The 57671-nt window shown below is 72.2% G+C and carries 44 protein-coding genes (1 of these 44 running past the window's edge); 11 read left to right on the forward strand and 33 right to left on the reverse strand.

All coding sequences use genetic code 11. From position 1 onward, the window contains the following. The 4 genes from D0Z67_RS00005 to D0Z67_RS00020 form a co-directional block, all read right to left on the reverse strand. Positions 1-283: helix-turn-helix transcriptional regulator (locus tag D0Z67_RS00005; RefSeq protein WP_131589591.1), on the reverse strand; the 283-nt coding region annotated here is incomplete at its 3' end. After that, complete coding sequence (locus tag D0Z67_RS00010; RefSeq protein WP_031183862.1) at positions 280-570, reverse strand: helix-turn-helix transcriptional regulator; 291 nt, start codon at positions 568-570, stop codon at positions 280-282. The genes D0Z67_RS00005 and D0Z67_RS00010, both read right to left, overlap by 4 nt. Before the next feature lie 84 nt (positions 571-654). Beyond that, a complete protein-coding gene (locus D0Z67_RS00015; RefSeq protein WP_031183863.1) occupies positions 655-1218 on the reverse strand; it encodes a nitroreductase family protein in 564 nt (187 codons plus the stop codon). 279 nt (positions 1219-1497) lie between these two features. Further along, positions 1498-1809 carry a hypothetical protein gene (locus tag D0Z67_RS00020; protein ID WP_051888178.1) on the reverse strand — a complete coding sequence of 104 codons (312 nt, stop codon included), beginning with the start codon at positions 1807-1809 and terminating at the stop codon, positions 1498-1500. 322 nt (positions 1810-2131) lie between these two features. Between D0Z67_RS00020 and D0Z67_RS00025 the strand changes: the two genes are divergently transcribed. Beyond that, positions 2132-3133: a helix-turn-helix domain-containing protein gene (locus D0Z67_RS00025; protein WP_031183865.1), complete on the forward strand. Its 1002-nt coding sequence runs from the start codon at positions 2132-2134 to the stop codon at positions 3131-3133. An 82-nt stretch (positions 3134-3215) separates the two neighbouring features. Here the strand turns inward: D0Z67_RS00025 and D0Z67_RS00030 are convergent, their stop codons facing one another. From D0Z67_RS00030 to D0Z67_RS29580, 9 genes are all read right to left on the reverse strand, one after another. Then, positions 3216-4520: a Zn-dependent hydrolase gene (locus D0Z67_RS00030; protein WP_078873692.1), complete on the reverse strand. Its 1305-nt coding sequence runs from the start codon at positions 4518-4520 to the stop codon at positions 3216-3218. A gap of 103 nt (positions 4521-4623) precedes the next feature. Next, positions 4624-6561, reverse strand: coding sequence for a S9 family peptidase (locus D0Z67_RS00035; protein WP_031183867.1), 1938 nt, complete (start codon positions 6559-6561; stop codon positions 4624-4626). Between the two features lie 480 nt (positions 6562-7041). Further along, complete coding sequence (locus D0Z67_RS00040) at positions 7042-7647, reverse strand: LOG family protein (protein WP_234312927.1); 606 nt, start codon at positions 7645-7647, stop codon at positions 7042-7044. A 140-nt stretch (positions 7648-7787) separates the two neighbouring features. Continuing rightward, positions 7788-9224: a tetratricopeptide repeat protein gene (locus D0Z67_RS29880; RefSeq protein WP_051888182.1), complete on the reverse strand. Its 1437-nt coding sequence runs from the start codon at positions 9222-9224 to the stop codon at positions 7788-7790. Between the two features lie 40 nt (positions 9225-9264). Continuing rightward, positions 9265-11412: a M13-type metalloendopeptidase gene (locus D0Z67_RS00050; protein WP_051888184.1), complete on the reverse strand. Its 2148-nt coding sequence runs from the start codon at positions 11410-11412 to the stop codon at positions 9265-9267. Further along, the gene (locus tag D0Z67_RS00055) at positions 11409-12869 is read right to left on the reverse strand and encodes an MFS transporter (protein ID WP_051888186.1); all 1461 of its coding nucleotides are present in this window, start codon (positions 12867-12869) and stop codon (positions 11409-11411) included. The genes D0Z67_RS00050 and D0Z67_RS00055 overlap by 4 nt, the downstream gene beginning before the upstream one ends. A gap of 16 nt (positions 12870-12885) precedes the next feature. Next, the gene (locus D0Z67_RS00060; protein ID WP_031183872.1) at positions 12886-14088 is read right to left on the reverse strand and encodes a JmjC domain-containing protein; all 1203 of its coding nucleotides are present in this window, start codon (positions 14086-14088) and stop codon (positions 12886-12888) included. 1018 nt (positions 14089-15106) lie between these two features. After that, positions 15107-16288 (reverse strand): cupin domain-containing protein, encoded by a 1182-nt coding sequence (locus D0Z67_RS00065; protein WP_031183894.1) that lies wholly within the window; start codon positions 16286-16288, stop codon positions 15107-15109. A gap of 2215 nt (positions 16289-18503) precedes the next feature. Further along, positions 18504-18695: a hypothetical protein gene (locus D0Z67_RS29580; RefSeq protein ID WP_158713913.1), complete on the reverse strand. Its 192-nt coding sequence runs from the start codon at positions 18693-18695 to the stop codon at positions 18504-18506. A gap of 2306 nt (positions 18696-21001) precedes the next feature. Between D0Z67_RS29580 and D0Z67_RS00085 the strand changes: the two genes are divergently transcribed. Continuing rightward, positions 21002-21532: a hypothetical protein gene (locus D0Z67_RS00085; protein ID WP_234312906.1), complete on the forward strand. Its 531-nt coding sequence runs from the start codon at positions 21002-21004 to the stop codon at positions 21530-21532. Between the two features lie 92 nt (positions 21533-21624). Beyond that, complete coding sequence (locus tag D0Z67_RS00090) at positions 21625-22074, forward strand: hypothetical protein (RefSeq protein ID WP_031183401.1); 450 nt, start codon at positions 21625-21627, stop codon at positions 22072-22074. 94 nt (positions 22075-22168) lie between these two features. On the opposite strand, the gene D0Z67_RS00095 is transcribed toward D0Z67_RS00090, so the two are convergent. The 17 genes from D0Z67_RS00095 to D0Z67_RS00175 all read right to left on the reverse strand — a co-directional run bounded on the left by D0Z67_RS00095 (position 22169) and on the right by D0Z67_RS00175 (position 42792). Next, positions 22169-23230, reverse strand: a complete 1062-nt coding sequence (locus tag D0Z67_RS00095) for a sugar phosphate isomerase/epimerase family protein (protein ID WP_031183400.1) — start codon at positions 23228-23230, stop codon at positions 22169-22171. 88 nt (positions 23231-23318) lie between these two features. Continuing rightward, positions 23319-24734: an alkaline phosphatase family protein gene (locus tag D0Z67_RS00100; protein WP_031183399.1), complete on the reverse strand. Its 1416-nt coding sequence runs from the start codon at positions 24732-24734 to the stop codon at positions 23319-23321. After that, complete coding sequence (gene eboE / locus D0Z67_RS00105; RefSeq protein WP_031183398.1) at positions 24731-25900, reverse strand: metabolite traffic protein EboE; 1170 nt, start codon at positions 25898-25900, stop codon at positions 24731-24733. The genes D0Z67_RS00100 and eboE overlap by 4 nt, the downstream gene beginning before the upstream one ends. Positions 25901-25903: 3 nt before the next feature. Beyond that, positions 25904-26779 carry a TatD family hydrolase gene (locus tag D0Z67_RS00110; protein ID WP_031183397.1) on the reverse strand — a complete coding sequence of 292 codons (876 nt, stop codon included), beginning with the start codon at positions 26777-26779 and terminating at the stop codon, positions 25904-25906. Continuing rightward, entirely contained in the window at positions 26779-27435 is a 657-nt protein-coding gene (locus tag D0Z67_RS00115; RefSeq protein ID WP_031183396.1) for an EboA domain-containing protein, read from the reverse strand. Before D0Z67_RS00115 ends, D0Z67_RS00110 begins: the two co-directional genes overlap by 1 nt. Before the next feature lie 50 nt (positions 27436-27485). Continuing rightward, positions 27486-28454 (reverse strand): sugar phosphate isomerase/epimerase family protein, encoded by a 969-nt coding sequence (locus D0Z67_RS00120; protein ID WP_051888094.1) that lies wholly within the window; start codon positions 28452-28454, stop codon positions 27486-27488. Further along, a complete protein-coding gene (locus D0Z67_RS00125) occupies positions 28451-29368 on the reverse strand; it encodes an SCO3242 family prenyltransferase (RefSeq protein ID WP_031183394.1) in 918 nt (305 codons plus the stop codon). Before D0Z67_RS00125 ends, D0Z67_RS00120 begins: the two co-directional genes overlap by 4 nt. Beyond that, complete coding sequence (locus D0Z67_RS00130) at positions 29365-30483, reverse strand: inositol-3-phosphate synthase (RefSeq protein ID WP_031183393.1); 1119 nt, start codon at positions 30481-30483, stop codon at positions 29365-29367. Before D0Z67_RS00130 ends, D0Z67_RS00125 begins: the two co-directional genes overlap by 4 nt. A 79-nt stretch (positions 30484-30562) precedes the next feature. Continuing rightward, positions 30563-31891, reverse strand: a complete 1329-nt coding sequence (locus D0Z67_RS00135) for a ThuA domain-containing protein (RefSeq protein WP_031183392.1) — start codon at positions 31889-31891, stop codon at positions 30563-30565. A 15-nt stretch (positions 31892-31906) separates the two neighbouring features. Beyond that, positions 31907-34384, reverse strand: a complete 2478-nt coding sequence (locus tag D0Z67_RS00140; RefSeq protein WP_031183391.1) for a PQQ-dependent sugar dehydrogenase — start codon at positions 34382-34384, stop codon at positions 31907-31909. 100 nt (positions 34385-34484) lie between these two features. After that, positions 34485-35483: a sugar phosphate isomerase/epimerase family protein gene (locus tag D0Z67_RS00145; protein WP_031183390.1), complete on the reverse strand. Its 999-nt coding sequence runs from the start codon at positions 35481-35483 to the stop codon at positions 34485-34487. A 20-nt stretch (positions 35484-35503) separates the two neighbouring features. Continuing rightward, positions 35504-36697 carry a Gfo/Idh/MocA family protein gene (locus D0Z67_RS00150; RefSeq protein ID WP_031183389.1) on the reverse strand — a complete coding sequence of 398 codons (1194 nt, stop codon included), beginning with the start codon at positions 36695-36697 and terminating at the stop codon, positions 35504-35506. Between the two features lie 58 nt (positions 36698-36755). Then, the gene (locus D0Z67_RS00155; protein ID WP_031183388.1) at positions 36756-37808 is read right to left on the reverse strand and encodes a substrate-binding domain-containing protein; all 1053 of its coding nucleotides are present in this window, start codon (positions 37806-37808) and stop codon (positions 36756-36758) included. A gap of 17 nt (positions 37809-37825) precedes the next feature. Then, the gene (locus D0Z67_RS00160) at positions 37826-38845 is read right to left on the reverse strand and encodes an ABC transporter permease (protein ID WP_031183387.1); all 1020 of its coding nucleotides are present in this window, start codon (positions 38843-38845) and stop codon (positions 37826-37828) included. Then, positions 38842-40359 (reverse strand): sugar ABC transporter ATP-binding protein, encoded by a 1518-nt coding sequence (locus D0Z67_RS00165; protein WP_031183386.1) that lies wholly within the window; start codon positions 40357-40359, stop codon positions 38842-38844. Before D0Z67_RS00165 ends, D0Z67_RS00160 begins: the two co-directional genes overlap by 4 nt. A 133-nt stretch (positions 40360-40492) precedes the next feature. Beyond that, the gene (locus D0Z67_RS00170) at positions 40493-41674 is read right to left on the reverse strand and encodes an ROK family transcriptional regulator (protein ID WP_031183385.1); all 1182 of its coding nucleotides are present in this window, start codon (positions 41672-41674) and stop codon (positions 40493-40495) included. A 146-nt stretch (positions 41675-41820) separates the two neighbouring features. Then, complete coding sequence (locus D0Z67_RS00175) at positions 41821-42792, reverse strand: multicopper oxidase domain-containing protein (RefSeq protein WP_031183384.1); 972 nt, start codon at positions 42790-42792, stop codon at positions 41821-41823. 208 nt (positions 42793-43000) lie between these two features. On the opposite strand from D0Z67_RS00175, the gene D0Z67_RS00180 reads away from it, so the two are divergent. From D0Z67_RS00180 to D0Z67_RS00190, 3 genes are all read left to right on the forward strand, one after another. Then, complete coding sequence (locus D0Z67_RS00180) at positions 43001-45478, forward strand: ThuA domain-containing protein (protein ID WP_199812238.1); 2478 nt, start codon at positions 43001-43003, stop codon at positions 45476-45478. Between the two features lie 50 nt (positions 45479-45528). Then, positions 45529-47673 (forward strand): OmpL47-type beta-barrel domain-containing protein, encoded by a 2145-nt coding sequence (locus tag D0Z67_RS00185; protein ID WP_234312908.1) that lies wholly within the window; start codon positions 45529-45531, stop codon positions 47671-47673. Between the two features lie 262 nt (positions 47674-47935). After that, the gene (locus tag D0Z67_RS00190; protein ID WP_031183381.1) at positions 47936-49363 is read left to right on the forward strand and encodes an alkaline phosphatase family protein; all 1428 of its coding nucleotides are present in this window, start codon (positions 47936-47938) and stop codon (positions 49361-49363) included. Between the two features lie 37 nt (positions 49364-49400). On the opposite strand, the gene D0Z67_RS00195 is transcribed toward D0Z67_RS00190, so the two are convergent. Both D0Z67_RS00195 and D0Z67_RS00200 read right to left on the reverse strand, forming a co-directional pair. After that, entirely contained in the window at positions 49401-50129 is a 729-nt protein-coding gene (locus tag D0Z67_RS00195; RefSeq protein WP_031183380.1) for a hypothetical protein, read from the reverse strand. A 27-nt stretch (positions 50130-50156) separates the two neighbouring features. Then, positions 50157-51416 carry an MFS transporter gene (locus D0Z67_RS00200; protein WP_031183379.1) on the reverse strand — a complete coding sequence of 420 codons (1260 nt, stop codon included), beginning with the start codon at positions 51414-51416 and terminating at the stop codon, positions 50157-50159. 67 nt (positions 51417-51483) lie between these two features. Here D0Z67_RS00200 and D0Z67_RS00205 point away from each other — a divergent pair, with 67 nt between their 5' ends. Then, positions 51484-52476: a GlxA family transcriptional regulator gene (locus tag D0Z67_RS00205; protein WP_037775957.1), complete on the forward strand. Its 993-nt coding sequence runs from the start codon at positions 51484-51486 to the stop codon at positions 52474-52476. Here the strand turns inward: D0Z67_RS00205 and D0Z67_RS00210 are convergent. Next, on the reverse strand, positions 52454-53371 hold the full coding sequence (locus D0Z67_RS00210) for an aminoglycoside phosphotransferase family protein (protein ID WP_031183377.1): 918 nt from the start codon (positions 53369-53371) through the stop codon (positions 52454-52456). The two genes, D0Z67_RS00205 and D0Z67_RS00210, sit on opposite strands and share 23 nt — an antisense overlap. 77 nt (positions 53372-53448) lie before the next feature. Here D0Z67_RS00210 and D0Z67_RS00215 point away from each other — a divergent pair, with 77 nt between their 5' ends. The 4 genes from D0Z67_RS00215 to D0Z67_RS00230 form a co-directional block, all read left to right on the forward strand. Beyond that, positions 53449-54240: a hypothetical protein gene (locus D0Z67_RS00215; protein ID WP_051888092.1), complete on the forward strand. Its 792-nt coding sequence runs from the start codon at positions 53449-53451 to the stop codon at positions 54238-54240. Between the two features lie 367 nt (positions 54241-54607). Continuing rightward, positions 54608-56335, forward strand: a complete 1728-nt coding sequence (locus tag D0Z67_RS00220; protein WP_234312907.1) for an ATP-binding cassette domain-containing protein — start codon at positions 54608-54610, stop codon at positions 56333-56335. Between the two features lie 133 nt (positions 56336-56468). Next, positions 56469-57485: a glutathione S-transferase family protein gene (locus D0Z67_RS00225; protein WP_031183374.1), complete on the forward strand. Its 1017-nt coding sequence runs from the start codon at positions 56469-56471 to the stop codon at positions 57483-57485. A 28-nt stretch (positions 57486-57513) separates the two neighbouring features. Then, positions 57514-57671, forward strand: partial view of a DUF4235 domain-containing protein gene (locus D0Z67_RS00230; RefSeq protein ID WP_031183373.1) — the 5' portion only. It continues 148 nt past the right edge of the window; the window shows 158 of its 306 coding nt (coding positions 1-158); its start codon is at positions 57514-57516; its stop codon lies off the right edge, out of view.

Below are 57671 nucleotides of genomic sequence, written 5' to 3' on the forward strand. Positions count from 1 at the left end.
CGGTGGGCTCGGCTTCGGGGTGGGGCGGGGTGGCGTGCTGGGTGCGGAGTTTTTCCTGGGCGGCGGTGAGGAAGTAGGCGTACTTCTCGCGGAGTTCGCCGCTGGGGTCGCGTCCTGTTTCCCAGCCGCCGACGGTGGAGGGGCTCACTCCCAGGGCGTGGGCCACCTGGGTGCGGGTGAGGTGGAGGGCTTCGCGCAGGGCGCGGCGGCGGTCGGCGGGGGGCAGGGCGGCGGGGGTGCGGGCGTCGGCGAGGAGGGCGTCGATGGCGTGGTAGTCGGTCATCGGGGTGTCCCCTGGGCGGCCGCGGGGGCGGGGGTGCGGCGGCGGTGGGGGGCCAGGGTGTCGCAGGCGCGGGTGGGGCCGGCGAGGAGGTCGAGGACGTCGATGCCGTAGTGGGTGGCGAGGGCTTCGCAGTCGGTCAGGCTCCAGGCGGCGTGGCCGCTTTGGCGGCGGCTGATCTGGGTCTGGCTGATGCCGAGGGCGGTGGCGAGGTCGGCCTGGTTTTCGCCGGTGAGGTGCATGAGGGCGGCGGTGGCGGCTCGTACGCGTTCGCCGAGCGTCATGTTCATGGGGGCATCGTAGGGGATGGGTTATGCGTTTTAAGCATCAAGGGTGGTGAAAAGGAGGGGTGGGTCGGTGGGGGTGGTGGGGGTTCAGAGGGTGAGGAGTTCGGGGGTGAAGACGGTGATGTGGTCGGTGATGTCGTCGGGGGTGCGGCGGCGGGGGGTGCGGGTGTGGTGGGGGGTGCCGATGTAGAGCCAGCCGAGGAGGCGTTCTTCGGGGCGCAGGCCCAGGGTGTGGCGGGTGGTCTGGGACTGGGTGAAGGGGCCGGTGCGCCAGACGCTGCCGAAGCCTCGGGCGTGCAGGAGGAGGATGAGGGAGCCGGCCATGGTGCTGGTGGCGGCGAGCTGTTCCCATTCGGGGATGGTGGCGTGCTGGGGGGTGAAGACCAGGGTGGCCAGGAGGGGGGCCCGCTGGGGTTTGGTCTGTACGTGGGCGCGGCGGGGCTGGGGGCCGTCGTAGTCGTCGGCGAAGCAGCGGCCCAGGGCGGTGCGGGCGTCGCCGCGGACGAGGATCCAGCGCCAGGGGCGCAGCCGGCCGTGGTCGGGGGCGGTGGCCGCGGCGCGCAGGAGGTAGGCGAACTCGGCGTCGCTGGGGGCGGGTTCGACGAGTTGGTGTTCGCTGCGGCGGGTCAGTACGGCCGTCATGACATCCATGGCTGTTCCTCGTCTCCTCTTCTGCGTGTCTTGTGCGTGCGGGCTGTTTTCCGGGTGCGGGTGGGCGGCGGCTTGGGGGTTACTGCCAGCCGGAGTCGTTGTCCGTGGTGCCGGCCGTGTGGTGCGCGTGAAGGGGTGCTGCGGCTGTGCCCCGAGCTGTGTCGCCGACCGCCATGGGTGTGCCTCCGGTGTCCTCGTTGGGCTGACACCTTTGAGGGTGCCGTTCCGCAGGTGTCGCCGTAAGGGGGAAACGTGCAGGTCAAACCGTCCATGACCTACTTAGGACATGCCGGGGCGGTCGGCGTCGATGGGGATGAGGGGTACCTCGGCGCGCAGCAGGGTCCAGGGGTGGAGCCAGTGGTGGTGGAGGAGGGTGTGGTGCCAGAGGGTGACGGCGGTCTCCTCGGCGGCTTTGAGGGTGGCGGCGCTGATGTAGACGCCGATGACGGGGTGGGGGTGGGTGTCGGCGTGGACGACGACGTGTTCGACTCCGGTCACGTCCCGGCCGCAGGCGGCCACGGCGTCGGCCGTCCCGCTGGGCAGGAGGACGCCGTGCACGGGTGGCTGCACGTGGACGTGGACGAGGTACATGCGGGTTTCCTGCCGGTGTCGGACCCGTTTGCCGGGCGGGCCCGGCAGACAGCGGAATGTGCAACATGGCACGAGTCGCTGGTGGCGTCTACGTCCGACGACGTTGAACAGGGGTGTGGTGCGGGGGTGTTGGGTGGTTGCCCGGTGGTGGGGGTGGGTGGGGCGGGTGGCTGTGAGAAGGGTCAGTCTTGGGCCAAGAGAGTGCGTATCTGGCCGATCGCGCGTGCATCTGGACTACTCTCCTCTCCTTAACAGCGGTTGAGGCGCGCGCTCATCGGCCTCAAGCGGTTCAGGTGCCACACAGACCTGTCGGGGGAATGAGATGCTTGATCTTCTCGGGCTCGACCACCAGACGGAATCCGTGTACCGGGCCATGCTCGATCATCCCGAGGACGGTGTGGAGGGTCTGGTCGCCCGGCTGGGCAGACCGGCGAAGGAGATCAGGGACGCGCTGGACCGGCTGAGTGAGCTGGCGCTGGTGCGGTTTTCCACCGAGGACCCCACGCAGTTGCACGCGGTCAGTCCGCATCTGGGTATCGAGATCCTGCTGGCTCGTCAGCAGGCGGAGCTGGCGGCGCAGCAGCAGCGGGTGGAGGCGAGCCGGGCGGTGGCGGCGCGGCTGATCTCGGAGTTCGCCGGGCAGCAGGAGGATGTTCCTGAGGCGGGGGTGCAGTATCTGCGGGGTCTTGAGTCGATCCGGGATTATCTGACGGCGCTCAATCATCAGGTCCGTCATGAGTTCCTGGCGTTCGCGCCGGGCGGTCCGCAGACGGAGGCCAATATGCAGGCCTCGCGTCCGCTGAACCAGCGGCTGCTGGAGCGGGGTGTGCAGATGCGGACGATCTATCTGGACAGTATCCGCCGGGACGCGGCGACGGTGGCGTACGCGGAGTGGCTGGTGGACAAGGGTGGTCAGGTGCGGACGGTGCCGTCGCTGCCGAACCGGATGATCATCTGTGACCGGCAGGTGGCGATCATGGCGGCGGACAGCAATGCCACGTCGGTGGGGGCGGTGGTGCTCAGTGCGCCGGGGCTGATAGCGGCGCTGTGCACGCTGTTCGACACCACCTGGCAGGCGGCGGAGGCGCTGGGCACGCCGCCGGCGGGGCGGGAGCAGGAGGGGCTGACCCGGCAGCAGGCGGAGGTGCTGCATCTGCTGGCCGAGGGGCATACCGATGACGCGATCGCGCGGAAGCTGGGGGTGTCTCCTCGTACGGCGCGGCGTTTCGCGAACACGCTGATGGCGCAGCTGGATGCGCGCAGCCGGTTTCAGGCGGGGGTGCGGGCGGTGCAGTACGGGCATCTGCCGGCGAGTGTGGGCTAGTACCCCTCCCCTCCCCTCCCCTTCTCTCCTCCCTTCCCCTTCCCCTTTCCCTCCGCTCACCTCGGCTGTGGGGTGGGGGTGTTCAACCGCGGAGGGGCGCAGTTGAACACGGGCCTGAAGCGGTTTTCAGGGCGGTGCGCAGGAGGATCTCGGCGCCCAGGACGAGGTCGGCGGGGTGGGTGTCCTCGTGAGGGACGTGGCTGACGCCGCCGACGCTGGGGACGAAGATCATGGCGGTGGGGGTGAGGTCGGCGACGACCTGGGCGTCGTGGCCGGCGCCGCTGGGCAGCGACTGGTAGGGGGCGCCGGTCTCCCGGCAGCTCTCCTCGATCAGGGCGCGCAGGCGGGCGCTGGTGGCCACGGGTGCGGAGTGGGTGCGGGCGAGGGTTTCGATGCGGGTGCCGGTCTGGTGGGCGAGGTCCTGCAGTTCGCGGGTGAGGACGGTTTCGGCCCGGTGCATGCGGGCGGCGTCGGTGTCGCGCAGGTCGGCGGTGAGCCGGACGGTGTCGGCGATGGTGTTGGGCGAGTTGGGGTGGATGTCGAGGCGGCCGACGGTGGCGACCCGGCACAGGTCCAGGGTGGTGGCGAGGCGTTCGACGGCCAGGGTGGCGCGGGCGGCTGCGGCCAGGGCGTCGCGGCGGCCGGGCATGGGGGCGGTGCCGCAGTGGCCGGCGCTGCCGCTGATCTCGAGGGTGAGGACGGTGCGTCCGGTGATGCCGTCGACGACGCCGATCCGGTTGCGGGCGCGTTCGAGGACGGGTCCCTGCTCGACGTGGAGTTCGAGGTAGGCGGCCAGTGCTTCGGCGGGCCAGACGGCGCTGCCCAGGGCGTCGAGGTCGCCGCCGGCCAGGGCGAGGGGGCCGCGCAGGGGGTGGCCGTCGTGGTCGAGGGGTTCGCGGGGCAGGCCGTCGAGGCGGCCGGCCAGGACGGAGGAGCCGAAGAAGGGCTGGGGGAACAGGGCGCCTTCTTCGTTGGAGAAGGCGGCCGCCACCGGCTCGTAGGCGGTCTCGATGCCCGACTCGGCGCATGCCTGGACCACTTCCAGGGCCGCCAGCACGCCGTAGGCGCCGTCCAGGCGGCCGCCGTTGACGACCGTGTCCAGGTGGGAGCCCATCAGGACGGCCGGGCGGGCGGGTGCGGTGCCCGGGGGGCGGGTGCGGATCATGAGGTTGCCGGCGGCGTCCACCGAGGTCGCAAGGCCTGCGGCCCGGCTCTCCCGCATGACGTAGGTGCGGGCTTCGCGGTCGGCGCGGCTGAAGCCCTCGCGGGTGATGCCGCCGGTCACCGGGTCACGGCCGATACGGCCCAGTTCCTCCACGCGGCGCAGCAGGCGTTCGGCGTCGATGGCGGGCTGGGCGGTGCGGCGGTGGGCCACTGGTTGACTCATGAGTCCTCCAGATCGGTTGGGTCGGGCCTGGACGGAAAGAGGGGGGTGGCGTGGGCCGGGCCCCGGTCCCTCGGGAGGGGTGCCGGGGCCCGGGGGCCGGGTTTTAGAGGTGGCGGTCCCACCATTCGAGGACCGCTTCGAAGCGGGCGATGCGGTGGCTGGGCAGGCCGGAGCGGGACAGGTCGTGGCCTTCGCCGGGGAAGAGGAGGAGTTCGACGGGGACGCCGCGGGTCTTCAGGGCCACGAAGAGCCGCTGTGCCTGTTCCATGGGGCAGTGCCGGTCCTCGTCGGACTGGATGATCAGGACGGGTTTGGTGATGGAGTCGGCGTAGGTCAGTGGGCTCTTCTCGGCCCAGCGGGCGGGGTCGGCGCCGTAGAGGGCGATCGCGACGTTCACGCCGTCGTCGCTGGAGGCGGCGTAGCTGTCCACGGCGTACAGGCCGCGTTCGCCGATGAAGGCGCGGAAGCGGGCGCCGTGGTGGGCGGCCATCCAGGCGGACATGTAGCCGCCGAAGGAGCCGCCCATCACTCCGACCCGGGAGCCGTCCAGGTCCGGTGCCTCGAGGGCGGTGTCGAGCAGGGCCAGGAGGTCGGGGGCGGTCTTGCGGGCGAGGTCGTCCACGACGTGCATGCCGTGTTCCTGGCCGTAGCCGGAGCAGCCGCGGGGGTTGCCCAGGACGACGGCGTAGCCGGCGCTCGCGTAGACCAGGGCTTCGTCCAGGGCGGCGGGGCCGTTGAGGGTGTAGCCGAACTGGGTGTAGGGGCCGCCCTTGATCTGGAGCAGGACGGGGTGGGGGCCTTCGCCGCGGGGGCGGACGATCCAGCCCTGGAGGTCGTAGCCGTCCTGGGTGGTGGCGGTGAACTCCTCCACCGGCAGGACGTCGGTCTGCTGGGTGAGGCGGTCGCCGAAGCCGGTCAGGAGGTGTTCCTCGCCCGCGCGGAGGCTGAGCAGGTCGCCGGCGCTGGTGGCGCTGGAGACGACGGCGGCGACGGTCAGGCCGTCGGGGGTGTCGACGGCGGCGTAGGCGTTGACCTGGCGGGCGCCGGTGATCAGCGGGGTGGGGGTGCTTCCGTCGTAGGGGACGAGGAGCAGGTGGACCTCGCCGCGGTGGTCGGCGGCGAAGAGGACGCCGTCGGCGACGGGGTGGATCATCTGGCTGGCGAAGCTGAGGTGGTAGTCCTCGTGGGTGAGGCGGCGGGCGGGGGCGGAGCCGTCGACGGGCGCGGACCACAGGCCGTAACTCATGGTGGCGTAGGCGTTGTTGTTCTCGTCCAGCGGTTCGGCGGCGAAGCACAGGGTGGCGCCGTCGGGGGCGAAGCGGGGGCAGCCCAGGATGAGGCCGCCGCCGGTCAGCGCGCGCAGGCCGGTGCCGTCGGGGGCGCACACCCACAGGTCGTTGCGCAGGTCGTCGCCGGCGCCCTGGTGGCGGGCGGCGGTGAAGGCCAGCAGCCGGCCGTCGGGGCTCCAGGAGACGTCCGCGTGGTCGAAGTCGCCGTCGGTGACCTGGACGGTGGCGGCGGCCGGGTCGTCGGCGAAGGGGTCGGTGACGAAGAGGTGGCGGGGCCGGTCGACGGTGAAGCCGAAGCCGTCCGCCCAGTAGCGCAGGGTGGTGATGCGGCGCGGGGCCTCGGTGTGCGGGGCGCCGGTGTAGCGGCCGGGGGCGGGCACCCGGGCCATGTAGGCCAGGCGGGTGGAGTCCGGGCTCCATACGGGCTGTCCGGCGCCGATGGGGTGGCTGGTGACGGGGCGGGCGTCGCCGCCGTCCAGGGGCAGCAGGTGGATCTGGCCCGGGCCGCCGGGGACGGGGCGCAGGAACGCCAGGTGGCGTCCGTCGGGGGAGAACGCCGGGGCGGCGTCGTGCGGGCCGCGGGTGAGCAGGCGGGCGGGCCGGCTGCCGTCGGTCTCGGCCAGCCACAGCTCGGACACATACCCGTCGGCGGCCAGGTCGGGGCGCGTCACCGCGACCGCGGCGAACCGGCCGTCGCCCGACAGCGTCGGCTTTCCCAGAACAGGAAGGAGATCAATGTCTGTGAACTTCATGCCCCCGAATTTAGGGGCCGCCGATAAAGACCGTCAATGGTGGTGGATTTGAACAGCAAAAAGGCGCGAAGACGGTTTTCCGTGTCTTCGCGCCTGCATATTCGTATTGTTTTTCCATGTTGCGGCGGAGGGGCGGTCGCGGAATCTTGTCCGCCCCTCCGGCCGCAGCAGCTTTATTACTGGATGTTGACGTAGTACGAGGTCGCGAGAAGCTCGGCGGAGGTCTCGATGAACTCGATGTCGTCGAACGCCACGGTGCTCTCCATGATGCTCACTCCTTAACTGTCTCGGTTTCCGCCGGTGTTTCCCGGCGGTGATGAAATATTCGCCCCGCCGGGCCCCTTGCGTCAACTGCGGGCGGTGCCGGGAAAGTTGGACACCATTTCCTGGACGGTTTTCCCGGCGGGCATGTGAAAGCGCCCCCGGCCGCGCATGCGGCAAGGGGCGCTCTGAAGGCGGGGCGCGGCGGGGGGGCGGGGGTCAGACGGCCGCAGGCACCGGCTGTGTGCGGGCGGCGGTGAGCAGGTCGAGGGCGTCCTCGACGTCCCGGCCCTCCTGGATCAGGCTCCGCTCCGCCTCCTTGAGGAACCCCTCGTGCACGAGGTGGTCCAGCATGCCCAGCAAGGGGTCGAAGAAACCCTGGTGATTGACCACGACGATCGGTTTGCGCATGAGTGACAACTGGTTCCAGGTCGCCACCTCCAGCAGTTCGTCCAGCGTCCCGAAACCGCCCGGCAGCACCGCGAAACCCGCGGAGAGCCGGTACATGAGCGCTTTGCGTTCATGCATGGAACGCACCAGGAAGAGCGCGCCCGGCGCATTGTCGGCGCGCTCGCGTTCGTGGAGGAAACGCGGCACCACCCCGGTGACGCCGCCGCCGGCGTCGATGACGGAATGCGCCACCGCGCCCATCACCCCCACTCCCCCGGCCCCGTACACCAGGTCCAGGCCGCGGCGGGCCAGCGCGGTGCCGAATTCCCGGGCGAGCAGCAGATGGCCGGGGCGGGCGCCGTCGCGGGCGCCGCAGAACACGGCGATCTTCTTGCTCTGCGCTATCTCGGGGGGCATCTCCATGACAGAGGACATCTCGGATTCCTTCGGAGTCGGTCGCGTCGGCCGCGTTTCGTCGCGGTCGGTCGCGGGCGGTCGTTTCGCGCGGGGCGTGCCCCTTTTTTTTCGGCGGGAGCTGCCCCGGGGTTGTGCGGGAGCTGCCCGGGGGTGCTGGGTCAGGCGAGGGCGGTGAGGCGGCGTTCGACGGAGGCGGCCTCGTCCAGGCGGTCCTGGGCCCGGTACACCGCCGCCGCGCTCCCCCACACCGTGCGGGCGTCGGCCGGGCGGCCGGTGGCGGCGTAGCTGTCGCCGAGCCGGTCCAGGGCGCCGGCCTCCTGGTAGGTGTTGCCCAGGGTGCGGCAGTGGGCGAGGGCGGCGGTGAAGGCGTGGACGGCGTCCTCGTGCCGGCCGTTCGCCTGGGCGAGCAGGCCCAGGCTGTCCAGCGCGGCCGCCTGCCCGCCCAGGTAGCGGTGGCGGCGGGCCAGGTCCAGGGCGCGGGCGCAGTACCGCCCGGCCTGGACGGGATCGCCCAGGCGGGTGAAGTACCAGCCGGCCGCGTTGAGGGCGTCGGCCTGGGCCCTCCACTGCTGGGCGCGGGCGAACAGGCCCGCCGCGCAGATCGCGTGGGTCAGGGCCGCCGCGTCGTCGCCGGCCATCTCCTCGGTCCAGGCCAGGATGTAGTACGCCCACGCCTGCGGGCCCGGCCGTCCGTGGCGCTCGGCGATGCGCACCGCCCGCTGGAGATGGGCCAGAGCATCGGGATGCCGGCCGGCGCGGCTGGCGGCCTGCCCGGCGTAGCGGTGGGCGGTGATCTGCGCCTCCGGGTCGCCCAGGGCGTGCGCGGCGCGCAGGGCGTCGGCCCACTGCCGCTGCTGCAGGGCGGTGTGGCCGCGGCGGACGTAGTGCCCGTTGAGGCAGGCCGCCAGGTGGAACACCGTCCACCGCTCACCCCTGTCACGCGCGCTCTCCCGGATCGCGGTCAGGGCGTGGTGCTCCTCGTCCAGCCAGGCCAGCGCCGCCTCCCGGGAGACGAACCTCTCCGGAGTGCAGCCCGGTTCCACCGGGGCGAGGGGGAGTTGGGGGCGGTGGGGGGCCAGGAGACGCTCCGCGTGGTGGGCGGTGTGCAGGTAGTGCCCGGCCAGGCGGCGCAGGGCCTCGCCGTCACCGGGGCGCACCCCGGCCGGGTGGGCCGGCGGGGCCGGGCGGGGCCGGTAGCGGCCCGGCCCGGTCCGCTCGCACAGCCCGCCCCCGGCCAGCCGCTCCAGCAGCACCGCCGCCCGCTCCGCACCGACCGCGAGCAGCGAGGCGGCCGCGGCGACGGCGATGTCCGGGCCCGGCACCAGACGCAGCAGATGCCAGACCTGGCCGTCACCCGGCGCGTAGCAGGGCCGCAGCGGGGCGGAGGCGGCCGGCGCGGGGGCGGGCTGGGCCGGGGCGGCCATCACGGACCCGGCCTGCACAGGGGCAGCCAGCGCGGGCGCGGGGACGGCCGGGGCCTGGGCGGCCTGCACGGGGGCGGCCACCATGGACGTGCCCTGCGCGGGTGCTGCCGGCGCGGGGGCGCTCTGGCCGGGCGCGGCCGGGGCGGGGGTGGCTGGGTGGGTGTGGGCCATGGGGTGCCTCCTGGGCGGGGCCGTCAGCCGGCCGGGCCGGTCACAGCAGCGTGAACCGGTCCTCGGGCGGGATGAACATCGAGTCGGTCTCGGTGACGCCGAACGCCCGGTAGAACGCCGGGACATGGCCGAGGACGGCGTTGCAGCGCACCTGGGGCGGGGCGTGCCGGTCGTGGGCGAGCCGCTCGCGCATCCGGCCCGGTGTGCGCTTGACCCGCCACATCGTGGCCCACAGCGTGAAGAACCGCCGTGTCTGCGCCTCTTGTTCGGCCTCGGTGAGGGCGGAGGCGGCCAGGTGGGCGGCGAACGCGGTGTGGGCGACGGTGAGGCCGGTGATGTCGGCGATGTTCTCCCCCGCCGTGCGGGCACCGCTGACGTGCTCCCCGTCCAGCCCGCCGGGCACGTAACGGTCGTAGTGGCTGATCAGGAGAGCGGTGCGCCGGGTGAACTCGGCGCGGTCCTCGGTACTCCACCACTCGCGCAGCCGGCCCTCACCGTCGTAAGCCGAACCGCGGCTGTCGAAGGCGTGGGACATCTCGTGGCAGACGACCGAGCCCAGCAGGGCGAAGTTACGGGTCATGTCGCCGCCCGCGTCGAACAGCGGCGGCTGCAGCAGCGCCGCGGGCACGACCACCTGGTTCAGGCCGTGCCGGTAGTAGGCGGTGACCGCCTGCGGCGCCACCTTCCACTCCCCCCGGTCCACCGGACCGGCCAGACGGCCCAGCTGGCGCTCGAAGGACCGGGCGCGGCCCCGGCGTACGTTGCCCAGCAGATCGGCCGGGTCGGTGTGCAGGGGGCCGCGCGCGGCCATGTCCTGGGGGTGGCCGAGTTCCACGCGCAGGGCGTCCAGCTTCGCCAGCGCCGCCCGCCGTGTGCTGTCCGCCATCCAGCCGGCCTGCTCCAGCCGGCCCCGGTAGGCCGCCCGCAGGGCGTCCACCAGATCGGCGGCCGCCTTCAGGGTGCCCGGCGCGAGATGCCGGCGCAGGTAGCGCTCGCCCACCTCGTCTCCCAGCACGGTCTGCACGAAGGACGTCGCCCGCATCCAGCGCGGCCGGGCCCGGCGCGAACCGGTGAGGACCTGGCCGTAGAAGCGGAAGTTCTCCGCGAACAGGGCGGGCGGAGCGAACGGGGCCGCCTCGTGGACCTGCGACCACACCAGCCACAGCTTCAGCTCCTGCACACTGTGCGCGCTCCACCACGCGTCCAGGGCACCCCGGTAGGGGCCGGGGCGGATCTGGAGGCGGGCGGCGGACGGGATGTCGCCCAGACCGTCCAGGAACGCCCCCCACGGAAAACCCCCCTCCCCGCCGCCGTCCCCGCCGGCGATGGCGGCGGTGGCGGTGAGGTCGGCGGCGGTGGTCACCTCGGCCTGGGCGCGGATACGGCCGGAGGCGTCGGGGCGGGTGTGGGCGGCGGCCAGCGCGCTCTCCACCCGCAGCGCCGTACGCGCCGCCTCCTGCGGGTCCGCCTGGCCGGCCAGGCGCAGGACCGCCCCCACATGGGCGGCGTACTGCTCACGCAGCGGGGCGTGGCCGGGGTCGAGGTAGGCGGCCGGGCCGCCGGGCAGCGCGAGACCGGACTGGGTGAGGGTGAGGAGATAGCCGCGCACCCCGGTGGTGTCGGCGTCCACCGTCGCCTCCACCGGCCCGCCCACCCCCTCACGCTGCAGACGGCCCATCAGACGGGCCAGCTCCTCGCGTGCGGTGACCGCGCGGACGGCGTCCAGGAGAGCGGTCAGGTCGGCCGGGCCGCGTACGGCGAGGGCGTCCTCGTCCATGAAGCTGGCGTACAGGTCGGCGATCTGCCGCCCCGCACCCGCCACCGGGACAGCGTCAGTACCGGTGGCGGTGGCGGTGGCGGTGGGTGTGGGTGTGGGTGTGGGTGTGCTGTCGCGGATCACGGCGACGACGTCGTCCTGCACCTTCTCGGCCAGCAGGGACAGCAGCGTCGCCTCGGCCCGGTGCTCGGGCAGCCGGAACGCCTTCAGCCAGCGCCCGTTGACATGGGCGTGGAAGTCGTCCTGCGGCCGCACCGACGGATCGGTGTCGACATCACCGGCGCCGAAACCGGTGCTGGTGCCGGCATCGCCGGTGCCGGTGCCGGTGCTGGTGTCGCCGGTGCCGGTGCCGGTGCTGGTGTCGCCGGTGCCGGTGCCGGTGCTGGTGTCGTGCGCCGTGTCCGCGCTCACCGGGATGCGGCCTTGTCCGGGACGGGGCGGGCCGGCACGGCCGGTTCCCGGGCGGTGTCCAGGGCAGGGCCGGTGACGGTGCCCGCGGCCGGCTCCGGGACGGTGAGCCCGGATTCGGCGCGGACGGTGCCCGCGGCCGTGTCCGTGACGGACTCAGGGGCGGTGCCCGCGACGGTGTCGGCGGCCGGCCCGGCAGCGGGTCCGGCGGCGGGTCCGGGGGCGGGTTCGGGGGCGGGTTCGGGGGTGGTGGCGGCGGTGTGGAGCAGGGCGCGGTGGAAGACCAGGACGGCGAGCAGGGAGCAGGTGCCGGCCAGGAGGAAGGCGTAGCGGGGCTGGATGAAGCCGAGGATGACGCCGCCCATCAGGTAGCCCAGGGCGGGGCCGGTGTTGGAGACGGCGCCCAGGGCGGCGAAGGCGCGGCCGCGGTGGCTGTCGGGGACGCGGAGGTTGATGACGATGTGGGTGACGGTGGCCTGGGCGCCGTTGCCGAAGCCGCCGATGATGTAACAGGGCACGATCCACCAGGCGCCCGGGGCCAGGCCGGTGGCGAGGATGCCTGCCGAGATGCACAGGAACGAGCCGATCAGGAGGGCCTCGTGGCTGAGCTTCTTGATCCGGCGCACCAGCAGGGCGCCGGGGACCAGGCCGGCCATCCAGGCGGACATGATCAGCCCGTAGGTCTCCTCGGAGCCGCCGAAGGTGTCGCGGACGTAGAAGACGATGAGGACGTTGATGATGCTGGCGGCCGCCATGACGACGCCGCTGACGGCGAGGATGGAGCGCAGGAAGCGGTCCCCGCTCACCCGGTAGGCCGGACCCGTCTGCTTGCCCGTGTCCGCGGGGCTCTGGGCGGCGGGGGCGGTGTGGTGCAGGCGGGTGCGGATGGTCAGGGCGCCGGCGACGACCACGGCGAAGGAGGCGGCGTCCAGGAGCAGGGAGATACGGACGCCGAAGTGGGCGGTGAGGAAACCGGCGATGCCCGGGGCGATGACCATGCCCGCCATCGCGGTGGTCTGGGAGATCGCCGAGGCGCGCGGGATGTTGTCCTTGCCGACCATCGCCGCGGGCAGCCCGGCGAACACCGGGTGGGTGAAGGCCAGTCCGGTGGAGAGCAGTACCGCGAGCACGATCAGCAGGGCCGGGGTGGTGGTCTGGGTCATCGCCAGGCAGGCCAGGATCTGCAGCGAGGCGACCGTGACGATGAGGCGGCGGCTGTCGAAGCGGTCGGCGAACCGGCCGGTGAGCGGGGCCAGCAGCGCCGGGGGGACGGCCGCGGCCAGCAGCAGGGCCATGACCGCGTACGATCCGGCGCCGTTGGCCTGGAGCAGCAGGGTCAGGGCGGTGGCGGCGGCGATGTCACCGGCGAAGGACAGTCCCCGCATGCCGGCCAGGACGTAGACGTCCCGCCACGCGGGAGCAGCCGTGGCGGTGGGGGGCGGTGGGGTGATGGCGGTCATGACGGGAGGTCAGCTCCTAGTTGCGGTCGGCGGTTTCCAGTACCCCGAGACGGGTCAGCCCCTGGGCGACGTGCACGGACCGGGCTTCGTCCACGCCCGGGAAGAAACGGGCGGCTGCCACCGCGCGGCCGTCGGCCAGGGCGCGCAGGGCCTCGGCGACGGCGTCGGGCACGGCCAGCCGGTGGCCGTTGACGAGCAGGGCGCTGCGGGCGCCGTCGCTCGGGCCGATCTCCAGCGGTACCGGGCTGCGGCGCAGCAGGGCGGCGGGGGCCAGGACGTCCGCGGACGCCAGGCGTTCGAACTCCCGGGGCCGGCCGGCACCCGCGCGGGCAGCGCCCATCTCGCGCAGCCGGACCGCCTCCGCATCCGTGTCCAGGCCGGTCAGGAGTCCGGCGAGGCGGGCGGACAGGGCACCGAGCGTGGCGGCGGTGTCGGGGGCGGCGGGCTCGGCCAGGTACGGGAAGCCGTCGAAGGCGGGGTCGGCCAGGAGGTGCTGGACGGTGTCGGCCAGCAGGTCGCGCCAGCGGCGCGGCTCGACGGTGACCGACAGGTGCAGGGACACCTGGTCCTTTGCGGCCGCTGCGTGCGGGGTTCCATAGGGCAGGTACAGGACGTCACCCGCACGCAGCGTCGTCTCGATGGCCGGCGCCCCCAGGTCCTCGGGCCGGTAGGAGACCTTGCCGGCGCGGCGGCCGGCCGGCGGCTCCCAGATCCGCCAGTCCTTGGTGCCCTCGATCTGGATGACGTAGACGTCGACCGGGTCGTGGTGAGGGGCGTAGCCGTCGCGGCCGGCGGGGGTGAGGAAGGCGACGACCTCGCTCTCGCAGGCGAAGGTGGCGGCGAACATCTCGGCCAGGCGGCGGGCGGAGGGCAGGAAGTGGTTCAGCGCGTTCCAGGTGACGGTGCCGCCGGAGCGGAACAGCTCGTACACCTGCCCGGCGACGACCGCCTCGGTCAGTCCCGCCCCGCGGTCGGAGACGGTGCGGGTGTACGCCTTGCCGGGCACACCGCGGCCGTCCTTGGCGATCCGCAGGTAGGCGGGTGAGACGGTCTGCATCGCCACGATGTCGTCGAGCTGCCGCACCGACACCAGATCCCGGGCCCGGCCGTCCAGGGCGCCCCTGCGCAGCAGCGGCTTGCGGTTGAAGTACTCCTGGAAGAAGACCTGCCGGTCTCCGACGAGGTCTTCGAAGCCTTGGGGGGTCGTGGATGTGTCCACGCTCTTCGCCTCCAGCGGACGGGATAGGGCCAGGGGTGGGAACGGTGGTGCCGGTGCGGGGAATGAGGGGGCGGGCCCAGAGGGGGCCCGCCGGGCGGGGCGGGATTGCAGATGGCGGGGTGGGGCTTGGAGCGCCTCCCGCCGGGCGGGCGGGGCGAGGCCCGCCGGGCGGGCGGGGCGAGGCCCGCCGGGCGGGCGGGGCGGGATCGGCGGGTGGGGCGGGGGCAGGTGGCTCGGGTGGGACGAGGCCCGCGGGGCGGGTCGGCGGGTGGCCGGCGCGGAAGGAGGGCCGCCGGGCGGGACGGCGTCGGCGGGTGGCCGGGGGCCGGGGGCCCCGGTAGGACGAGGCTCGCCGGGCCGGCGGGTGGCCGGCGCGGGGCGAGGCCCGCCGGGTGGGGCGGGGCGGGGTCGACGGGTGGGGCGGGGGCAGGTGGCCCGGGTGGGACGAGGCCCGCCGGGCGGGCGGGGCGGGGTCGACGGGTGGGGCGGGGGCAGGTGGCCCCGGTAGGACGAGGCTCGCCGGGCGGGACGGGCCGGGCGGGTGGCCGGGGCGGGACGGGCGGGTGGCCGGGGCGGGGCGAGGCCCGCCGGGCGGGGCGGGGCGCCTCCCCGGCCGGCGCGCCGGGGCCCGGGGTCCAACTGCCGGGGCGAGGGGCGGGTTTTCGGTCCCCGGGGTTCGGGACTGCGGTGTCACCAGGTGGCGTCACACCCGGGGCACTCCCCTGCCCGGGGGCGGCGCCGGGGTTCAACTTCCCCAGTACGGCCGGGTGTTACGGGCCCCGGGCGGGGCTGGGTGTGTCAGGCGGTACCCGGGTGTCGCGGGCCGGTGCCGGCCGGGTGTTCAACTGCCCGGGCGGTAGCAGGTGTTGCGTGCCGGGGCTGTGCGCGGGGCCTTCCTGGGTGCGGGGGCCTGGCCCCCCCGGCAGCGGCCGGCGCGAACCGCCTGCTGCCGGGGGGGCCGTGACCGGTGGCCTCGCTGCGGGGCGCGGCCGGGTCCCCCTGCCGAAGGGGGCCCGTTTCAGTGAGGGGCGACTTCGAGGACGCCCAGGCGGGTCAGGCCCTGGGCGGCCTTCGTGGCGCGCTCGGGGTCGACGCCGGGGAAGATGTCACCGGCCGGGACGTCCGCTTCCAGACCGGCGAGGGTCTCCGCGACCGGGGTGGGAACGGCGATCTTGTGACCGTTGACCGTCATCTGCGTGCGCCCGCCGTCGTTCGCGCCGAACTCCACCACCGCCGCCGTACGCCGCAGCAGCACCGAGGGGGTGATGCGGTCGGTCTCGGCGATCGTCTGGAAGGTCGTGCCGTGCGAACTGCCCGGCATCGTACGGCCCAGCTCGGCCAGCCGGTCCAGCTCCGCGCCGCTGTCCAGGGCGTCCATGCGGGCGGCCAGCGCGGCGATCTTCTGCCGGAACAGGGCCTCGGTACCGGCGTCCCGCAGGGCCCCGATGTGCGGGTACTGGTTGAACTCCGGCCCGGAAGCGGCCTGTTCGAACGTCTCGCGCAGCAGGTCCTTCCACATCCGCGGCCGCATCATGATCGACAGATGCAGCGACACCTGGTCCTCGGCGGCCGCCGCGTGCGGGGTGTTGTACGGCAGGTACAGGACGTCACCCGGCTCCAGCAGGACCTCGATGGCCGGCTCGCCGAGCTCCTCGTCGGTGTAGGAGGCGTTGTCACCCTCACGCTGGGCGGGCAGGTCCCACAGCTTCCACCGCTTGGTGCCCTCCAGCTGCACGATGAACAGGTCGACCGGGTCGTGGTGCGGGAGGTAACCGCGCTTCTTGGTGGGCGTCATGAACCCCACCACGTCGGTACGCACGGCCATCTTGTCGCTGATGACACGGGTGAAGTCCCGCAGCTCGGGCACGATCTGGTTCAGCGAGCACCAGGTGACCGTCGCACCGGCCCGGAACAGCTCGTAGATCTTCTCCGGCACCACCGTGTCGGTGATGTTCACACCCTGCACGACCACACTGCGCGTGTAGCCCTTCTCAGGGACACCGGAACCGTTGTGGTTGACCTTGATGTACGGCGGCCGGATCGACTCCATGTGCAGCAGCTCGTCGAGCTTGCGGACCGACAGGATGTCCCGGACATCGCCCGGCATCGCGTTCTTCCGCAGCAGGGGCTTCTTGTCGAAGTACTCGGCAAAGAAGACCTTTTCGTCCCCCACCAGATCTTCGAATGTGAAGTCGTACATTGCATTCCTTTCAATGCCCGATGGCGTGGAACGAAAAGCTTTTATGCGGCGGAGGGGCGGCAGCCTGTACATTCGGGCCGCCCCTCCGGCCGCATCAGAATTACTGGATGTTGACGTAGTACGACGTCGCCAGCAGCTCGGCGGAGGTCTCGATGAACTCGATGTCGTCGAACGCCACGGTGTTCTCCATGCTGTTCACTCCCTCTTGTTTCCCGGAATTTCCGCCGGGCTGTCCCGGCGATGACCAAATACTCACCCCGAACGGGCAGGAACGTCAACGGAACAAAAACCTGAACAGCACGGCGGCCGGGATATACGAAAACCCGGACACGGGGACGGACGAAGAGAAGACCGGCAACCCCGGCGAAGACCAGGAACCCTTGGGTGGTGGGTGGGGTGAGCGAGGGCGACTGTCCCGGAGGCGAGAGGTGAGGGCCCGCCGGGCGCAGGGGGGCCGGGACGAGGGGGGTCAACTGCGGACAGGCGCAGTTGGACACCGGGCACAGGCCGGCCCCGGCCGGGCCGTGAACGGCGAGGAGACGGGGCCGGGAGCCCGGGTAATCCCAGGTGGGAGACGGTAGCGGGGCACATCCCCTTTACCGGGCGGACAGCGCAACCGGGGCGGCGAGGGGATCTCTCCACAGCGGCAGACGGCCCCCTCCAACCCGCCGGAGGCACACCCCCTCATACGCGAGGCGCACGGCTTTCCCGTGAACACCTCCGGAGGGAAAAGGAGTGTTCAACTGCGCTCGCCCGCAGTTGAACACCTAACCGGGCACACCTGAACACACGCGACCGGGCACGCCACGCACGGGGCCTACGGGGACGGAATGTGATGGCGGGACCCGACTTCCGGCCGGGCAGGAGACGCGATGGCGGAGCAGGCGACCTTGTACGGCCACCGGACACAGTCCCTCAGAAACAGATACGACTGGAACAGAAAGGGAGAAAACCACGGGCATACACGGCCGAAGTCAGCGGCCCGGCCCCCATTCGGACGTCCTGCCGGCTCGGGGAAGCGGGACACATCCCCTCTTCCTTCAGCAAGAAGCAGACCCCGCTTTCCCGACGGCGCAGCGCAGCTCCATGTATGCGGGCGCGGCCAAAGCCGAAGAAGCAATTGCGGCCGACTGCGGACAGACCCAGCCGACCGCGTAGACCCGCCCACCGTCCGGGGCCAGGGCGGCGGCAGCGCAGACACAGACCTCCCACCGGGACAGGGCGACGCCGTGAAACCCGGGGCCCCACGTACGGGCGGCCCGGCACAGCCCCGCGAACGCGGACGCACCCAGGAGAAACAGCACCACAGCGGGCCGGCCCGGTCCCGCGAACGCGGGCGCACCGAGGAGCAGCGGCACCACGGCCGCCAGCCCCAGCCGAACACACGCCCCCGACCGGCATCCGGGAAACTCCCCCGTCCGGCAGAGCCCCAGTAGGCATCCCGCCCGCTGGGGCGACAGCGGGGCACACGGTCCTTCCGCCACAGCGGGCACGGACCTTCAGACCCGGGCCCGGCCGACAGCGGAGACGAGGGGTCCAACTGCGGACGACCGCAGTTGAACACAGCCCGCACCACCCCCCGGGATCGTGGCCGGACGGGAAACGGCAGCCGAGGCCGGCTCCCCATCTCTTCGCGGGCGGCACGAGGCACTCTCTCTGGTCCAGGCGGCGGCGTCCCCCGCCGAGCCGGACAGCGGAACGAGCAGCCAGGGAAAGCCCCCCTCCCCCGCACCGCCAAAACCCCCAGCCCGCGAGCCGACTCCCCACCTGCCAGGAACAGGCAGAGGACAGCGGCAAAACCCGCGGCAAAGGCCTACACGACGAACACACGAAACCCGGCACGGACCTCCCCCGGACCGCAAAAGCCGGCCCCCTGGACCGGCAGGGCCCGAACCCGACACACCCCACAGGTGCGCCAGAGCCCTCACGCAGACCGGCCCCCGGCCCGGGCCGCCCTTTACGGGGCGGCCCGGGCCGGAGGCCGGTCGAGGCGGGCCGCACCCGGAGGCCACTGAGGGCGGAGCCGAGGGAGACCGGAGCCGGTGAAGCCGAGGCCGCTGAGGGCTGGGCCGGCAGGGGTCAGGACCGGAGCCGGCAGGGAGCCCGGGGGCCGGTGAGGCCGGGGGGGCCGGTGAGGCCAGGGCCGGTGAGGCCGGGGGCCGGTGAGGCCAGGAGGCCGGTGAGGCCAGGACCGGTCGGGTCAGGACCGGTCGGGTCAGGCGCCGAGGGAGGAGGGCTGGGCCAGATCCGCCTCCGGCAGATCCCTCTCGCGCAGTTCCTGCGCCAGCCGCGCCCACACCTCGCCATACCCCTCGGCAAGCTCGGCCAGCGGACCCCGGCAGTGCGCCGGAACACTGTCCAGGACCCGGCCACGGTCCCGGACCACCACCGCACACGCATCCAGCAACCGCAGCACACTACGGCCCGCGTCATTCAGCCGCAACGACGGATCCCGCCGCAACACATCGAAAACCGCCAGCAGCTCCGCCGGACTCTTCGACGCCCGCGCACGGGAAGAGCGGGCCGGACGGCCCGGCTGGGCATGCGCCCGTATCAACGACGTCACCCCAGCCGACACCCCACCACCCGCCCGCGCCCCCGAACCCCCACCAGCACCCGGCCCCGCAGACCCGGCCGCCACTCCGGCCGCCACCGCACCCAACCGCCCACCCGACACGGCAGAAGACACCCCGCCACCCACACCCCCGGACAACCCGGCAGACCCGGAAGAAGAAACCCCGGCACCCGCGCCACCATCCAGCCCCGCAGACGCGGCAGAAGAATCCCCGGCACCCGCGCCACCATCCAGCCCGGCGGACGCTGCCCCGGCATCCGCCAGGCCGGGCAGCCCGGCCGGACCGGCGGGGTCCACGCCGGCGACACGCGCCACAGCCACCCCCTCCCCACCCCCCGCACACCCCACCGCACGCGACTGCGCCGCCCGCTGCCTCGGCGGCAACGGATCCTCACCCCGCCGCAACCGGTCCCGCACATCCGCCACCGTCGCCGGAGACAACCCCGCCCGCCGCGCCACCTCACGCAACGACACCCCCGGCTCCTCCCTCAACAACCGGCACGCCACCTCCCGCGCCCGCGCCGAACCCGAACCCACCGCCCGCACCCGCCCATCACGCCCCACCCGAACCCCCGGCACCTCCACCCCACACGCCCGACGCACCTGCGCCACCTTCCGCGCCGACAACCCCGCCACCGCCGCCACCGCACGATCCGACCACCCCGGCCGCCCCACCACAATCCGCTCCGCCGCCGCCACCCGGTCCCCCACCGGCAACGACCGCCCATGCCGCACATTCACCGCCACCGCCAACAACGCGGCATCCTCCACACACCCATCAAAAAACCGCACCGCGATCCGCTCATCACCCCGCAACCGCGCCGCACACAACCGATGCACCCCATCCACCACCCGCATCGACGCCCGATGCACCACAATCGCCGACCACCCCAACCCCCACCCCAAACCCAGCCCACCCCACTCACCCGACACCAAACCCGGCCCACCAGCCGGCCCCGGGTCCGTCACCGGCACCGACTCCACAAGCTCCGCCACAAAACCCTCATCCACCCCACCACCCCGCGCCGAAAACCCCACCCCCACCTCATCCACCCCCACCCACACCACCGGCCCCCCACCCACCCCATCCCGCAACAACCTCACATAATCCCAACCCTCCACCACCGGCCCACCAGAACCCACACCCGCCACCACCCCACCCACCACACCCGACACAGACCCCTGACCCACACCCGACCCCACAGAACCCACACCCGCCACAGACCCCTCACCCACACCCACCACCACGGAATCAACCCCCACCACCGGCCCCACACCCGACCCCACCCGATCAGACCCCACACCCGCCACCACCGACACAGACCCCTGACCCACCACAGAAACCCCTCCCACCACCGACACCAACCCCACACCCACCACCCCGCTCACACCCCCACCAGGCCCCCACCCCTCACACCCTGACCCCCTGCCACCCCGAATCATCCAAACCCACCCGAACACCCACAGAACCCACAGAACCCACCACAGCAGAACCCGCCGCCACACCCCCCACCAGCGAAGAACCACCCAAAACCGAACCCACACCAGCCGAAGCCCCACCCCCCGCCAAACCAGCCCCCACCACCACGACCACACCCACCACAACCACCCGCACAACCCAGCCACCCAACATCCCCACAACCCCTCCCCAACCAACCAACACCAACACCCACCACCCTCCCCAACCCACCCCACCCACCCAACACCCCACCCCCCAGCCAAACCGGCCCTGACCTACACAGGCCACAACCAGAAGCCAGCAGCAGCACAGGGACAAGTGCCCTCGTTCAAGCGGCTGCGCCCGCCCACTGCCCCTGCTCAAGCCCCCCAGAAAGGCATCAGCGCCCCCGCCCCACCCCAGGCACAGCACTCCCGTCGCCCCCCCCCACGGCCAACGGCACGACCACCCTGACCCACGCACGGCGCCGAACGAACAACCCGCTCTCGCCGACCCCCTGCAACAACTTCGCACACGCCAACCACACCCACAGACCGAACAACCCAGCAGCCCCGGTGAGAGGGACCGACACCGCGGCGAGGGACCCGAACCACACGACCGTCGACACCAGACTCGGCCCAGTCCGTGCGCGGGTCAGTAGGCTGAGGCCATGTACACACGGGGGCGCAGGCTCAGGTTCATGGTGGTTTCCGGGATGGTCGTGCTGGCCTTGACCGGGTTTTCGTCGAGTCGGGGGCATGGGAGCAGGAGCCATCACAGCAGTGGTGGCGGGTGCAGCAACTCCAGTCAGGATCACGACAGTTCGTCTCACTCGGGCAGTGGTGGTTCGTACGGCAGCAGCACACCCGACCGGGACAGCGACAGTTACAACAGCGGCGGCAGTACGTACCGTTCGCGGCCCACCAGCCGCTCGTCCCCCACGGCGACCGCCCGGCCGCTCAAGGACGGCACCGCCGTGCTGAAGCACTGCGCGGACACGGATGATCCCTACACGACCGTCGAGGTCAGGAATCCCAACACGCGCGACGCCTACTTCACCGTGAAGGTCAGCTTCAAGGACGCGAGCGGGTTCACGATGGCCTCGACTTCCGACCAGGTGTCGGTGCCGGCGAAGGGCACGGCGACTCACCGCGTGTTCGCGGCCCGCGTGGGAGACGTGTCCCGGATCGAGCACTGTGACGTGCAGCGGCGAGCCGACGCCTACGAGTGACAGATTTCTTCGGAGACCGGTACAACCATCCGCATGAGTCGCCAGTCAGACCAGTCAGGAGCAACGAGCTCCTACAGCCACAAGGGGGAAAAATGCGAATCAACCGTACTACCCTCACTGTCGGTGCACTGGCCGCGCTCGCGCTCGGGGCCGGTACCGCGATGGCCGCGCCGGCGTCCGCCGCGCCCAACACCACTCCGCAGAAGGTGTGCGGGAGCAGCTACCGCACCGTCAACTCCGCGGCCGTCGGCTCGCTCGGGACCGTCTACCTGACCTACAACGCGTCCAACGGCAAGAACTGTGTGACCACCATCCGCAACAGCCCCGGCACCGCGGTCGACATGTCGGCGTGGCTCTACGTCGCCGACACCGACCAGGGCGACGACGACTACGGCAGCTTCACCTCGTACGCCGGTCCGACCTACGTCTACGGCAAGGGGCACTGCGTCGACTGGGGCGGCCAGATCAAGAACGTGTACGTGCAGATCTCCGGCTCCAACTGCGCGTCCCTGAAGGAGAAGCGGGTCACCTACACCCGCTGATCCACGGCAACGCAACGTAACGCGCGCTGAAGACTCGCTCTGGCGGAGGGTGCACCCTCCGCCAGAGCGAGTCTTCATATGGCGGCGCTCCCCGTCAGCACTTCTCGCGCAAGGAGTGCAGGTACGCGCTGGAGCGGCGGGCGAAGCTCAGGGAGTCCGGCGGGGTGTCGTGCTCGGTCTGCCAGTGGTGGGCCGAGCGCTGGCCGCGCAGGTGGGTCACGGTGGAGATGAAGCGCTGGTAGTCGATGTCGCCGTCGCCGACGTCCGTCATGCGGTAGCCGTACTCGTTCGTGGGGTCGCTCACGCCGTCCTTGACGTGGAAGAGCGGGTAGCGGTGGGGGTGGGCGAGGACGTAGTCCAGCGGTTCGAAGGGCGCGGTGGTCCCGTCGGGGCGTTTGGAGAAGCGGAACTGGCCCGCGTAGGCCCAGTAGATGTCCATTTCCAGGTACACGAGGTCGGGGTCGGTCTCCGCCAGGAGGACGTCGTAGAGGCGGACCTTGGGGTCGTCGGCGGCGAAGGCGAACTCGTCCGAGTGGTTGTGCTGGTAGAACTTCATGCCGCGTGCCCTGGCCGCCGCGCCGTAGGTGTTGAACTCCTCGGCGGCACGTTTCCAGGCGTCGACGGTCGAGCCGTAGCGGAACGGGCCGGACGCGGTGCCGATGTGCTTGAGGCCGAGGGCCTGGGCGTCGTCGAGGACCTTCTCGAGGTTCTGGGCGAAGGTGTAGGCGTTCGGGTCGTCGGAGTAGTAGCCGACATGGCTGCCGATGGGGGTCAGGCCGTGATTCCGGGCGAGGCGCCTGAGGTTCGGCAGGGTGATGGGGCCGGCCGAGCCCTGGGTGTAGCCGGCGAACTCGATCTCGTCGTAGCCGTACTTCTCCAGTTCGGCGAAGACGGGGGCGAAGCCGAGGGTGCCGACTTTGTCGCGCAGGCTGTAGAGCTGGATGCCGAGGCGGCCGGGGGGCAGGAGGGGGCGGCCCCGGCCGCCTGCGGGCGCGGGGGCGGGAGCGGAACCGGTGGTCGGGACGGTGGTCGCGGCCGAGGCGGGGGCGGCCGCGCCGAGCAGGGCGGCGGCCGTGGCGCCCGCGGCGACGCCCAGCATGCCCCTTCTGGTCAGGCGATGGGTCAGTTCGGGGTCATTGTTCGCAATGCGGCTCATGCGGGAACTCCGGGGTGTGAGTGGGCGTTGTCAGTGGTGAGTGCTTCACTGGGAACCAGGCACACGAGACGCGTGTCATGAGGGCTCGTCAGGTGAGGCCGGCGAGTCGGAGCAGGAGTGATTTCACATCGGTGGCCGCGAGGCGGTCGCCGACGGCACGGGGGGTGGAGCAGATGAGGAGCGGACCGTCGTCGTCACTCGCGGGAAGGCGGCCGTGGCTGCCCCGAATAGGTGACGGGTCCAGGGGTACGACCGCCATGCGGTAGCGCAGGCCGAGTTTCTTGCGGGCCAGCGCGGTCGCCGCCTTGACCTTGACGTAGGGGTCGAGCGGGTCCATGAAGAGTTCGACCGGGTCGTAGCCGGGTTTGCGGTGGATCTCGACGAGCCGTGCGAAGTCGGGGGCGCGGGCGTCGTCGAGCCAGTAGTAGTACGTGAACCAGGCGTCCGGTTCCGCCAGGGCGACGAGTTCGCCGGAGCGCGGGTGGTCGAGGTGGTGGTCCTTCTTGCCCTCGTCGTCCAGGAGTTGGGCGATGCCGGGCAGGCCGGTGAGGGCGGCGCGGGTGGCGTCGAGGTCTTCGGGGCGGCGTACGTAGACATGGGCGATCTGGTGGTCGGCGACCGCGAAGGCCCGTGAGGCCATCGGGTCCAGGTACTCCATGCCGTCCTGCTCGTGCACCTCCAGTAGTCCGGCGCGGCGCAGGGCGCGGTTGATGTCCACGGGGCGGTCCACGCGGGTGATGCCGTACTCGGACAGGACGACGACGGTTCGGCCCTCCGCGCGGGCGTCGGCCAGGAGGGGGGCGACCGCCGCGTCCAGGTCGGCGGCCGCCCGGAGGGAGCGCGGGTCGTCGGGGCCGTAGCGCTGGAGGTCGTAGTCGAGGTGGGGGAGGTAGCAGAGGGTCAGGTCGGGGTGGCGGGTGCGCTGGATGTGGCGGGTCGCGTCGATGATCCAGCGGCTGGAGGCGAGTCCGGCTCCGGGTCCCCAGAACTGGAAGAGGGGGAACGTGCCGAATTCGGCGCTCAGTTCGTCGTGCAGGTCGGGAGGGCGGGTGTAGCAGTCGGGTTCCTTGCGGCCGTCGGCGTAGTAGACGGGTCGGGGGGTGACGGTGAAGTCGGTGTCGGCGCCCATGGCGTACCACCAGCAAATGTTGGCCACGGTGTAGCCGGGGTGGGCGCGGCGGGCGGCGTCCCAGATTTTGTCGCCGGCGACCAGGCCGTTGTGCTGGCGCCACAGCAGGATGTCGCCGAGTTCGCGGAAATACCAGCCGTTGCCGACGATGCCGTGTTCGGCGGGCGTGGTGCCGGTCAGGAAGGTGGACTGGGCGGCGCAGGTGACGGCGGGCAGGACCGTGCCGAGGTGGGCGTGGGAGCCCTGGTCCGCGAGGGCGCTCACGTGGGGCATGTGGGTGAGGAGGCGGGGGGTGAGGCCGACGACGTCCAGGACGAGCAGCGGGGTGGGGCGGCCGGCTGTGGGCTGGGCCGGGTACGCAGGGTGCTCGGTCATGGCAGCTCCTTCAGGCCGAGGTCGGTGAGGAGGTCCCGGGCGAGGGAGAGTTCGGCGGCGATGCCGTCGGTGAGCTGGGCGCGGGTGCGGGGCCGTAGTGCGGCGGGGAGGGCGTGCCAGGTGTAGGTCTCGACCTCCAGGTGGCGGGTGAGGGGGTGCGGGCCGCCGACGAGCCGGGTCAGGGCGGTGGCGAGGACGGGGAGGGTGGAGGTGAGGGGCGCGGCGGGGGCCGCGTGCAGGGGGACGTGGACGTGGGTGCGCCACGGGGCTGAGTCGGGCAGGGCGCCGTTCTGGAGGGCCTCGCCCAGGTCGTCGGTGCCCTGTCGGCCCGTGGGAGTGAGGGTGCGGGTCTGGTGCAGGAAGCGGGGCTCGTCGAAGGCGGTGAGGGCTTCGCGGACGTCCGGGCGGTGCGGGTGCTCGGCGTGGAGTGCGGCGGAGAGCTGGGATTTGACGATGGGGACATCGGCTCGGGCGAGGGCGTCCAGGGCGGTGTCGGGGTCTTCGAAGGAGGTGGCGAGGTGGCAGGTGTCCACGCAGATGCCGATGCGGGGGTGGGCGATGTCGGTGAGGGGGGTGAGGGCGTCGGCGGTGGTCTCGATGACGCAGCCGGGCTCCGGTTCGAGGCCGATGCGGACGGAGCGGCCGGTGAGTTCCGCGAGGGCGTCGAGGCGGTCGCCGAGGGTGCGCAGGGCGGTGCGGGCCGTCTCCATGCGGGCGGGGGTGGCGACGGTGCGCCAGGCCAGCGGCAGGGTGGAGATGCTGCCGTCCGCGATGTCGTCGGGGAGGAGGCCGGCGAGAATACGGGCGAGGGCCGTGGTGTGGCGCAGGCGTTCGGGGTCGGCCCAGTCGGGCGTGTAGACGCGGTACTTGACCTGCTGGGAGCCGAAGCCTTCGTACGGGAAGCCGTTGAGGGTGACGACCTCCAGGCCGCGCCGGTCGAGTTCGGCGCGGAGGGCGGCGAGCGCGCAGGGGTCGTTCTCCAGGGTGCGGGCGGCGTCCTTGGCGAGCCAGAGTCCGATGCCGAGGCGGTCGCGGCCGAGGCGCCGCCGGATGGGCTCGCAATGATCGCGGAGCTGGGCGACGACGGCGTCGAGGGTTTCGGCGGGGTGGACGTTGGTGCAGTAGGCGAGGTGGACGAGGGTGCCGTCGGGGTGGCGGAAGCGCACGGGTCACTCCTGTCCGGCGGGGGCGGTTTCCCTGGGGGCGCCACGGAGGATGGTGTTGCCCTCGTGGGTGGCGTCGGTCGCGGTGACATCCAGGTCCAGCCGGCCGCTGAGGCCGTAGAAGGCGACGGGGTTGCGCCACAGGACACGGTCGACGTCGTCCTCGGTGAAGCCCTCCGCCAGCATCAGGTCCGCCACCTTGCGGGTCTTCAGCGGGTCGCTCCTCCCCCAGTCGGCGGCGGAGTTGATCAGGACCTGTTCGGGGCCGTGGGCGCGGAGGACGGCGACCATGCGTTCCTCGTCCATCTTGGTGTCGGGATAGACGGAGAAGCCGAGCCAGCAGCCGCTGTCCTTGGCCTCCTTGACGGTGGTCTCGTTGAGGTGGTCGAGCAGTACCCGGTCCGGGGCGAGCGCGGACTCCCGGACGGCGTCCAGGGTGCGGCGCAGGCCGGCGGCCTTGTCCCGGTGGGGGGTGTGGACGAGGGCGGGCAGGCCGTGGTCGGCGGCGAGCTGGAGCTGGGCGGCGAGCGCGGTGTCCTCGGCCGGGGTCATCGAGTCGTAGCCGATCTCGCCCACGGCGACGACTCGGTCCTTGACGAGATAGCGGGGCAGCTCGTCCAGGACGGGGGTGCAGCGGGGGTCGTTCGCCTCCTTCGGGTTGAGGGCGATGGTGCAGTGGTGGGCGATGCCGTACTGGGCGGCGCGGAAGGGTTCCCAGCCCAGGAGGGAGTCGAAGTAGTCGAGGAAGGAGGCGGTGGAGGTGCGAGGCTGGCCGAGCCAGAAGGCGGGCTCGACCACGGCGCGGACGCCCGCCGTGCGCATGGCCTCGTAGTCGTCGGTGGTGCGCGAGGTCATGTGGATGTGGGGGTCGAAGAGGCGCATCAGGACTCCTTGCCGTGGGGGACGCCGTCCTCGTACGCGGGGTGCGGCGGGACTGCCTCGGGGTCGGTCAGGGCCATGACGTGGTGCAGGTCTTTGGGGACGGGACGTCCGGCGGCGGTGCGTTCGGCGGCGAAGTCGGCCAGCATGCGGGCGAGTTCGGCGTCGCCGTGGGCTCGGGCGGCGAGCTGGGCGACATCCGCCACGGGTACGCCGGTGAACAGGCACTTCAGGATCGCGTGCCGCCAGAGGTGGGCGCTCAGATGGCGGGCGGCGTAGGGGCCGAGGGCGGCGGAGAGGAGGCGGGTGTCGTTGGTGCGGAGGGCGTCCTCGATGAGGGGGACCGCGTCGGGGCCCGGTACGAGGTGGGGCAGGGCCTGGAGGACGGCTCGGCGTTCGTCGGCGGTGCCTCGGTGATAGACGCGGGCGAGATCGGCGGGGGTGGGGTGGGCGGCTCGGAGGATGAGGACGCGGGCGGTGTCGGCGTGCGGGGGGCCGCAGCGGCGGGCGGCTTCGGCGAGGCGTAACTCCGTGGTGGGGGTGATGCCCAGGGCGGCTTCGGCCAGGGCTTGGTCCAGCCAGTCCCGGGCGGGGGGTGTGAGGTGGGGGCGCGGCTCGTTCGGGAGAGCAGCCGGGGTATCGGGGGCGGGGTGGGTCATGGGGTGGTCCCTTCCGTGGGGGCGGAGGGCTTGATGAAGAGGGGAGGGAGCTACGGAGACCGAGGGCTGAGCGGGGCGGACGGGACACCGCTGGGCAACGGCGGGGTCGGGGCCGACGACAGCTGGTCGAGCGTGGCGGAACCCGGGCGGGCTGCGGCTGTCCTGAGGAAGGGGAGGGAGGTTTCGGCGTAGTGGGGGCCCGCGTGGGAGTGGCGGGGTAGTTCGACCACGGTGAGGGCGTCGTAGCCGGTGGCGGCGAGCGCCGACAGGACTGCGGGGAAGTCGATCTCGCCGTCTCCGAGGGGCAGGTGTTCGTGGTGTCCGCGGCGCATGTCCTCGATCTGGACGTGGCGCAGCCAGGGGGCGGCCGCCCGGACGCAGTCGGCGGGTGGGAGGGGTTCGAGGCACTGGCAGTGGCCCAGGTCGAGGGTGAGGCCGAGGTGGGTGGGGTCGCCGAGGGCGCGGCGCAGGTGGTGGAAGTCCGCGAGGGTGGCGAGGAGGTGGCCCGGCTCGGGTTCGACGGCCAGGGGGATGCCGGCGGCGGTGGCGGCTTCCAGAACCGGGGTCAGTGCTTCGGCCAGTCGGTGCCACGCCGTTGCCTCGTCCGTGCCGGGCGGGAGGGTGCCGCTGAAGCAGTGCACGGCATGGGCGCCCAGGTCGGCGGCCACCCGCACGGCCCGGAGCAGCAGGTCGGCGCGGCGGGACCGGTCGGCGGGGTCGGGGTCGAGGAGGGAGGGGCCGTGTTTGCGGCGGGGGTCGAGGACATAGCGGGCGCCGGTTTCCACGGTGACCTCAAGTCCGAGCGCGGCCAGGCGGCGGCCGACCTGGCGGGTGCGGGCGGCGAGGTCCGGGGCCAGGGGGTCGAGGTGCATGTGGTCGAGGGTGAGGCCGACGCCGTCGTAGCCGAGGTCGGCGAGGAGGGCGAGGGCGTCGTCCAGGCGGAGGTCGGCCAGGCCGTTGGTGCCGTAGCCGAAGCGGAGGGGCGCGGCGCTGGTCGGCTCAGCCGTCTCGGGCGTCATGTCACGCTCACCTTCTTGGCGAACCGGGCGGCCAGGGGAGCCAGGGCCGCTGTGATCAGGGCGCTGACCGGGGCGCCGGCGCGGGCGGAGAGCGCGGCCTGGAGCGGGATGGTGGCCCGGATGCCGCCGCCGACGGCCTTCTGGGTGAGCGGGGGTGAGGGGTTGAGGGCGGCGTGGAGATACGGGCGGCCGGCGGTCGCGGCGTAGGCGAGGGCGAGGGACGCGCGGAGGGGCCCGTGTCCGGCGGCACTCACCTGGCTTTCACCTAGCGGCACTTGAGTACCACGCGGCCCGCGACCCAGCCCGAGCGCCAAGGCCCCCGTGACGGCCAGTGCCGTCAGGGCGGTGAGGGGGGCACCGCCCTGGGTCTCGTGGCGGGAGACCGTGGTCACCGCCAGGGTGTGGGTGCCCAGGAGGGCGGCGGTGGGGAGTGCGGGGCGGACGCGGCCGGAGACGGTGGCGGCGCCGAGCAGGAGGTCCAGGGCGCGGGCCGTCGCCATGGCTGCGGGGCCTGCGGGAGTGCGCTTGAGGCCGAGGTCGTAGGCCCAGACGGTCGCGGCGAGCGGGGTGGCGACTGCGAGTGCCGGACGGCCGGCCCGGGCGGCGAGCGCCAGGCCGGTGGCGGTCAGGGCACAGGCCGCGGTGAGGGCGGCGGCGGGGCGGATGCGGCCCGAGGGAAGGGGGCGGTGGGGGCGTTCGGCGGCGTCCTCGGTGCGGTCGGCCCAGTCGTTGAGGGCCATGCCCGCTTCGTAGAGGCAGAGGGAGGAGGAGATGGCCATAAGGGTGCGCGGGCGGGGACGGTCGCCGGGGACCGCGGCCGCTCCCGCGAGGACGTCGCCGGGGACGGTGAACAGGGCGGGCAGGCGCAGGAGTTCGGCCCAGGCGGAGAGTCCGCCACGCCGCTCCCCCGTCATCGGGTCTCCCCCGCCCGCAGCCGGACCGCGAGGTCGCCCAGAGCCGCGTACTGCTCCGCCAGCCCCGCCGCCCCCTCCCCCACCGGGTCCTTGAAGTAGAACCCCAGCTCACCCACCGGCCCCGACACCCCCGCCTCGCGCGCCCGGAGCATCAGCCGGGCCAGGTCGAGCACCAGGGGTGCCGCGAGGGCGGAGTCGCAGCCCTGCCAGATGGTCTGGAGGACCATGCGGGTGCCGAGGAAGCCGTCGAAGGCGATGTGGTCCCAGGCGGTCTTCCAGTCGCCGAGGGCGGGGACGTCGTCGATGTGGACCTCGCCCTGGACCGGGGTGCCGAGGGTGTCCGTGAGGACGCGTTCCTTGCCCGCGTTCTTGGCGGCGGCAGCGGCGGGGTCGGCCAGGGCCGCGCCGTCTCCGCCGCCGAGCAGGTTGGTGCCGGACCAGGCGCGCACGGCGAGGGCGCGTTGGGCGAACATCGGGCCGAGTACCGAGCGCAGCAGGGTCTGGCCGGTCTTGCCGTCCCGGCCGGCGTACGGGAGGCGGCTGCGGGCTGAGGGAGCCGCGAGGGAGGGGTGGTGGAGGCCGGTGGAGGGGGTGAAGTTGACGTAGGGGCAGCCGGCGCGGAGGGCGGCGGCAGCGTAGAGCGAGCTGGGCGGGAGGGTGTCGCCGTCGGCGGCGGATTCGGTGGAGGCCACGTTGACGACGACCGTTCCGGCCGGGGCGCGGCGGGCGGTGAAGTCGCGGATGTCGGCCGCGAACGCCTCGATCAGCTCCTCCTCGTCGCGGTCGTCGTGCGGGAGCGGCCCGCCGGGGGCGATCTCGGCGTCGGCGGCGGTGAGTTCGGCGGCCACCGCCGCGGGGAGGCCGTGCGGGAGGACGCCGCCCGCGGCGAGTTCCTCGGCTCGTTTCGGCAGCGGGCAGTCCAGCGTGTCGTGTCCACCGAAGACGAGGGAGGGCAGGCCGGGCAGCCCGCAGTCGGCGAAGAGGGGCGTCTCCGTGAGCATGCCGGTGGGTGGTTGCAGGCCGGAGGCCATCGCGGCGCAGCCCGCGACCACGGTGGTCGCCACCGAGCCTCGGGCGCCGATGAGCCACACGCCGGCGGGACGGGACGTAGACATGGTCGGCCTCCTTGTGGACGTGCTGGTCAGGGGCGGGAGACGGCGGGCGGGGCTACGGCGTGCCCCGCCCGCCGCCGCTTCAGCGCCCCCGCTCCGGCAGTTCCTTGATCCGGACGTCGCGGAACGACACCTGGTCGTCGGCACCGTGGTTCTGGATGCCGATGTGGCCGTCCCGCAGGCTGCGGACGGGGTCGGTGTTGGTGAAGTCGTTCACCGGGACCCCGTTGAGCCAGATCCGCAGCCGCTCGCCCTCGACCCGGATCTCGTAGGTGTTCCACTCCCCCGGCGGGTTCAGCGCGCGGTCCCGGGCGGCGAGGTCGGCGGACTGGAAGCCGTACACCGAGCCGGTGGTCTTCTCGGGTACGTCGGTGGCGTCGATCTGCACCTCGTAGCCGTTGTCCACGGCGGACCAGGGGTCGTCCGAGGGCGGGAAGCCGACGAACACGCCCGAGTTGCCGTCCCCGGTGATCCTCCAGTCCAGTTTCAGGGAGTAGGAGGAGAAGCCGGTGTGGGCGTACCAGAGCAGGCCCATGCCGCCGGACGAGGTGAGCGTGCCGTCGTCGGACAGGGCGAAGGAGCCCGGTCCGGCCTGCCGCCAGCCGTCCAGCGAGGTGCCGTCGAAGAGGCGTCGGTAGCCGTTCTCCGGGCGGCAGTCTGCCTGGGCGGCGCCGGTGGCCCAGCGGAGGCCGCCGAGCAGGTGGGCGCGGAAGGCGGGGTCGGCGTAGGACTCGCGGGTGTGACCGCCGCCGGTGTAGAAGGCGCGGCCGCCCTGGTAGCTCTGGCACCAGGCGATCGGGTGGTCGCCGTTCATGGTGCCGCCGCTGTAGGAGGACTCGTCGAGCGAGGCCAGGACGTGGGCGCGTTCGCGCGGATTGGAGCGGTAGTTGTACCACTCGTCGGTGCGTTCCCACCGGCCGGGCAGGGCGGCGGTCGAGGGGTGGGCGTGGTCCTCGACCACGACCGTGGCGGGCTGGATCGCCGGGTGCGAGTCGAACCAGGCTCCGGCGAGACCGCCGTAGAACGGCCAGTCGTACTCGGTGTCGGCGGCGGCGTGGACGCCGACGTAGCCGCCGCCCTGGCGGATGTAGCCCTCGAAGGCGCGCTGCTGGGCGGGGTTGAGGACGTCGCCGGTGGTGGAGAGGAAGACGACGGCGTCGTAGCGGCGCAGGTTGCGGGAGGTGAAGGCGGTGGCGTCCTCGGTGGCGTCGACCGTGAGGCCGTCCGTCGCGCCGAGCTGCTGGACGGCCGCGACACCGTCCGGGATGGAGTCGTGGCGGAAGCCGGCGGTCTTGGAGAAGACCAGGACCCGCCCGGTCCCGGTGGGCTGTGCTGCGGCCGGGCCGGTGAGGCAGCCGAGCAGCAGTGCGGCTCCCAGGGCCGTGGTGGTGAGCAGGCGTGTGGTGCGCATGGGGGTGCCCTCCGCTCAGCCGGTGGTGAAGGTGAAGTCGTCCACGTCGAAGAGGGCGCCGGAGCCGCCCTTGAAGACGAGGAAGAGCGTGGTCGTGGCCTTCGGCGCGCGGGTCAGGTCGGCGCTCACGTCCTGGAAGGTCTCCCAGCCGCCGGTCACCGGCACGGTGGCCTTGCCGAGCAGGGTGCCCTTGGCCGATCCGGCGCGGATCTCCAGGGTGCCGCCGGCGCCGCCGGAGGAGACGCGTGCGCTGATCTTCCTGGCGTTGCCCAGCGCGTAGGGGGTGAAGGAGATCCAGTCGCCGGAGTGGATGTCGCCGACGGAATTGCCGCCGTGGGCGGTGTCCTTGGACTGGAGGGTGACGCCGGAGGAGTCGGTGTAGTGCTCGGCCTGGCGGTGGCGGGGCTGGGCTACGTTCTGGTCGTGCGAGGTGAGCGCGGCCTGGCCGCCGCCCCCGTTGTCGGTGTACTCGGCGTCGAACACGCCGAAGATGTCCTCGTTCTCGTCGTGTCCGCCGTCGGCGCTGGTCTGGATGGTGCCGGAGCAGCCCTTGGCGGAGGTCAGCGGGTGTCCGTGGGTGTCGTGGCCGAGGATGAAGTGGACGGTGACCTTGGAGCAGTCGATGTTCTGACCGTCCTCGGGGTCGGTGACCCTCACCTTGAACGGCACGGCGTCACCGAAGCTGAACAGCTGACCGTCCTGCGGGAGTTGGAGGGTGACGGTGGGTGCGGTGTTGCCGACGACGATGCGTACGGCGGCGCTGCCGGTGCGGCCGGTGGGGTCCTTGGCGGTCAGGGTGGCGGTGTAGGTGCCGTTCTGCCGGTAGGTGTGGGCGGGATTGGCGGCGGTGGAGCTGGTGCCGTCACCGAAGTCCCAGTGGTGGGTCAGGGGGTCGCCGTCCTGGTCGGTGGTGCCGGCCGAGGAGAAGCGGACCTTCAGCGCGGCCTGCCCGGAGGTCTTGTCGGCGGCGGCGCGGGCGACGGGCGAGTGTCCGTCGGTGGCGTTCTCGATGCGGTAGAGGGCGGAGTTGTCGTCGCCGCCGAACCAGGCGGTGCCGTAGTCCAGGACGTACAGGGCGCCGTCGGGGCCGAAGGCCATGTCCATCACCTGGGTGCCGGTCCAGGGGAAGGGGTTGATCGACTGCACGGCGCCGTCCGCGCCGGTCTCGATGCGCTTGATCCAGCGGCGGCCGAACTCACCGGCGAAGAAGTCGCCGTCGTACGCCTCGGGGAACTTCACGGGCGAGTCGAGGGCGGGGTCGTAGTGGTAGACGGGGCCGCCCATCGGGGACTCGGAGCCGTCGCCGAACTCCGGTACGGACGCGCCGTCGTAGGGAATCCAGGCGGCCTGGGCCGGGGGGAGGTCGGTGAGGCCGGTGTTGTGCGGGGAGTTGTTCTTGGGAGCGGCGCAGTCGAAGGCCGCGCCGGAGGTCCTGGTGGCGAAGTCGTAGTCGACGAAGGCGTCGTTCTTGCCGGTGCAGTAGGGCCAGCCGAAGTTGCCGGGGCCGGTGACGCGGGCGAACTCGACCTGGCCGCCGGGGCCTCGGGCGGGGTCGGCGGCGCCGGCGTCGGGGCCGTAGTCGCCGACGTAGAGGACGCCGCTCTCCTTGTCGACGCTGAAGCGGAACGGGTTGCGGAAGCCCATGGCGTAGATCTCGGGGCGGGTCTTGGCGGTGCCGGGGGCGAAGAGGTTGCCGTCGGGGACGGTGTAGGAGCCGTCGGCACCGACCTTGATGCGCAGGATCTTGCCGCGCAGGTCGTTGGTGTTGCCGGCGCTGCGCTGGGCGTCGAACGCCGGGTTGCGGTCGGTGCGTTCGTCGATGGGGGTGAAGCCGTCGGACTGGAAGGGGTTGGAGTCGTCGCCGGTCGACAGGTAGAGGTTGCCGTCCTTGTCGAAGTCGATGTCGCCGCCGACGTGGCAGCAGATGCCGCGCGAGGTCGGCACCTCCAGGACCTTCTTCTCGCTGGCGGTGTCCAGGGTGCCGTCGGTCTTCAGGACGAAACGGGAGAGGCGGTTGACGCCTTTGAAGGGGGCGAAGTCGGCTGCGGTGCCGGTCTCGGGGGCGTCGCCGGACGGGGTGTCCATGGGGGGCGCGTAGTAGAGGTAGACGAACCGGTTGTCGGTGAAGTCCGGGTCCACGCCGACGCCTTGGAGCCCTTCCTCGTCGTGGGAGTACACGGCGAGCTTGCCCGCGGTGCGGGTGGTGCCGGCCGCGTCGGTGAGGCGGAGTTCGCCGTCCCGGGAGGTGTGCAGGACGGAGCGGTCGGGCAGGACGGCGAGGCTCATGGGCTCGCCGACCTCCGCCTCGCCGCGGGCGAGGGTGACCTGCTGGAAGTCCTCGGCGGCGGCACCGCCACGGTCGGCGGCGGCAGCGCCGGGGGCGGTGAGGGCGGGGGTTGCGCCGATGAGGAGCGCACCGCAGGCGAGGGCCAGGGCGGTGCGCAGGCGTGGCCGGCGGTCTGGCGTACCGGTGGGGCGGTCGTTCCCGTGCACGGATGCCTCCAGAAGAAGCGGGTTGTACGGGCGGGTGGGGGTGCGCCGGGATGCGCCGTCATCCCGGCGGGGAGAGTGCGTCGCGGGGCCGGTGGGGGTGTCAGTGGCCGAACGCCGCGTCGAACGAGGCCGACGGCGGGTCGAAGTCGTACGCCTTGAGCCGGGCCAGGGCTTCGGGGGCGCCCTGGAGCCGGTCCATGCCGGCGTCCTCCCACTCGACGGAGACCGGGCCCCGGTAGCCGATGGAGGCCAGCATCCGGAACACGTCCTCCCAGGGGACGTCACCGTGCCCGGCCGAGACGAAGTCCCAGCCCCGGCGCGGGTCGCCCCAGGGCAGGTGGGAGCCGAGGCGGCCGTTGCGGCCGTCCAGGCGTTTGCGGGCCTCCTTGCAGTCCACGTGGTAGATCCGGTCCCGGAAGTCCCACAGGAAGCCGACCGGGTCCAGGTCCTGCCACACGAAGTGGGAGGGGTCGAAGTTGAGGCCGAAGGCGGGCCGGTGTCCGACCGCCTCCAGGGCCCGCTGGGTCGTCCAGTAGTCGTAGGCGATCTCGCTGGGGTGGACCTCGTGCGCGAAGCGCACACCCTCGGCGTCGAAGACGTCCAGGATCGGGTTCCAGCGCTCGGCGAAGTCCTCGTAACCCCGCTCGATCATCGTCTCGGGGGCGGGCGGGAACATGGCGACGAGGTGCCAGATGGCGGAGCCGGTGAAGCCGACGACCGTGTCCACGCCGAAGGCGGCGGCCGCGCGGGCGGTGTCCGCGATCTCGGCCGCCGCCCGGCGCCGTACGCCCTCGGCGTCTCCGTCGCCCCAGATGCGGGCGGGCAGGATCGCCTGGTGGCGTTCGTCGACGATGGCGTCGCAGACGGCCTGGCCGACCAGATGGTTGGAGATCGCCCAGCACTTCAGCCCGTACTTGTCGAGGAGTTGATGGCGCGAGGCGACATACGCCGGGTCAGCGAGCGCCTTGTCGACCTCGAAGTGGTCCCCCCAGCAGGCGAGTTCGAGTCCGTCGTAGCCGAAGTCGCGGGCGAGGCGGCAGACCTCCTCCAGTGGCAGGTCGGCCCACTGGCCGGTGAACAGGGTGAATGTACGCGGCATCGGCCGGCCCTCCTCGGACGTCAGAACACGATCGGGGTGTACACGGAGTTCTTCGCGGCGCTCTCCTCCACGGCGGCCAGCACCCGCTGGACCTCCAGGCCGTCGGCGAACGACGGGACGGGCCTGCGCCCCTCCGCGATGGCGTGCACGAGGTCGCGGGCCTGGTGGACGAAGGTGTGCTCGTAGCCGAGGCCGTGGCCCGGCGGCCACCATGCGTCCAGATAGGGGTGGTCGGGCTCGGTCACCAGGATGCGGCGGAACCCCGCGTGCGCGCCCGGCTCGGTGCCGTCGTGGAAGAACAGCTCGTTCAGCCGCTCCAAGTCAAAGGCGAGGGAGCCCCGTTCGCCGTTCAGCTCGATCCGCAGGGCGTTCTTGCGGCCGGTGGCGTACCGCGTCGCCTCGAAGGAGGCCAGCGCGCCGGAGGCGAACCGGCCGGTGAACACGGCGGCGTCGTCCACCGTGACCGGTCCCGACCCGCCCTCCGGCAACGGCCGCCTGCGTACGAACGTCTCGGTGAGCGCGGACACCCCGGCGAGCCTCTCCCCCGCCAAGTACTGGGCGACGTCAATGACATGGGCCCCCAGGTCCCCGAGCGCGCCGGAGCCCGCCGCCTCCTTGCGCAGCCGCCAGGTCATCGGGAAGTCGGGGTCCACCAGCCAGTCCTGGAGGTAGCTGACCCGGACATGGCGGAGGGTGCCGAGCCGCCCCTCGGTGATCATCCGGCGGGCGAGGGCGATGGCGGGCACCCGGCGGTAGTTGAAGCCGACCATCGCCAACTGGCCACGTGCGCAGCCCGCTTCGGCCGCCTCCGCCATGGCCTCCGCCTCCTCGACGGTGTTGGCCAGCGGCTTCTCGCACAGCACGTGCTTGCCGGCCGCGAGCGCGGCGAGGGCGATCTCGGCGTGGCTGTCGCCGGGGGTGCAGATGTCGACGAGGTCGACGTCGTCGCGGGCGATCAGCGCACGCCAGTCCGTCTCGGTCGCCGCCCACCCGTGGCGTTCGGCGGCGGCACGGACGGCGTCGGCGTCCCGGCCGCACAGCACGGACAGGACCGGCTCGCGGGGCAGGTCGAAGACGCGGCCGGCCGTGCGCCAGCCCTGGGAGTGGGCGGCGCCCATGAAGGCGTAGCCGACCATCCCGACGCGCAGCGGCGGCTTGCCCTGAGGAGCGGCGGCCCGGGTCACGTCCCCTGCTGAACTCTGCGGCTCTGCCATGCGGTGGGTCCTCTCCTCGTCCTCGTACGGGGTGCCGTGCGGGTGGGGCGGGGGCCGGTCACCGGAAGCCGGTGGGCATGTACCGTTCGACGTTGTCCTTGTCGACGACGGCGGAGTAGAGCGTGACGGAGGCCGGGATCTCGTACTCGGCCATGCCGCCGACGCCCTTGCCCCGGCCGAGGGCGCGGGCGAGGTCGATGGCGGAGGCGGACATGGTGGGCGGGTAGAGGACGGTCGCCTTCAGTACGCCGTCGTCCCGCTCGATGGCCTGGAACGCGGAGAGCGCGCCGGCGCCGCCGACCATGAGGAAGCCGTCCCGGCCCGCCTGTTCCACGGCGCGCAGCGCGCCCACGCCCTGGTCGTCGTCGTGGTTCCACAGGGCGTCGAACTTGCGCTGAGCCTGCAGGAGTTGGGCCATCTTGGCCTGGCCGGACTCCACGGTGAAGTCGGCCGCCTGGCGGGCCACCTTGCGGATGTTGGGGTAGTTCTTCAGCGCGTCGTCGAAGCCCTTGGTGCGCTGTTTGGTCAGCTCCAGGTTGTCCAGTCCGGCCAGCTCCACGACCCGGGCGTCCGGGGTGTCCTTGAGCTTCTCGCCTATGTAGTGCCCGGCGTTGAGGCCCATGCCGTAGTTGTCGCCGCCGATCCAGCAGCGGTACGCCTGCGGGGTGTTGAAGACCCGGTCGAGGTTGACGACCGGGATGCCGGCGCGCATGGCCTTCAGGCCGACCTGGGTGAGGGCCTTGCCGTCGGCGGGCAGCACGACGAGGACGTCGACCTTCTTGTTGATGAGGGTCTCGATCTGCCCGATCTGAGCGGCGGTGTCGTTGGAGCCCTCGGTGATCTCCAGGGTGACGTCGGAGTAGGTGCGGGCGCGCCGCTTGGCGTTGTCGTTGATGGCGTTGAGCCAGCCGTGGTCGGCCTGGGGGCCCGCGAACCCGATGGTGACGTGCTTGCCGGGCTCGTCGGCGGCGGGCCGGTCCTCGGCGGCGGTCTTCTCGTCCTTCGGCTCGTTGCTCGTGCACCCGGCGAGGAAGGCCCCGGCGCCGACGGCGGCGGTGCCGAAGAGGAGCCCTCTGCGGCTGGTCAGGGGTGTCGGTGCGGTCGGTCGCATGGCGGTGAACCCTTTCCTCAGGTCGTGCTCGCGGTACGGCGCTGGACCAGCACGGCGGCGACGATGATCGCGCCCTTGGCGATCTGCTGGACGTCGCTCTGCAGGTTGTTCAGGGCGAAGATGTCGGTGATCGTGGTGAAGATCAGCACGCCCAGCACGGAGCCGGTGATGGTGCCCCGGCCGCCGCTGAGCAGGGTGCCGCCGATGATGGCGGCCGCGATCGCGTCGAGTTCGTAGAGGTTGCCGTTGGTGTTCTGGCCCGAGCCGGCCAGGATGATCAGCAGGAAGGCCGCGATGCCGCAGCACAGTCCGGAGAGCAGGTAGAGGTAGAGGCGCTGGCGGCGGACGTCGATGCCGGCCAGGCGGGCCGCCTCCGCGTTGCCGCCGACCGCGACCGTGCGGCGGCCGAAGGTGGTGCGGTTCAGCACGAGCCAGCCGATGACGCTGACCACGGCGAAGACCAGGACCAGCGGCGGGATGCCGAGCACGTAGGCGTCGCGCTCGCCGAGGCTGAGCACGGAGTCGACGGTGACGATCTGGGTGCGTCCGTCGGTGATCTGGAGGGCGAGTCCCCGCGCCGAGGCGAGCATGGCGAGGGTGGCGATGAACGGGACCATGCGGCCGTAGGCGACGAGCAGGCCGTTGACCAGGCCGCAGCCCACGCCGACGGCGAGCGCCGTGAAGAGGATGCCCGCGAACCCGTACTCCTGGGTCGCCACCGTGGTCGCCCACACCGAGGCCAGGGCGACGATCGCGCCGACGGAGAGGTCGATGCCGCCGGAGGTGATGACGAAGGTCATGCCGACGGTGACCACACCGATCACGGACGCCTGGGTGAGGACGAGTTGAAGGTTGCGGGTGTCGAGGAACTCGTCCGGCTTGGTCACCCCGCCGATCACGATCAGGACGGCGAGGACGCCGAGCAGGGAGAGGGTGCGGACGTCGGCGCGGGCCGCGAGCGTGCGCCAGGCGGGGGGCGGCGCGGTCGCGGGCGCCTTGCCGCTGTCGTACCGGGGCGGGGAGACGGGCTGCGTCATGACGCCGGGCTTCCTTCCATGACGAGGTCGAGTACGCGGTGCTCGTCGAGTTCGCGGGCGGGTGCCTCGTGGACGACGCGGCCCTCCCGGAGCACCAGGACACGGTCGGCGAGCCCGAGGACCTCGGGCACCTCGCTGGAGACCAGCAGTACGGCGAGGCCCTCGTCGGCGAGCCGGCGGACCACGGCGTACAGCTCGGCGCGGGCGCCGACGTCGACGCCCCGGGTGGGCTCGTCGAGCAGCAGCACCCGGCAGCCGCGCAGCAGCCAGCGGGCGAGAACGGCCTTCTGCTGGTTGCCGCCGGAGAGGGTGCGCACGGGGACGGCCGGGTTGTCCGGGCGCAGGGACAGCTCGCGGGTCGCGGCGCGCGCGGCGCCCAGCTCGGCGCGCCGGTCGATCCAGCCGGCGCGCGCGAACCGGGAGAGGGTGGACACCGAGACGTTGCGGGTGACGGACTCCAGCATGAGCAGGGCCTGCGCCTTGCGCTCCTCGGGGGCCAGCCCGATCCCGGCGCGTACGGCCGCGCGTACGCTGCCGGTCCGGATCGGTCGGCCGCCGACCAGGACGTGACCGGCGTCGGGCTTGCGGGCGCCGTAGACGCTCTCCAGGATCTCGGAGCGGCCGGAGCCGACGAGCCCGGCGATGCCGACGATCTCGCCGGGCCGCACCATGAGGTCGAGCGGGTCGAACTCGCCGCTCCGGGTGAGGCCCCGGACCTCCAACGCCGTTTCGCCGGTGGGGGGTTCGGCCGGGCGTGGGGGGAAGACGTACTCGACGTCGCGGCCCGTCATCAGAGTGACGACCTCGCGGGTCGGGGTGGTCTTCGCGGGCAGTCCCCGGGCGACGGCCCGGCCGTCCTTCAGTACGGTCACGCGGTCGCCGATGCGGCGGATCTCGTCGAGGCGGTGCGAGATGTAGACGACGGCGACGCCTTCGGCGGTGAGTCCGGTGACCACGCGGAAGAGGTTGTCGACCTCGTCGGGGTCGAGCGCGGCGGACGGTTCGTCCATCACGATGAGCCGTACGTCGTGGGACAACGCCCTTGCCATGGACACGATCTGCTGCTGCGCGGCCGGCAACTCCCCCACCAGGCGACCGGGTTCGATCTCGGAGTGCCCGAGCCGGCCCAGCAGCGCGGCCGTCGAGGTGCGCGCGGTGCGGCGGCGTACGACGAAGCCGGCCCGGGTGGGTTCGTGGCCCAGGTGGATGTTCTCGGCGACCGACAGGTGCTCCACGAGGTCGAGTTCCTGGTAGATGGTGGCGATGCCGAGGCGCATCGCGGCCATGGGCGAGCGGAGGGTGACGGGGTCGCCGCGCCAGTGGATGGTGCCGGTGTCGGGCTGGTGGGCGCCCGCGAGGACCTTGATCAGAGTGGACTTGCCCGCGCCGTTCTGGCCGAGCAGGCAGTGCACCTCGCCCTCCTGGACGTCGAGGTCGACAGCGTCGAGTGCGCGGACGCCGGGGAACGCCTTGGTGATGCCGGTCATGCTGAGCAGGGGTGGTTCTGATGCCATGTGGAGTCCCCTCGGCGGGCGTGCGGGCCTGTTTCAGGGCGGTGCGCCGATGGATGGGCGGACCGGGGCAGAACGGTGCGGTGCGGTGGCGCTGTTTCCTGCGGGCCGTCCGGCGGGGTGCCGGACGGCGTGGTCACGCGGGGGAGAACAGGTGGTCGCTGATGAGGCGGGCGCCGCCGATGATTCCGGCGTTCTGGCCCAGCTCACCGAGGACGATGGGCAGGTTGCCGGTCGCCAGCGGCAGCGACTGGCGGTAGACCTGGGTGCGGATCGCGGCGAGCAGGGTGTGGCCGAGGCCGGTCACTCCGCCGCCGATCACCACGAGCGAGGGGTTGAAGAAGCTGACCAGGCCCGCGATGACCTGGCCGGTGCGGGTCCCGCCCTCCCGGATGAGGTCGAGCGAGACGGTGTCGCCGGCGGCGGCCGCGGCCGCGATGTCGACGGCGCTCAGGGTGCCCTGCGTCTCCAGTCGGGAGGCGAGTTCGGCGGAGAGGCCCTGGCCGGCCGCCTCCAGCGCGTCGCGGGCGAGTGCCGCGCCGCTGAAGTGGGCCTCCAGGCAGCCCCGGTTGCCGCAGGCGCAGGCGCGGCCGTCGGGTACGGCCTGGATGTGGCCGATGTCGCCCGCGCTGCCCGTGGCCCCCCGGTACACCTCGCCGCCGACGACGATGCCGCAGCCGATGCCGGTACCGATCTTGACGCAGAGGAAGTCGGCCGCCGTGCGGGCCACGCCCGCGTGCTGCTCCCCCATGGCCATCAGGTTCACGTCGTTGTCGACCATGACGGGGCAGCCGAGTTCCTGGCTGAGCGCCTCCCGCACGGGGAAGCCGTCCCAGCCCGGCATGATCGGCGGGGCGACCGGCACCCCCTCCGGGAAGCGGACGGGGCCCGGTACACCGATGCCGGCGCCGTCGAACCCCTCCACGAGCCCAAAGGAGCGGAGCTTGGCCGCCATGGCGAGGACGTGCTCGAAGACCGCGACCGGGCCCTCGCGTACGTCCATGGGCTGGTTGAGGTGGCCCAGCACTTCGAGCTCGGCGTTGGTGACGGCCACGTCGACCGAGGTCGCGCCGATGTCGATGCCGAGGAAGCGCAGGTTCGGGGAGAGCCGCAGATTGTGGGAGCGGCGCCCGCCGCGCGAGGCGGCGAGCCCGTCGGCCACGATGAGCCCGGTCTGCAGGAGCCGGTCCACCTCCACGGCCAGCTTGGACCGGGACAGTTCGATCTGATCGCCCAGCTGCGCGCGGGAGTTGGGGCCCTCGTCGCGCAGCATCCGGAGCAGCCGGGCCTGGTGGGCGTTGGCGGGGCGTGCCGTCATGCGTCTCACGAGTCCCTCCCCGCCTCGGTACCGGCCGTCCGTCGCGTTCTTTCGGGGGGAACGTAGCAGCGGCTGCCGGGGCTGGGAAGAAGTAGCGCGGGAATTCGTGCTCACTTTCTCCACTCACAGGACAAAGGTCGGGGGCGTCAGTGGGCGTGGTGCGCGGCGGTGTGGTGCCCGGTGTGGCCCGGTACGGTGCCGTCGGGTTTCGCCACCAGGAACAGGCCGGCCATCCCCATGTCGGAGTGGCTCTGGACATGGCAGTGGTACATCCAGGCGCCCGCGCCGACGTGTTCGCCCGCGATCACCTGGAAGCCGAAGGAGTCGGCGGGCCCGGTGATCTTGTTGTCCACGATCCGGCTGGGGTCGTCGGGGCCGGTCAGCAGCCCGGTGCGGTTGTCGGCCCAGCGGTGACCGTGCATGTGGAAGGTGTGGTAGTACTCGCCGTGCGTGATCATGACGATCTCGACGCGGTCCCCCACCGTGGCCTCGAAGTTGGGGGTCTCCCCCGCCGTCCTGTTGTTGATCGTCATGTCGTTGAAGACGATCGTGAACTGCTTGTCCGGCAGGAGATCGCCCTTCCGGCGCACGACGACCGGGCCGTACAGGCCCTTGCGGATGCCGCCGGTGCCGTGGTCGGTGCCCACGACGTGGTCGTGGTAGTGCCAGTAACCGGCGCTGCCCGCCTGCCAGGTGCCGTCCTTGCGGCGGCCGGGGGCGTGGGTGCGCCAGGTGTACGTGCGGGTGCCGCCCGGCTCGACATGGCTGCCCGTCATCCGGGTGCCGTCGTTGGCGATGTCGTAGTCGACGCCGTGGACGTGGAGGCTGGCGTCGGCGTCGGTGAGGTTCTCGAACTCGATGTGCAGGGTGTCGCCCTCGACCAGCTCGATCAGCGGGCCCGGCACGGTGGCCTTCCCCTTCTCCAGGCCGTAGCCGAGCTGTCCGCCGGGCAGTTTCTCGGCGTACAGCTTGAGGTGGCGCACCTGGCCGCCGGCCGGGGCGGTGGGCGGGGAGGGGTCCGCCGCCGAGGGGGCGGAGGCCAGCGACAACGTTGCCGTACCGGTGGCGGCGACCACACCGCCGGCCAGCAGCCGTCGCCCGAAAGTCCTTCTGTCCAGAGCCATTCCGGTCTCTCCAGTCCTGTGCGGAGTGCTGTGAGGAGACGGGCGGGGGCGGGCCCCCGGGGACGGCCACGGTAGAGGCGCGCCAGTCGTTTATCCACACCCAGGACAAAGTTGGAGAGATTCCGTCCATAGCTATTGGCGGACCGGCGAAAGGCGTCTAGCTTCTGGCGCTGTTGCTGAGACCACGGAGGGTGGGTGACCCATGCAGAGCGCACCACATCACCGGTCGAGATCCCGGCGGGCAGCGGCGGCGGCCCTGGCGGCCGGAGCCCTGGCGGCATCCCTGCTGAGCGGCGGAGGCGCCGCCACGGCCAGTCCGTTCCCGGAGCCGAGGGCGTCGGCGCTACCGTCGCCGCCGGGCGGCAGACACGTCAAAGTGCTCGTCTTCCACGCCTCGGCCACCGAGGAGTCACCGACCGTCGACGCCGGAATCGAGGCCGTCGAGTCCATCGGTCTGACCGGGCCCCAGGATCAGCGCTTCAAGACCGTGGCGACGGACGACGCCTCGGTCTTCACCGACGACAAGCGGCTGGGCACCTTCAACGCCGTGGTCTTCCTGACCGGCGGCGGGGACGTCCTCGACCCCGAGCAGGAGGCGGGGCTCGAGGCGTATCTCAAGGCCGGCGGCGGCTTCCTCGGCATCCATGACGCGGCCCGGACGGAGCCGTACTCCGACTGGTTCACCGGGCTGATCGGCGCCCGGCCCGCGAAGACGAGTCCCACCACCGTGCAGCGTGCCACCGTGGAGATCCCGGACCGGGGCCACCCGGCCACGAAGAGCCTGCCGCTGGAGTGGAAGCGGCCCGACAAGTGGTTCAACTGGGCGAGCAACCCGACCGGCACGGTGCACACCGTGGCCAAGGTCCGGGAGAGCAGCTACCGGCCGGGCGCCGGCGCCAACGGGGTGGACCACCCGGTGTCCTGGTGCCGGGACTACTCCGGCGGCCGGTCCTTCTACACCGGCATGGGCGGCACGGTGGAGTCGTTCGCGGAGACCGACTTCCGCGACCATCTGCGGGGCGCGCTGCAGTGGACCACCCGGCTCTCGCGCGCCGACTGCAAGGCGACCATCGACGCCAACTACTCGGCGGTGCGCGTCACTCGGCCCAACCACCCCGGTCAGCAGGACCAGATCGGCGAGCCGCACGGCCTGGTCGTGGCGCCCGACGGACGGGTGCTGTACATCGGCCGGGGCGGCGGCACCAACGAGGCTCCGGTCGTCACCGACTGGAACGACCCCGACATCGGCAAGGGCCTCGGCCAGATCCACGTCTACGACCCCGCCACGAAGAAGGTCACGCTCGCGGGTGCCCTCACCGTCTTCGGCAACAAGGGCGGCGGCGACGAACTGGTCAAGGTCGAGGAGGGGTTGCTCGGTATCGAGCTGGACCCGGCCTTCGAGTCCAACGGCTGGGTGTATCTGCACTACACCCCGCACTCCGGGCTCGACCGCGACAAGCAGGTGGCCGAACGCCGTGTCTCCCGCTTCATGTTGGACCGCGCCACCAACAAGCTCGACCTCACCTCGGAGAAGGTGCTCCTCAAGTGGCCCGTACAGGTGCACAGTTGCTGTCACGCGGGCGGTGGGATGGCCTGGGACTCCAAGGGCAACCTCTACATCGCGACCGGTGACAACAACTCCTCGGGTTTCAGCGACGGTTACTCCGGCAACAACCCGCAGCCCAGCTACAAGGGCCTCTCCTTCGCCGACGCCCGCCGCACCGCCGGCAACACCCACAACCTCAACGGCAAGATCCTGCGCATCCACCCGGAGCCGGACGGCACGTACACCCTGCCCGAGGGCAACCTCTTCACCGGCAAGGAGCAGGACGAGGGCGGCGGCAAGACGCGTGGCGAGATCTATGTGATGGGCGTACGGAACCCGGCGCGGATCTCCGTCGACAAGAAGACCGACATCCTCTACGCGGGCTGGGTCGGCCCGGACGCGGGCGCGCCGAGCACCACCTGGGGGCCGGCGAAGTACGACACGTTCGCCGCGATCACCAAGGCGGGCAACCACGGCTGGCCGTTCTGCATGGGCAACAAGCAGCCCTACCGCGACCGCAACCTGCCGGACCCGACCAAGCCGCTGGGCTGGTACGACTGCGACGCCCCGAAGAACGAGTCGCCGAACAACGACGGCCTGGTGAACCTGCCGCCCGTCACCGGCAACACCATCTGGTACTCCCCGCAGGGCGGCGCCCCGGACTTCCCGCGCAACGCGGCCGGTGTGCCCAGCTACAAGAACGAGGAGGCCACCTACCTGCTGCCGTGGCTGAAGGGCGGCGGACAGGCCACCATGGACGGCCCGGTCTACCGCTACGACGCGGCGAAGGCGGGTGCCGGAGCGTGGCCGGAGTACTGGGACGGCAAGTGGTTCGTCGGTGACTTCTACGACGCCGACAACCCGCGCCACGCGGTGCTCACCGACCCCAAGACGGTCGGCAAGGGCGGCCTGCCGGTCACGGCGGAGTCGCTGAAGAAGATCATCCCGGTCGGGCAGGGCGGTATCCGCAACCTGATGGACTGGAAGTTCGCGCCGGACGGCTCGCTCTACGTCCTCGACTACGGCCGCGGCTTCTTCACCTCCGACTCCCAGTCCGCGCTGTGGCGCGTGACGTACACCGGCGGCGCGGCCACGCCCGCCGCGAAGGATCTGGCCAGGAAGGCGGCACAGTGAGACATCGACCTCTCCGCCTGTACACCGCGCTGCTGGGCGCGCTGCTGCTGATGCTGGGGCTCACCTCGACGGCCGCGTACGGACGGGACGGCGACCGCGCGGCGGCGGCCCAGACGCTGACGTGGACGGCGAGTTCCCGCACCGACCAGTACGCGAGCTTCCCCAAGACGGCGGTGGCCGGCGCGGCGACCCTCGTCTTCGAGAACAGCACCGCGACCGGCAACGACATCGGTATGCCGCACACGCTGACCTTCGACGTGTCGGACCCCGAGTACAACCACGACGTACCGGTGAACATCCTGGCCAACCCCGGTGACGACAGCGGCGGCAAGCACACCGTCGAGGTCACCCTGACGCCCGGCCGCTACCGCTACTTCTGCAGCATCCCCGGCCACAGCCAGATGCAGGGCATCCTTACGGTGACCGAGCCCGGCGGCGAGGACACCACCGCGCCGACGGCCTCGGCGAAGGTCGAGGGCCAGCAGAACGCCGACGGCGCCTACGTCGGCTCGGCCAAGGTCACGGTGTCGGCCTCGGACGACGCCTCCGGGGTGAAGTCGGTCGAGTACGCGGCCGGCGCGGACGGTCCCTGGCAGGCGTACACCGCGCCGGTGGTCGTCGACCGGGTCGGCTCGCACACCCTGCGCTACCGCGCCACCGACCAGGCGGGCAACGTGGCCGCCGAGAAGTCCGTGACCTTCAGCGTGGTCGCCCCGCCGACGGACGACACCACCGCGCCGGAGACATCCGCGACGGTGAGCGGCGAGAAGGACGCCGACGGCAACTACCTGACGATGGCCACGGTGACCGTGACCGCCTCGGACACCGGGTCGGGCGTCAACACCATCGAGTACGCGCTCGGGGCGGACGGCGCCTGGCAGGCGTACACCGCGCCGGTGATGGTGCACGCGGTCGGCTCGCACACCGTGCGCTACCGGGCGACCGACAAGGCGGGGAACGCGGCGGCCGAGAAGTCCGTGGCCTTCGAGGTCGTGGCACCGCCCGCCGAGGACACGACCGCGCCGGAGACCTCGGCGACCCTCAGTGGCACCCGGAACTCGAACGGGGCCTACGTCACCAGCGCCAAGGTCACCGTCAACGCCTCGGACTCCGCGTCCGGGGTGGCCCGGGTCGAGTACTCCCTCGACGGGGGCCCGTATCTGGCGTACTCGGCGCCCGTGGTCGTGGACCGGCTCGGCTTCCACACGGTGGCGTACCGGGCGACGGACAAGGCGGGGAACACCTCCGCCGCCAAGAGCGTCACCTTCACCGTCGCGCAGGGCGGTGGCGTGCCGGCGCCGAACTGTCCCGAGTACGACGAGCGGCTGACCGTCATCGTCGGCACCGTCGACACCGGTGTGCCGAACCGGCTGACCCGCGGCCGGTGCACGATCAACGAGCTGATCGAGGACGAGAAGGACTGGTCGTCGCAGGCGCTGTTCCTCAAGCACGTCGACGGTGTGCTCGACCGGCTCCTGGCGGACGGCGTCATCGACCAGCGCGAGTTCAAGAAGATCACCAAGGCGGCCAAGCAGTCGAAGATCGGCAAGCCCGGCCAGACGCAGGGCTACCGTGACCTGTTCGACGGCACCCAGGCGTCCCTGGCGAAGTGGGAGCAGGTCGGCGGCGGCCAGTTCGCCCTGACCGGCGACGGCGCGATCACCAGCAGTACGACCGTGCCGGGCATGGGCATGCTGTGGTTCCCGGAGCGCAAGTACGGCGACTTCTCGCTCAAGCTCCGCTTCCGCGACGACGCTCCGGGTACGGGCAACGCCAACGGCGGGGTCTTCGTCCGGTTCCCCAACGTCCACAACCACCCCGAGGAGTCCCGGCCCGAGTGGGTCGCCATCAACTACGGGCACGAGATCCAGATCCTCGACAGCCCGACCGGCGACATGTACAAGACGGGCTCGGTCTACGGCTTCGACCGGGTGGGCCTGGGCGGCGCGGGCGTCACCCCCAAGGGCACCTGGAACGACTACGAGATCCGCGCGGAGGGACAGCACTTCACGATCCTGCGCGACGGCGTCGTCATCAACGAGTTCGACAACGTCGGCGGCCAGGTCTTCACCCCGCCCCGCGAGGGTGACCCCGGCACCGACGGCCGGCGCTATGCGACCGGGTACATCGGGCTCCAGGTGCACAGCACGTCGGACGTGATCTCGTACCGCGACGTCCGGATCAAGGAGTTGTAGGCGACGGGATCGTGGGGCCCTCATCGCCTCGGCGGTGGGGGCCCTTCTCCTGCCTCTCTGAACATCCGGCAACTCCCGTGCTACGTAAAGGCATTGTGGGTCATGGACTGTTCAAGCCGTTCCCGCGCGTTGGCCACATGTTCATCGCGCTCCCCTGACGCGTCCCGCCATGATGAGCGGAGAGTGATCGGCGGCCCGGCTTCCCGGCCGGGTCGGACCGACACTCCGCCGGAGCGCGCACCGCGCTCAAGAAGGGACGACCATGGCCGAGTTGACCCGCCGTAGAGTCCTGGGGTCGGCCGCGGGCGCGCTGAGTGGCGCCGCGGCTTTGTCCCTGCTGCCGCCGAGCGTCCAGAAGGCCGTCGCCGCCGGGCCGCCCAGGGGCGGTTCGCTGCGCGACATCGAGCATGTGGTCCTGCTGATGCAGGAGAACCGGTCGTTCGACCACTACTTCGGCACCCTCTCCGGGGTCCGGGGCTTCGCCGACCCGCGCGCCCTCCAACTGGACACCGGACGCAGCGTGTTCTACCAGCCCGACGCGGTGAACCCCAGGGGCTATCTGCTGCCCTTCCACCTCGACACCCACTCCTCCAGCGCCCAGGCCATCCCGTCCACCAGCCATGCCTGGTCCGTGCAGCACCAGGCGTGGAACAACGGCCGGATGGACCAGTGGCTGCCCGCCCACCGCGCGGCCGACGGTGTCAACGGCCCCTATGTGATGGGCTATTACACACGCGAGGACATCCCGTTCCAGTTCGCGCTCGCGGAGACGTTCACCATCTGCGACAACTACTTCTGCTCGGTGTTCGGGCCGACCTGGCCCAACCGGCTGATGTGGATGACCGGTTCGATCGACCCGGGCGGAGCCAAGGGCGGCCCGGTCATCAAGAACTCGGCCCCCAAGCCGTACGGGTGGACCACCTACGCCGAACGGCTCCAGGCGGCCGGGGTGAGCTGGAAGGTGTACCAGCAGGACGACGACTACGGCTGCAACATGCTGGAGCAGTTCGCCGCGTTCAAGAACGCCGTCCCCGGCTCCGAGCTGTACGAGCGCGGGGTCCGGCCGCAGCCCGAGGGCACCTTCGAGGACGACGCCCGCAACGACCGTCTGCCGGCGGTGTCCTGGATCATGCCGACCAGCCACCAGTCGGAGCACCCGGACTATCTCCCGGCGGCCGGCGCGGACTTCGTGGCCTCGAAGATCGAGGCGATCGCGTCCAACCCGAAGGTGTGGCGCAAGACCGCGTTCATCCTCAACTACGACGAGAACGACGGCCTGTTCGACCACGTCCCGCCGCCGGTACCGCCCGCCGGGACGCCGGACGAGTTCATCCAGGGGCTGCCCATCGGCGGTGGCTTCCGGGTGCCGGCCATCGTGATCTCGCCATGGACGGTGGGCGGCTGGGTCGCCACGGAAGCCTTCGACCACACCTCGGCGCTGCGGTTCCTGGAGCACTTCACCGGGGTCGACGAGCCCAACATCAGCGACTGGCGCCGCTCCACCTTCGGCGACCTCACCAGCGCCTTCCGCTTCCGCTCCGCCCGCCCCCGCCCGCCCCGCCTGCCCGATGACACGGCGGAGCAGCTCGAGAAGGCGAAGGAGGAGGTGGCCACGCTCCCGAAGCCGACCCTGCCGGGCGCGGACCAGACCTTCCCCCACCAGGAACACGGCCGCCGACCGCACGTGTGACCCGTCCGGGCCGGTGCCGTCCCTGGCACCGGCTCCCTCAGTACACCGGGTCGCCCGGGGCCACGCGGTGCGTCTCCAGCTCGCCGTCCGCCAGCAGTTCCTCGATGAGCGCCTGGCTGCCGCCCACACAGGTGCTGACCAGATCCACGTCCCCGCCCACACACCAGGCCCGGTCCTGCGGCCACCACAGATCGGGCAACTCGGCGAACTCGTCCCACGCCACCGGCGACACGGCATCGGAGAGGGCTCCCGCAAGCAGCACCTCCCCCCGGTGCGGTGTCTCGAAGGTGGGAAAGCGCGAGAAGTCCCACCGCCCGTACCCCTCCCACAGCCCGAACCAGCACTGCTCGGCGGTGCGGGTGTGCCGGGCGAGTACGGGGATCAGCGCCTCGGCAACGGCGGCCGGTGTCGGCCCCTCCACAGGATGCTCGTCCCAGACACCGGGCAGCCCGTACTCGGAGACGTTCGGGTAGTCCCGCTCCGCCCCGATCACCTCATGCCAACCGGCGTTCACCCCGAGGGGCCGCCCCTGAGCCTCGGCCACGTCCCGCCACCGCACCGCCCGCCCCTCCAGCGACGCCGGATGCAGAACCCTGACATAGGCATCGAAACCCGGCACCACCACCCCGGCCACCGTGCAAGAGTGCTCACCCCCGAGGAAACGTTCACCGATCCAGCGAGCGGGCCCCAGATCACCGTCCTCCACCCGCAGGCGTCCGTACAGGTCGGGGGCGGGGTCCCGGTGCACCGAGGGATAGTCGTCCATCCACGGGAGTCTGCCTCACCGGGGCGCTCAGTGCTCGATCGCCAGCGACAGCGGGGCCGCTGCCGCGCACGCCGCCGCGAGGGCGAGCCACACCGGATCGTACGTCCCGAACGCGTCGCGGGCCGTACCGGCGAGGAACGCGGCCAGTGCTGCGCCGAGTTGGTGGGCGGCGTTCGTCCACCCGAAGACGATGGCACTGTCCTCGCCCCAGTGCACACGGCACAGGGCGACGGCCGGAGGGACTGTGGCCAGGTCGAGCAGGCCGAACAGGACCACGAAGGCCAGCATCGGCGCCCGCACGGTCGCTGTCATGATCAGGGGGAGGGCGAGCAGCAGCGTTCCGCGCAGCGTGAAGAAGACGGCGAGGAGCCTGCGGGCGTCCAGGCGGTCGGTGAGCCGGCCGGCGGCGACCGTCCCGGCCACGTTGAAGACGCCGATGCCCGCCAGCAGCGTGGACGCCGTGGTCACCGGCATGCCGTGATCGTGGGCGGCCGGGGTGAAGTGGCTCCACATGATGCCGTTCGTGGACGCCCCGCAGACGGCGAACGCACCTGCCAGCAGCCAGAACGGCGGTGTCCGCCCGGCCTGCCTCACTACCGCCAGGGTGCGCCGTGCCGCACCGGGCACCGGCGCGGGCGTGGAGACGAACACCGCACCGCCGTAGGGGCGTTGTCCGACTTGGGCAGGGTGGTCGCGCAGTACGAGCACCACCAGCGGGATCACCGCGAGCGCGGCGAGGGCGACGGTGACCAGTGCGGGGCGCCAGTGGTGGTGGTCGATGATCCAGGACAGCGCGGGCAGGAACACCATCTGGCCCAGTACGCTCGCCGAGGACAGCACACCGGTGACCAGGCCCTTGTGCCGGTCGAACCAGCGGTCGGTCACCGCCGCGCCGAGCGTCGTCGACAGCGCTCCGGTGCCCGCGCCGGCCAGGAGCCCCCAGAGCAGGGTGAACTGCCAGGCGGCCGTCATCGTGGTCGTCAGCCCCGCCCCCGCCGCCACCGTGAGCAGGGCGGTCGTCACCACGCGTCGCACGCCGAACCGGTCCAGCAGCGCTGCCGCGTAGGGGGCGGTGAGGCCGTAGAGGACCATGTTCACCGACACCGCCAGCCCGATGGTCCCGCGCGACCAGCCGAAGTCCTGGCGCAACGGCCCCTGGAGGATGCCGGGCAGCGTGGAGCACGCGCCCGCGACGACGATCGCGGTGCCGGTGACGGCCACGACCCACCAGGCTCGGTGACCTGCAACGGGTTGCGGGGGAAGCTTTGTTGCCTGGCTCATGGTCATCCATGCTTCGCCGCATCCGACCGCCCTCACCACTGACCGTCTGGACAACGAGTGAAAGAATCCGGTCATGGACGGCGAGAAGCGGCATCAGGTGGTCGTCCTGGTGCGTGCCGGGCTCATCCCGATGGAACTCGGCATCGTGCACCGGCTGTTCACCACCGCGACCGACTCCGGCGGGCGGGCCCTGTACTCGGTGCGCACCTGCGCGACCGCTCCGGGCGTGGTGCCGACGGACACCGACATCGGGATTCAGGTCCCGTACGGGCCGGAGATTCTCCGGGAGGCGGACACCGTCGTCGTCCCGGCCGCCGTCGAGGACTACCGGCCGCAGAAGCGCGGGCGGCTCGACCCTGAGGTGCGGCGCGCGCTCGCTCTCGTGCCCGAGGGGGCGCGGCTCGCGTCGATCTGTACGGGAGCGTTCGTCCTGGCCGCCGCAGGGCACCTCGACGGGCGGCGGGCCACCACGCACTGGAAGTCGTGCGCCGAGCTGGCCGCCCTGTATCCGGGGACAGAGGTCGATCCCGGCGTGCTGTACACCGACGACGACGGTGTGCTCACCTCGGCCGGGGTCGCCGCCGGGGTCGACCTGTGCCTGCACATGATCCGTGACGATCACGGGGCGGAGGTCGCCAACGCGGTCGCCCGTGACACCGTCGTACCGCCGCACCGGGAGGGCGGCCAGGCGCAGTACATCGAGCGGCCGGTGCCCCGGGAGTCCGACCCCTCCCCCACGGCCGCCGCCCGTGCCTACGCCCTGGAGCACATCGGCGAGCCGCTCACCCTGGACGACCTCGCCCGCCGGGCCGGGATCAGTGTGCGCACGCTCAGTCGTCGTTTCCGTCGGGAGACCGGGGCGACACCGATGCGCTGGCTGGCCGAGCAGCGTCTCGACCATGCCCGGCGGCTTCTCGAACGCACCGACCATCCCGTGGACCGTGTCGCCGCCGACGCGGGGTACGGGACCGGTACGGCGATGCGGCTGCGTTTCCGGGAGGTGCTAGGGGTGTCGCCGCGCGCCTACCGGAACGCCTTCCGGGTCAGGGGCGGAACGACTCCGTGAGGCGGCGCAGGGAGGCTCGTCCCGGTGGTCCCCAGGTGGGCTTGCCGCCGGGGCGGCCCTCTTCGCCCGCGTGGCCGATGCGGAGGCCCGCGAGGGCGCGGAGGATGGCCCAGCCGCGGGCCCGGCGGAGGGTGGCGGGGGCCGGGGTGGGGCGGTAGGCGGCGTGGAAGCGGTCCTGTGCGCCGTCGGGGAGGAGGATCCAGGCGGCGGCGAGGTCGTAGGCGGGGTCGCCGGCGAAGAGGTCGCCGAAGTCGATGACGCCGGAGAAGGTGCCGTCGGTGGTGAGGACGTTGGCGGGGTGCAGGTCGCCGTGGAGCCAGAGGCGGGGACCGGTCCAGCCGGGTGCGGCGGCCGCGTCCTCCCAGATGGCGCGGACGGTGTCGGGGTGCTCGACGAGGCCCAGTCCGGCGGCCCAGGCGAGGGAGCCGGTGAGGGCTTCCGCGAAGTCGGAGAGCCGGCCGCCCCGGTCCCGGCCCGCCGGTGCCCGCTCGGGGGCGGGGCGGTGAAAGGCGGTCAGGAAGGCGGCGAGGGCGTCGGCGGCCTCCTCGGGGCGGGTCGCCGGGGCGCGGTCGGCGGGCTCGCCCGGTACCCAGGTGGTGACCAGCCAGGGTCTCGGGAAGCGGGCGGAGGGCTCGCCGAGACGCTGCGGAACCGGGACGGGGAGGGGCAGGCCCTCGGCGAGGGCCGGCAGCCAGGCGTGTTCCTTGCGCAGCAGGGCGTCCGCCGACCCGGTGGCCCAGGGCATACGGACGGCGAGGTCGTCGCCGAGCCGCCACACCTGGTTGTCCCAGCCGAGCGCGCCCAGCTTCAGGGGGCGTTCCGCCAGGTCGGGGTGCTGCTCGCGCAGCAGATCCCGGATCAGGTCCGCCGTGATGTCCGTCCCGGTGACTGTCATGGGGAGCCACGCTAGCGCTTAGCCCGGATGCCGTTCCGGGATGCGCGCCCGCGCGGTCGCGCCGCAGGATTCTGATCATGCGGAACTCCACTGACACCCCGTCCTCTCCTCGCTACGCACGGCACGGTGGTGCCCGGCACGCCATATCCGCGGCCGCCCTCTGCGGTGTCCTGCTGGCGGTGGGCACCGCCTGCGGGGACCCGGGCACGAAGGCCCGCTCCGGTGGCGCGGCGGGCAACGGCAACCCGGCCGTGTCCGGCTCCTCCAGCCCGGCGAGCGCCGGCGGCGTCCCCGGTGTCGGGGAGCGGATGGGCAAGCAGATCCCGGACGACACCCGGCAGCTGGTGGTCGTCTACGGCGACGACCGGGACTCGGCCGAGGGCACGGCCGTGCTGTACGAGAAGCAGGGCGCCCGGTGGAAGCAGTCCGCGAGCTGGCCCTCGCACAACGGCCGCCGGGGCTGGACGACGGACCATCAGCTGGACGACGAGCGCAGCCCCGTGGGCGTCTTCTCCCTCACCGACTCCGGCGGCACCCTGCGCAGCCCCGGCACCAAGCTGCCGTACTACTACGACGACCACGCCTACGCGGCGTCCGTGGCGGACCCGGACGACGAGGCGCACGCGCACGACTTCGACTACGTCATCGCCATCAACTACAACCGGCTCAAGGGCACCCCGCCCTACGACTGGAGCCGGCCCGAGGGCGTGGAGAAGGGCGGCGGCATCTGGCTGCACCTGGACCACGGTGACGGCACGTCGGCCTGTGTGACCGTTCCGGCGGCCGGCATCAAGACCCTCCTCGGCACCCTCGACCCCGCCGACCACCCCATGGTGGTGATGGGCGACCGCGACCGCCTCAAGGGCTGAGCGGAACCCATCCGTCACACCCGTATCGGCCGTGGCGATTCGGCCAGGGCCGGACGGAGCCCCGGCGCCGTGCCTCCTACGACCCGTTTCCGCGGCTCCCGGAACGACGCCGCTCCATGCGGACTCCGCTGCGGCCGAAACACGTGTGTTCGATATCTGTCTCCCTCTCGTTGACCCCGGTGCCGCACCTTCACCGGCGTCCACGACCTGAGGAGACGCGCAGTTGAGCACCTCCACCCGTACCGTCCCACCGCCCGCACCGGCGGAGATCAACTACTCCGGGCACTACTCCGTCAACCCGTTGGGCGAGGCGAGCTTCCGCAGCCTGTGCGCCCAACTCCCGCGCGTGCTGGGCCGGATCACGGCCATGGCGTGGGCGATCGACCGCCGGGCCGTCCTGCTGCTGCTCACCTGCCAGGTGGCGACCGGGGTGTCGGCCGCCGTCCTGCTCACCGCCACGGCCCGCGCGATGACCCCGCTGCTCGGCGCGGGCGCGGTGGCGGACCGGCTGCGCGCGGCCCTGCCCGCGCTGGTCGTCGTCGCCTGCGCGAGCGCGACGGCCCGTACCGCGCTGGCCGTCGCCCGCTATGCGGAGCGCCGGATCACTCCGCGGCTGATGACCGCCACGGACACCACCCTGGTCGAGGCGGTCTGCCGGGTGGAGGCGGCCGCCTGCGCGGTGGACGGCTTCTCGGACCGGCAGGAAGCCGCCGAGATGGGCGTGACGCGTACGCAGGTCATGGTGATGGACGCCCAGCGGTTCACGTCGGCGCTGATCAGGATGGTCACCGCGGGCGCGGTCGTCACCGTGCTGAACCCGCTGGTGCTGCCGCTGCTCCTGCTGGCCGTCGCCCCGGCCGCCGTCGGCGCCGTGCTCACCGCGCGAGTGGACTACGACACCCACTACGCCAACATCGCGGACCGCAACGTCCGGGGCATGACCCGCTGGTGGGCGACGACCCCGAAGTACGGCGACGAGGTCCGCGCCAACGGCATGACCGACTACCTGCTGTACTGGTACCGGGCCCTGTCCGAGCGGGTCGACCGGCGCACCCTGGCCGCCGCGCCGAGGACCCTGCGGATCGCGCTGTCCTCCTCCTTCGCCGGGGGTGTGTTCCTCACCGCGACCTGGGGGCTGCTGGCCTGGCTGGCCGTCACCGGGCGGGTGGCGCCGGCGGTCGCCGTCACCGCCGTGGTCGCGGTGCAGACGACGCTCTCCGCGCTGTCGCAACTGGTCATGGAGGGCGCGGCCGTCTTCCACACCAGCCTCTACCTGGGTGACATGCAGGCGTTCTTCGACCACGCCGCCGAGCGGGCACCCCGGCGTGGGGGCGCGGTCGTCGGGGAGCCGGTGGAGGAGATCCGGCTGGAGGAGGTCAGCTACCGGTATCCGGGCAAGGACCGGGCCGCCGTGGACGGGATCTCCCTGGCGTTGCGGCGCGGCGAGATCCTGGCGGTCGTGGGGGTGAACGGCTCCGGCAAGAGCACCCTGACCCGGCTGATCACCGGCATCTACCTGGCCGACAAGGGCCGCGTGGTGTGGAACGGCACCGATCTCGCGGACGCCGATCCGGCGACCGTCTGGGACAACACCGGTCTGGTGCCGCAGATCTTCGCGCAGTGGCCCCTGCGGGTCCGGGAGAACGTCACCCTCGGCCAGCCCCGCAGCCATGACGACGGCCCGGTGTGGGACGCGGTCGAGGCCGTCGGCATGCGGGAGTCGGTGGAGGAGCTGCCCGCCGGGCTGGACACGCTGCTCGCCCGGGAGATCTTCGGCGGCACCGAGCTGTCCGGGGGCCAGTGGCAGCGGCTCGCGTGTTCACGGGCGCTGTACCGCCGTCCGCCGCTGCTGATCCTGGACGAGCCGACGTCCCAGATGGACCCGCACGGCGAGCACGCCATCTTCGAGCACATCAAGGCGATCTCCGCCGACCGGATCACCATCGTCATCACCCACCGCCTGGAGAACACCCGGATCGCGGACCGGATCGTCGTGATGGACCGGGGCCGGATCACCGAGCAGGGCACGTACGACGATCTCGTGCACGCCGGCGGCACCTTCGCCGACCTGCTGCGGCTGTCCCAGGACCGCTGAGGGCCCCGGCGCGGGTCCCCGGCCGAAAAGGGGGAACGCGTCAGGCGGAACGGAACGGGCCCGTCGCGCCGGAGCGGGCGGCGGGCCCGGCAGGGAACAGCGCGCGGTGCGAGCCGCGCGGCGAGGAGGCGACATGGGTGGCGACGGCAACAGCGCCTTGGGCCACAAGAAGTTCGAGCGGTCCAAGAGCCATTTCACGGACCGGATCACCGCGGACGGCCGGGACGGCCGGCGGGTGGAGTCCGGGCGGTACCGGCTGGTGGTCTCACGGGCCTGCCCGTGGGCGAGCCGGGCGGTGATCTCGCGCCGCCTGCTCGGGCTGGAGCGGGCACTGCCCATGGCGGTCACCGACCCCGTGCAGGACGACCGGAGCTGGCGCTTCACCCTCGACCCCGGCGGCCGGGACCCGGTGCTCGGCATCCGGTACCTGGCCGAGGCGTACGAGAAACGGGAGCCGGGCGCGCCCGGCGGGGTGAGCGTGCCCGCGATCGTGGACGTCCCCAGCGGCGAGCTGGTCACCAACGACTACCAGCAGCTCACCCTGGACCTGGCCACCGAGTGGACGGCCCTGCACCGCGAGGGCGCCCCGGACCTGTACCCGGAGCACCTGCGCGACGAGATCGACGAGGTGATGGCGGAGGTCTACGAGGACGTCAACAACGGGGTGTACCGGGCCGGGTTCGCCTCGGACCAGGAGGAGTACGAGGCGGCGTGCGCCGGGGTGTTCCGGCGGCTGGAGGCGCTGGCCGGGCGGCTGGCGGGGCAGCGCTATCTGGTCGGGGACACGATCACCGAGGCGGACATCCGGCTGTTCACCACGCTGGTCCGCTTCGACCCGGTCTACCACGGGCACTTCAAGTGCAATCTGTGGAAGCTGACGGAGAACCCGGTGCTGTGGGCGTACGCGCGGGACCTGTTCCAGACGCCGGGGTTCGGGGACACGGTCGACTTCGACCACATCAAGCGGCACTACTACCAGGTCCACTCCGGCATCAACCCGACCGGGATCGTGCCGCTCGGCCCGGACCTCGCCGGCTGGCTGAGCCCGCACCACCGCGAGGAGCTGGGCGGCCGGCCGTTCGGTGACGGCACCCCGCCGGGGCCCGTGGCGCCGCACGAGCGGGTGGGACCCCGAGGTCTGCCTGCATGAGGACGGCGTGACGAGGAAGAAGCGTGACATGGCGAAGAACAAGACGAAGAAGAAACTCTCGCTCACCTACAAGCCGGTCGGCTTCGTGATGAGCTGGGCCGGCGGTGCGCTGGCCGGACTGGCCTTCCGCAAGGCGTGGATGGCCATACGGCACGAGGAGGACGCGCCCGACGCGCTGGACCGCGA

The organism is Streptomyces seoulensis (assembly GCF_004328625.1).
In the GTDB taxonomy this organism is placed as follows: Bacteria; Actinomycetota; Actinomycetes; order Streptomycetales; family Streptomycetaceae; genus Streptomyces; species Streptomyces seoulensis.

Excerpts from the sequence above, each read along its gene's own strand:
- D0Z67_RS00170 (WP_031183385.1), bottom strand. The coding sequence starts at position 41,674 with ATGACGGCACGCCCCGCCAACGCCCACCAGGCCCGGCTGCTCCGGATG.
- D0Z67_RS00190 (WP_031183381.1), top strand. The coding sequence starts at position 47,936 with ATGGCCGAGTTGACCCGCCGTAGAGTCCTGGGGTCGGCCGCGGGCGCG.
- D0Z67_RS00035 (WP_031183867.1), bottom strand. The coding sequence starts at position 6,561 with ATGAAGTTCACAGACATTGATCTCCTTCCTGTTCTGGGAAAGCCGACG.
- D0Z67_RS00090 (WP_031183401.1), top strand. The coding sequence starts at position 21,625 with ATGCGAATCAACCGTACTACCCTCACTGTCGGTGCACTGGCCGCGCTC.
- D0Z67_RS29880 (WP_051888182.1), bottom strand. The coding sequence starts at position 9,224 with ATGGCCCACACCCACCCAGCCACCCCCGCCCCGGCCGCGCCCGGCCAG.
- D0Z67_RS00020 (WP_051888178.1), bottom strand. The coding sequence starts at position 1,809 with ATGTACCTCGTCCACGTCCACGTGCAGCCACCCGTGCACGGCGTCCTC.
- D0Z67_RS00135 (WP_031183392.1), bottom strand. The coding sequence starts at position 31,891 with ATGCGCACCACACGCCTGCTCACCACCACGGCCCTGGGAGCCGCACTG.
- D0Z67_RS00100 (WP_031183399.1), bottom strand. The coding sequence starts at position 24,734 with ATGACCGAGCACCCTGCGTACCCGGCCCAGCCCACAGCCGGCCGCCCC.
- D0Z67_RS00165 (WP_031183386.1), bottom strand. The coding sequence starts at position 40,359 with ATGGCATCAGAACCACCCCTGCTCAGCATGACCGGCATCACCAAGGCG.
- D0Z67_RS00150 (WP_031183389.1), bottom strand. The coding sequence starts at position 36,697 with ATGGCAGAGCCGCAGAGTTCAGCAGGGGACGTGACCCGGGCCGCCGCT.
- D0Z67_RS00225 (WP_031183374.1), top strand. The coding sequence starts at position 56,469 with ATGGGTGGCGACGGCAACAGCGCCTTGGGCCACAAGAAGTTCGAGCGG.
- D0Z67_RS00015 (WP_031183863.1), bottom strand. The coding sequence starts at position 1,218 with ATGGATGTCATGACGGCCGTACTGACCCGCCGCAGCGAACACCAACTC.
- D0Z67_RS00115 (WP_031183396.1), bottom strand. The coding sequence starts at position 27,435 with ATGACCCACCCCGCCCCCGATACCCCGGCTGCTCTCCCGAACGAGCCG.
- D0Z67_RS00130 (WP_031183393.1), bottom strand. The coding sequence starts at position 30,483 with ATGTCTACGTCCCGTCCCGCCGGCGTGTGGCTCATCGGCGCCCGAGGC.
- D0Z67_RS00010 (WP_031183862.1), bottom strand. The coding sequence starts at position 570 with ATGAACATGACGCTCGGCGAACGCGTACGAGCCGCCACCGCCGCCCTC.
- D0Z67_RS00065 (WP_031183894.1), bottom strand. The coding sequence starts at position 16,288 with ATGTACGACTTCACATTCGAAGATCTGGTGGGGGACGAAAAGGTCTTC.
- D0Z67_RS00110 (WP_031183397.1), bottom strand. The coding sequence starts at position 26,779 with ATGCGCCTCTTCGACCCCCACATCCACATGACCTCGCGCACCACCGAC.
- D0Z67_RS00145 (WP_031183390.1), bottom strand. The coding sequence starts at position 35,483 with ATGCCGCGTACATTCACCCTGTTCACCGGCCAGTGGGCCGACCTGCCA.
- D0Z67_RS00025 (WP_031183865.1), top strand. The coding sequence starts at position 2,132 with ATGCTTGATCTTCTCGGGCTCGACCACCAGACGGAATCCGTGTACCGG.
- D0Z67_RS00095 (WP_031183400.1), bottom strand. The coding sequence starts at position 23,230 with ATGAGCCGCATTGCGAACAATGACCCCGAACTGACCCATCGCCTGACC.
- D0Z67_RS00030 (WP_078873692.1), bottom strand. The coding sequence starts at position 4,520 with ATGAGTCAACCAGTGGCCCACCGCCGCACCGCCCAGCCCGCCATCGAC.
- D0Z67_RS00205 (WP_037775957.1), top strand. The coding sequence starts at position 51,484 with ATGGACGGCGAGAAGCGGCATCAGGTGGTCGTCCTGGTGCGTGCCGGG.
- D0Z67_RS00055 (WP_051888186.1), bottom strand. The coding sequence starts at position 12,869 with ATGACCGCCATCACCCCACCGCCCCCCACCGCCACGGCTGCTCCCGCG.
- D0Z67_RS00210 (WP_031183377.1), bottom strand. The coding sequence starts at position 53,371 with ATGACAGTCACCGGGACGGACATCACGGCGGACCTGATCCGGGATCTG.
- D0Z67_RS00195 (WP_031183380.1), bottom strand. The coding sequence starts at position 50,129 with ATGGACGACTATCCCTCGGTGCACCGGGACCCCGCCCCCGACCTGTAC.
- D0Z67_RS00220 (WP_234312907.1), top strand. The coding sequence starts at position 54,608 with ATGGCGTGGGCGATCGACCGCCGGGCCGTCCTGCTGCTGCTCACCTGC.
- D0Z67_RS00160 (WP_031183387.1), bottom strand. The coding sequence starts at position 38,845 with ATGACGCAGCCCGTCTCCCCGCCCCGGTACGACAGCGGCAAGGCGCCC.
- D0Z67_RS00085 (WP_234312906.1), top strand. The coding sequence starts at position 21,002 with ATGGTGGTTTCCGGGATGGTCGTGCTGGCCTTGACCGGGTTTTCGTCG.
- D0Z67_RS00200 (WP_031183379.1), bottom strand. The coding sequence starts at position 51,416 with ATGACCATGAGCCAGGCAACAAAGCTTCCCCCGCAACCCGTTGCAGGT.
- D0Z67_RS00120 (WP_051888094.1), bottom strand. The coding sequence starts at position 28,454 with ATGACGCCCGAGACGGCTGAGCCGACCAGCGCCGCGCCCCTCCGCTTC.
- D0Z67_RS00125 (WP_031183394.1), bottom strand. The coding sequence starts at position 29,368 with ATGACGGGGGAGCGGCGTGGCGGACTCTCCGCCTGGGCCGAACTCCTG.
- D0Z67_RS00040 (WP_234312927.1), bottom strand. The coding sequence starts at position 7,647 with ATGTCCTCTGTCATGGAGATGCCCCCCGAGATAGCGCAGAGCAAGAAG.
- D0Z67_RS00180 (WP_199812238.1), top strand. The coding sequence starts at position 43,001 with ATGCAGAGCGCACCACATCACCGGTCGAGATCCCGGCGGGCAGCGGCG.
- D0Z67_RS00185 (WP_234312908.1), top strand. The coding sequence starts at position 45,529 with ATGCTGGGGCTCACCTCGACGGCCGCGTACGGACGGGACGGCGACCGC.
- D0Z67_RS00215 (WP_051888092.1), top strand. The coding sequence starts at position 53,449 with ATGCGGAACTCCACTGACACCCCGTCCTCTCCTCGCTACGCACGGCAC.
- D0Z67_RS00155 (WP_031183388.1), bottom strand. The coding sequence starts at position 37,808 with ATGCGACCGACCGCACCGACACCCCTGACCAGCCGCAGAGGGCTCCTC.